This window comes from Burkholderia pseudomultivorans, assembly GCF_902499075.1.
GTDB classification, from domain to species: Bacteria; Pseudomonadota; Gammaproteobacteria; order Burkholderiales; family Burkholderiaceae; genus Burkholderia; species Burkholderia pseudomultivorans.
In genome coordinates, this window is the sequence record NZ_CABVPP010000010.1 from 57,305 (window position 1) to 111,419 (window position 54,115).

Annotated in this window: 58 protein-coding genes and 2 tRNA genes (2 of these 60 cut by a window edge); 35 read left to right on the forward strand and 25 right to left on the reverse strand. The window is 67.6% G+C overall.

Features of this window, described 5'->3' with window-relative positions; translation table 11 throughout:
- The 9 genes from rpsA to cysM all read left to right on the forward strand — a co-directional run.
- Positions 1-413, forward strand: partial view of a 30S ribosomal protein S1 gene (gene rpsA, locus BST28156_RS09860; RefSeq protein WP_009694035.1) — the 3' portion only. 1,300 nt of this gene lie to the left of the window's left edge; 413 of the gene's 1,713 nt are visible here — the last part of the coding sequence; its start codon lies off the left edge, out of view; it ends in the stop codon at positions 411-413.
- A gap of 22 nt (positions 414-435) precedes the next feature.
- Complete coding sequence (locus BST28156_RS09865; RefSeq protein WP_006486894.1) at positions 436-759, forward strand: integration host factor subunit beta; 324 nt, start codon at positions 436-438, stop codon at positions 757-759.
- Between the two features lie 219 nt (positions 760-978).
- Positions 979-1,272 (forward strand): lipopolysaccharide assembly protein LapA domain-containing protein, encoded by a 294-nt coding sequence (locus BST28156_RS09870; protein ID WP_009694034.1) that lies wholly within the window; start codon positions 979-981, stop codon positions 1,270-1,272.
- 53 nt (positions 1,273-1,325) lie between these two features.
- Positions 1,326-2,498, forward strand: coding sequence for a lipopolysaccharide assembly protein LapB (lapB, locus tag BST28156_RS09875; RefSeq protein WP_060242651.1), 1,173 nt, complete (start codon positions 1,326-1,328; stop codon positions 2,496-2,498).
- A gap of 90 nt (positions 2,499-2,588) precedes the next feature.
- Positions 2,589-3,977: a UDP-glucose dehydrogenase family protein gene (locus BST28156_RS09880; RefSeq protein WP_174902098.1), complete on the forward strand. Its 1,389-nt coding sequence runs from the start codon at positions 2,589-2,591 to the stop codon at positions 3,975-3,977.
- Between the two features lie 7 nt (positions 3,978-3,984).
- Entirely contained in the window at positions 3,985-4,935 is a 951-nt protein-coding gene (rfaE1, locus tag BST28156_RS09885; RefSeq protein WP_155640656.1) for a D-glycero-beta-D-manno-heptose-7-phosphate kinase, read from the forward strand.
- Positions 4,936-4,998: 63 nt separating this feature from the next.
- Entirely contained in the window at positions 4,999-5,991 is a 993-nt protein-coding gene (gene rfaD, locus BST28156_RS09890; protein WP_009688959.1) for an ADP-glyceromanno-heptose 6-epimerase, read from the forward strand.
- 74 nt (positions 5,992-6,065) lie between these two features.
- Positions 6,066-6,410: a ComEA family DNA-binding protein gene (locus tag BST28156_RS09895; RefSeq protein WP_174902099.1), complete on the forward strand. Its 345-nt coding sequence runs from the start codon at positions 6,066-6,068 to the stop codon at positions 6,408-6,410.
- Positions 6,411-6,613: 203 nt separating this feature from the next.
- Positions 6,614-7,516 carry a cysteine synthase CysM gene (cysM, locus tag BST28156_RS09900; RefSeq protein ID WP_040126902.1) on the forward strand — a complete coding sequence of 301 codons (903 nt, stop codon included), beginning with the start codon at positions 6,614-6,616 and terminating at the stop codon, positions 7,514-7,516.
- Positions 7,517-7,603: 87 nt separating this feature from the next.
- Here the strand turns inward: cysM and mltB are convergent, their stop codons facing one another.
- A complete protein-coding gene (mltB, locus tag BST28156_RS09905; protein ID WP_174902100.1) occupies positions 7,604-8,953 on the reverse strand; it encodes a lytic murein transglycosylase B in 1,350 nt (449 codons plus the stop codon).
- A 45-nt stretch (positions 8,954-8,998) separates the two neighbouring features.
- On the opposite strand from mltB, the gene BST28156_RS09910 reads away from it, so the two are divergent.
- Complete coding sequence (locus tag BST28156_RS09910) at positions 8,999-9,922, forward strand: histone deacetylase family protein (RefSeq protein WP_174902101.1); 924 nt, start codon at positions 8,999-9,001, stop codon at positions 9,920-9,922.
- Between the two features lie 37 nt (positions 9,923-9,959).
- On the opposite strand, the gene BST28156_RS09915 is transcribed toward BST28156_RS09910, so the two are convergent.
- Positions 9,960-10,868, reverse strand: a complete 909-nt coding sequence (locus BST28156_RS09915; protein WP_174902102.1) for an alpha/beta hydrolase — start codon at positions 10,866-10,868, stop codon at positions 9,960-9,962.
- A 214-nt stretch (positions 10,869-11,082) separates the two neighbouring features.
- Between BST28156_RS09915 and BST28156_RS09920 the strand changes: the two genes are divergently transcribed.
- From BST28156_RS09920 to BST28156_RS09940, 5 genes are all read left to right on the forward strand, one after another.
- On the forward strand, positions 11,083-12,117 hold the full coding sequence (locus tag BST28156_RS09920; RefSeq protein WP_040126905.1) for a methionine ABC transporter ATP-binding protein: 1,035 nt from the start codon (positions 11,083-11,085) through the stop codon (positions 12,115-12,117).
- Positions 12,107-12,760: a methionine ABC transporter permease gene (locus tag BST28156_RS09925; RefSeq protein WP_006414357.1), complete on the forward strand. Its 654-nt coding sequence runs from the start codon at positions 12,107-12,109 to the stop codon at positions 12,758-12,760. The genes BST28156_RS09920 and BST28156_RS09925 overlap by 11 nt, the downstream gene beginning before the upstream one ends.
- A 27-nt stretch (positions 12,761-12,787) precedes the next feature.
- Positions 12,788-13,585 (forward strand): MetQ/NlpA family ABC transporter substrate-binding protein, encoded by a 798-nt coding sequence (locus BST28156_RS09930; RefSeq protein WP_174902103.1) that lies wholly within the window; start codon positions 12,788-12,790, stop codon positions 13,583-13,585.
- Positions 13,586-13,814: 229 nt separating this feature from the next.
- Positions 13,815-14,564 (forward strand): electron transfer flavoprotein subunit beta/FixA family protein, encoded by a 750-nt coding sequence (locus tag BST28156_RS09935; RefSeq protein ID WP_105795691.1) that lies wholly within the window; start codon positions 13,815-13,817, stop codon positions 14,562-14,564.
- A 16-nt stretch (positions 14,565-14,580) separates the two neighbouring features.
- Positions 14,581-15,516: an electron transfer flavoprotein subunit alpha/FixB family protein gene (locus BST28156_RS09940; protein ID WP_174902104.1), complete on the forward strand. Its 936-nt coding sequence runs from the start codon at positions 14,581-14,583 to the stop codon at positions 15,514-15,516.
- Between the two features lie 250 nt (positions 15,517-15,766).
- On the opposite strand, the gene BST28156_RS09945 is transcribed toward BST28156_RS09940, so the two are convergent.
- A complete protein-coding gene (locus BST28156_RS09945; protein ID WP_174902105.1) occupies positions 15,767-17,053 on the reverse strand; it encodes a D-amino acid dehydrogenase in 1,287 nt (428 codons plus the stop codon).
- A 145-nt stretch (positions 17,054-17,198) separates the two neighbouring features.
- Here BST28156_RS09945 and BST28156_RS09950 point away from each other — a divergent pair, with 145 nt between their 5' ends.
- Complete coding sequence (locus tag BST28156_RS09950; RefSeq protein WP_009691452.1) at positions 17,199-17,687, forward strand: Lrp/AsnC ligand binding domain-containing protein; 489 nt, start codon at positions 17,199-17,201, stop codon at positions 17,685-17,687.
- A 114-nt stretch (positions 17,688-17,801) separates the two neighbouring features.
- Positions 17,802-18,968 (forward strand): PA0069 family radical SAM protein, encoded by a 1,167-nt coding sequence (locus tag BST28156_RS09955; RefSeq protein ID WP_174902106.1) that lies wholly within the window; start codon positions 17,802-17,804, stop codon positions 18,966-18,968.
- 31 nt (positions 18,969-18,999) lie between these two features.
- Here the strand turns inward: BST28156_RS09955 and BST28156_RS09960 are convergent, their stop codons facing one another.
- Both BST28156_RS09960 and BST28156_RS09965 read right to left on the reverse strand, forming a co-directional pair.
- Positions 19,000-19,467, reverse strand: a complete 468-nt coding sequence (locus BST28156_RS09960) for an NINE protein (RefSeq protein WP_009691455.1) — start codon at positions 19,465-19,467, stop codon at positions 19,000-19,002.
- A 109-nt stretch (positions 19,468-19,576) separates the two neighbouring features.
- Positions 19,577-20,716, reverse strand: a complete 1,140-nt coding sequence (locus tag BST28156_RS09965; protein WP_174902107.1) for a PQQ-dependent sugar dehydrogenase — start codon at positions 20,714-20,716, stop codon at positions 19,577-19,579.
- A gap of 154 nt (positions 20,717-20,870) precedes the next feature.
- On the opposite strand from BST28156_RS09965, the gene rpsP reads away from it, so the two are divergent.
- The 6 genes from rpsP to BST28156_RS09995 all read left to right on the forward strand — a co-directional run bounded on the left by rpsP (position 20,871) and on the right by BST28156_RS09995 (position 24,999).
- The gene (gene rpsP / locus BST28156_RS09970; protein ID WP_006400702.1) at positions 20,871-21,125 is read left to right on the forward strand and encodes a 30S ribosomal protein S16; all 255 of its coding nucleotides are present in this window, start codon (positions 20,871-20,873) and stop codon (positions 21,123-21,125) included.
- 42 nt (positions 21,126-21,167) lie between these two features.
- Positions 21,168-21,845 carry a ribosome maturation factor RimM gene (gene rimM / locus BST28156_RS09975; protein WP_060241438.1) on the forward strand — a complete coding sequence of 226 codons (678 nt, stop codon included), beginning with the start codon at positions 21,168-21,170 and terminating at the stop codon, positions 21,843-21,845.
- A 1-nt stretch (position 21,846) separates the two neighbouring features.
- Positions 21,847-22,641 (forward strand): tRNA (guanosine(37)-N1)-methyltransferase TrmD, encoded by a 795-nt coding sequence (trmD, locus tag BST28156_RS09980; RefSeq protein WP_060241439.1) that lies wholly within the window; start codon positions 21,847-21,849, stop codon positions 22,639-22,641.
- Positions 22,642-22,774: 133 nt separating this feature from the next.
- Positions 22,775-23,167 (forward strand): 50S ribosomal protein L19, encoded by a 393-nt coding sequence (gene rplS, locus BST28156_RS09985; protein WP_040126915.1) that lies wholly within the window; start codon positions 22,775-22,777, stop codon positions 23,165-23,167.
- An 86-nt stretch (positions 23,168-23,253) separates the two neighbouring features.
- On the forward strand, positions 23,254-23,940 hold the full coding sequence (locus tag BST28156_RS09990) for a CoA pyrophosphatase (protein WP_174902108.1): 687 nt from the start codon (positions 23,254-23,256) through the stop codon (positions 23,938-23,940).
- Positions 23,941-24,060: 120 nt separating this feature from the next.
- The gene (locus tag BST28156_RS09995) at positions 24,061-24,999 is read left to right on the forward strand and encodes a CobD/CbiB family protein (RefSeq protein WP_174902109.1); all 939 of its coding nucleotides are present in this window, start codon (positions 24,061-24,063) and stop codon (positions 24,997-24,999) included.
- A 66-nt stretch (positions 25,000-25,065) separates the two neighbouring features.
- Here the strand turns inward: BST28156_RS09995 and BST28156_RS10000 are convergent, their stop codons facing one another.
- From BST28156_RS10000 to BST28156_RS10010, 3 genes are all read right to left on the reverse strand, one after another.
- Positions 25,066-25,383 (reverse strand): putative signal transducing protein, encoded by a 318-nt coding sequence (locus tag BST28156_RS10000; protein WP_174902110.1) that lies wholly within the window; start codon positions 25,381-25,383, stop codon positions 25,066-25,068.
- Between the two features lie 65 nt (positions 25,384-25,448).
- A complete protein-coding gene (gene rsgA, locus BST28156_RS10005) occupies positions 25,449-26,393 on the reverse strand; it encodes a ribosome small subunit-dependent GTPase A (protein ID WP_060241441.1) in 945 nt (314 codons plus the stop codon).
- Positions 26,390-27,652: a M48 family metallopeptidase gene (locus tag BST28156_RS10010; protein WP_174902111.1), complete on the reverse strand. Its 1,263-nt coding sequence runs from the start codon at positions 27,650-27,652 to the stop codon at positions 26,390-26,392. The genes rsgA and BST28156_RS10010 overlap by 4 nt, the downstream gene beginning before the upstream one ends.
- A gap of 117 nt (positions 27,653-27,769) precedes the next feature.
- Between BST28156_RS10010 and orn the strand changes: the two genes are divergently transcribed.
- A complete protein-coding gene (orn, locus tag BST28156_RS10015) occupies positions 27,770-28,396 on the forward strand; it encodes an oligoribonuclease (RefSeq protein ID WP_174902112.1) in 627 nt (208 codons plus the stop codon).
- A gap of 16 nt (positions 28,397-28,412) precedes the next feature.
- Here the strand turns inward: orn and mog are convergent, their stop codons facing one another.
- The gene (gene mog, locus BST28156_RS10020) at positions 28,413-29,030 is read right to left on the reverse strand and encodes a molybdopterin adenylyltransferase (protein ID WP_009691468.1); all 618 of its coding nucleotides are present in this window, start codon (positions 29,028-29,030) and stop codon (positions 28,413-28,415) included.
- Positions 29,014-29,616, reverse strand: a complete 603-nt coding sequence (gene yjgA / locus BST28156_RS10025) for a ribosome biogenesis factor YjgA (RefSeq protein WP_009691469.1) — start codon at positions 29,614-29,616, stop codon at positions 29,014-29,016. The genes mog and yjgA overlap by 17 nt, the downstream gene beginning before the upstream one ends.
- A 127-nt stretch (positions 29,617-29,743) precedes the next feature.
- Here yjgA and pmbA point away from each other — a divergent pair, with 127 nt between their 5' ends.
- Complete coding sequence (pmbA, locus tag BST28156_RS10030) at positions 29,744-31,114, forward strand: metalloprotease PmbA (RefSeq protein WP_060241444.1); 1,371 nt, start codon at positions 29,744-29,746, stop codon at positions 31,112-31,114.
- Positions 31,115-31,225: 111 nt separating this feature from the next.
- On the opposite strand, the gene BST28156_RS10035 is transcribed toward pmbA, so the two are convergent.
- Positions 31,226-31,726: a dihydrofolate reductase gene (locus tag BST28156_RS10035; protein WP_040126923.1), complete on the reverse strand. Its 501-nt coding sequence runs from the start codon at positions 31,724-31,726 to the stop codon at positions 31,226-31,228.
- 214 nt (positions 31,727-31,940) lie between these two features.
- Positions 31,941-32,228 (reverse strand): hypothetical protein, encoded by a 288-nt coding sequence (locus BST28156_RS10040; protein WP_174902113.1) that lies wholly within the window; start codon positions 32,226-32,228, stop codon positions 31,941-31,943.
- A gap of 487 nt (positions 32,229-32,715) precedes the next feature.
- On the opposite strand from BST28156_RS10040, the gene BST28156_RS10045 reads away from it, so the two are divergent.
- Both BST28156_RS10045 and BST28156_RS10050 read left to right on the forward strand, forming a co-directional pair.
- Positions 32,716-34,119 carry a sigma-54 dependent transcriptional regulator gene (locus BST28156_RS10045; protein ID WP_174902114.1) on the forward strand — a complete coding sequence of 468 codons (1,404 nt, stop codon included), beginning with the start codon at positions 32,716-32,718 and terminating at the stop codon, positions 34,117-34,119.
- A gap of 41 nt (positions 34,120-34,160) precedes the next feature.
- Entirely contained in the window at positions 34,161-35,132 is a 972-nt protein-coding gene (locus tag BST28156_RS10050) for a thymidylate synthase (RefSeq protein WP_174902115.1), read from the forward strand.
- Between the two features lie 75 nt (positions 35,133-35,207).
- Here the strand turns inward: BST28156_RS10050 and BST28156_RS10055 are convergent, their stop codons facing one another.
- Together BST28156_RS10055 and BST28156_RS10060 are read right to left on the reverse strand one after the other, a co-directional pair.
- Complete coding sequence (locus BST28156_RS10055; RefSeq protein WP_174902116.1) at positions 35,208-37,721, reverse strand: DUF6600 domain-containing protein; 2,514 nt, start codon at positions 37,719-37,721, stop codon at positions 35,208-35,210.
- A gap of 162 nt (positions 37,722-37,883) precedes the next feature.
- Entirely contained in the window at positions 37,884-38,591 is a 708-nt protein-coding gene (locus BST28156_RS10060) for an ArsR/SmtB family transcription factor (RefSeq protein ID WP_060241448.1), read from the reverse strand.
- Positions 38,592-38,803: 212 nt separating this feature from the next.
- On the opposite strand from BST28156_RS10060, the gene BST28156_RS10065 reads away from it, so the two are divergent.
- Both BST28156_RS10065 and BST28156_RS10070 read left to right on the forward strand, forming a co-directional pair.
- On the forward strand, positions 38,804-38,944 hold the full coding sequence (locus BST28156_RS10065; protein ID WP_167361737.1) for a hypothetical protein: 141 nt from the start codon (positions 38,804-38,806) through the stop codon (positions 38,942-38,944).
- A 108-nt stretch (positions 38,945-39,052) separates the two neighbouring features.
- Positions 39,053-39,565, forward strand: coding sequence for an acyl-CoA thioesterase (locus tag BST28156_RS10070; protein WP_060241450.1), 513 nt, complete (start codon positions 39,053-39,055; stop codon positions 39,563-39,565).
- Positions 39,566-39,656: 91 nt separating this feature from the next.
- Here the strand turns inward: BST28156_RS10070 and fumC are convergent, their stop codons facing one another.
- The 3 genes from fumC to BST28156_RS10085 form a co-directional block, all read right to left on the reverse strand.
- Positions 39,657-41,051 (reverse strand): class II fumarate hydratase, encoded by a 1,395-nt coding sequence (gene fumC, locus BST28156_RS10075; RefSeq protein WP_060241451.1) that lies wholly within the window; start codon positions 41,049-41,051, stop codon positions 39,657-39,659.
- A gap of 141 nt (positions 41,052-41,192) precedes the next feature.
- Positions 41,193-42,581 (reverse strand): multidrug efflux MATE transporter NorM, encoded by a 1,389-nt coding sequence (gene norM, locus BST28156_RS10080; RefSeq protein ID WP_060241452.1) that lies wholly within the window; start codon positions 42,579-42,581, stop codon positions 41,193-41,195.
- Between the two features lie 137 nt (positions 42,582-42,718).
- Entirely contained in the window at positions 42,719-42,937 is a 219-nt protein-coding gene (locus tag BST28156_RS10085) for an RNA-binding S4 domain-containing protein (RefSeq protein WP_009694644.1), read from the reverse strand.
- Positions 42,938-43,207: 270 nt separating this feature from the next.
- Between BST28156_RS10085 and BST28156_RS10090 the strand changes: the two genes are divergently transcribed.
- On the forward strand, positions 43,208-43,609 hold the full coding sequence (locus BST28156_RS10090) for a hypothetical protein (protein WP_174902117.1): 402 nt from the start codon (positions 43,208-43,210) through the stop codon (positions 43,607-43,609).
- A gap of 117 nt (positions 43,610-43,726) precedes the next feature.
- On the opposite strand, the gene BST28156_RS10095 is transcribed toward BST28156_RS10090, so the two are convergent.
- The 8 genes from BST28156_RS10095 to fdxA all read right to left on the reverse strand — a co-directional run bounded on the left by BST28156_RS10095 (position 43,727) and on the right by fdxA (position 48,144).
- Positions 43,727-44,500, reverse strand: a complete 774-nt coding sequence (locus BST28156_RS10095; RefSeq protein WP_060241454.1) for a DUF4088 family protein — start codon at positions 44,498-44,500, stop codon at positions 43,727-43,729.
- Positions 44,501-44,660: 160 nt separating this feature from the next.
- A complete protein-coding gene (locus tag BST28156_RS10100) occupies positions 44,661-44,999 on the reverse strand; it encodes an AzlD domain-containing protein (protein WP_060241455.1) in 339 nt (112 codons plus the stop codon).
- A complete protein-coding gene (locus BST28156_RS10105) occupies positions 44,996-45,748 on the reverse strand; it encodes an AzlC family ABC transporter permease (protein WP_060241456.1) in 753 nt (250 codons plus the stop codon). Before BST28156_RS10105 ends, BST28156_RS10100 begins: the two co-directional genes overlap by 4 nt.
- 195 nt (positions 45,749-45,943) lie before the next feature.
- Complete coding sequence (locus BST28156_RS10110) at positions 45,944-46,846, reverse strand: AraC family transcriptional regulator (protein WP_174902118.1); 903 nt, start codon at positions 46,844-46,846, stop codon at positions 45,944-45,946.
- 55 nt (positions 46,847-46,901) lie between these two features.
- Positions 46,902-47,384: a CreA family protein gene (locus BST28156_RS10115; RefSeq protein ID WP_060241458.1), complete on the reverse strand. Its 483-nt coding sequence runs from the start codon at positions 47,382-47,384 to the stop codon at positions 46,902-46,904.
- Between the two features lie 111 nt (positions 47,385-47,495).
- A tRNA-Asn gene (locus tag BST28156_RS10120) sits at positions 47,496-47,571 on the reverse strand.
- A 70-nt stretch (positions 47,572-47,641) separates the two neighbouring features.
- Positions 47,642-47,717: transfer RNA gene (locus tag BST28156_RS10125), tRNA-Asn, on the reverse strand.
- Positions 47,718-47,820: 103 nt separating this feature from the next.
- A complete protein-coding gene (fdxA, locus tag BST28156_RS10130) occupies positions 47,821-48,144 on the reverse strand; it encodes a ferredoxin FdxA (protein WP_009688972.1) in 324 nt (107 codons plus the stop codon).
- Positions 48,145-48,452: 308 nt separating this feature from the next.
- On the opposite strand from fdxA, the gene pncB reads away from it, so the two are divergent.
- From pncB to BST28156_RS10155, 5 genes are all read left to right on the forward strand, one after another.
- Positions 48,453-49,652 carry a nicotinate phosphoribosyltransferase gene (gene pncB / locus BST28156_RS10135; protein WP_009688971.1) on the forward strand — a complete coding sequence of 400 codons (1,200 nt, stop codon included), beginning with the start codon at positions 48,453-48,455 and terminating at the stop codon, positions 49,650-49,652.
- A gap of 88 nt (positions 49,653-49,740) precedes the next feature.
- Positions 49,741-50,403, forward strand: a complete 663-nt coding sequence (locus tag BST28156_RS10140) for a LutC/YkgG family protein (RefSeq protein WP_174902119.1) — start codon at positions 49,741-49,743, stop codon at positions 50,401-50,403.
- 49 nt (positions 50,404-50,452) lie between these two features.
- Positions 50,453-51,883: a sodium:proton antiporter gene (locus BST28156_RS10145; RefSeq protein WP_174902120.1), complete on the forward strand. Its 1,431-nt coding sequence runs from the start codon at positions 50,453-50,455 to the stop codon at positions 51,881-51,883.
- An 80-nt stretch (positions 51,884-51,963) separates the two neighbouring features.
- The gene (locus BST28156_RS10150) at positions 51,964-52,953 is read left to right on the forward strand and encodes a 2-hydroxyacid dehydrogenase (RefSeq protein ID WP_060242171.1); all 990 of its coding nucleotides are present in this window, start codon (positions 51,964-51,966) and stop codon (positions 52,951-52,953) included.
- Positions 52,950-54,115, forward strand: the 5' portion of a protein-coding gene (locus tag BST28156_RS10155; protein WP_174902121.1) for a DNA recombination protein RmuC. It continues 322 nt past the right edge of the window; the window shows 1,166 of its 1,488 coding nt (coding positions 1-1,166); the start codon lies at positions 52,950-52,952; its stop codon lies beyond the right edge, outside the window. Before BST28156_RS10150 ends, BST28156_RS10155 begins: the two co-directional genes overlap by 4 nt.

Below are 54,115 nucleotides of genomic sequence, written 5' to 3' on the forward strand. Positions count from 1 at the left end.
AGAAGGAGCGCATTTCGCTCGGCATCAAGCAGCTCGAAGGCGACCCGTTCAGCAACTACGTTGCAATGAACGACAAGGGCTCGATCGTCGACGGCGTCGTGAAGTCGGTCGATGCGAAGGGCGCGGTCATCACGCTGACGGGCGACATCGAAGGCTACCTGCGTGCGTCGGAAATCTCGCAGGATCGCGTCGAAGATGCACGCAACGTGCTGAAGGAAGGCGACAAGGTCAACGCGATGGTGATCAACATCGATCGCAAGTCGCGTGGCATCAACCTGTCGATCAAGGCGAAGGATTCGGCCGAGCAGCAGGAAGCGATCCGCGGCCTGCAGTCCGACACCAGCGCTGCCGCAACCGGCACGACCAACCTCGGCGCGCTGCTGAAGGCGAAGCTCGACGGCCAGAACCAGTAAGCCTCACGAGGTCTGCTGAAGTATGACCAAATCCGAGTTGGTCGCGCAGCTGGCATCGCGATTTCCGCAACTTGTCCTCAAGGATGCGGATTTCGCGGTGAAAACGATGCTTGACGCGATGTCCGACGCCTTGGCGAAAGGGCATCGCATCGAAATTCGGGGTTTCGGCAGCTTCGGCCTCAACCGTCGTCCGGCGCGCGTCGGACGCAACCCGAAGTCGGGGGAAAAAGTGCAGGTGCCCGAGAAGTTCGTGCCGCACTTCAAGCCCGGCAAGGAGTTGCGTGAACGCGTCGACGGTCGCGCCGGTGAGCCACTGAAGGCTGACGATCCGGACGACGAGCGTTGAGCGTCGTGCGGTCTGCCCGGAACCTGTCCGGCGAAGGCTGAAAAAGAAGCGCCCCTTGCGGGCGCTTTTTTCATTTCCGGCGAGCGCGGTATTGCGCGAGCGCGCATACGCGCGCGCATGATGCGCTGACGTGGAAACGCTTCCTTTACAATACGGGTCGATTCGGCGTGACGAAGGGGAGTCGCGCGCCACGGCAAATCTCAACAAAGAGAGGGCTTCATGAAATTTATCGTCTGGCTGATTCGGGTATTGGTGTTCGTGCTGCTGCTGGTGCTTGCACTGGCCAATACACAAACCGCGACGCTGAATTTCCTTGCCGGCTACACGTGGCAGGCGCCGCTGATCCTGATCGGGCTGGCGTTCTTCGGCGTGGGGCTGCTGGCCGGCCTGCTGTCCGCGCTGCCCGCGATCTTCCGGCTGCGTGTCGAGAATGGGCGCCTGAAGCGCGATCTGCGTGCGGCGCGCGAAACGCCCGTCGTCGTCGACCAACCGCCGATGCCGCCCGTCATTTAATACGGACGCCGCGCGAGTTTCGCGCGGTTTTCGTCTCTGCTTCGATATTTCGCATGGATCTGGATTTCTGGTGGTTGCTCGCGATTCCGGTGGCTTTCGCGCTCGGCTGGGCAGCGTCTCGCTATGACCTGAAGAATCTCCTGTCGGAGAGCGCGAACCTGCCGCGATCGTATTTTCGCGGCCTGAATTTTCTGCTGAACGAACAACCCGACAAGGCGATCGATGCATTCATCGAAGTCGCGAAGCTCGATCCCGAAACGGTCGAGCTGCACTTCGCGCTCGGCAACCTGTTTCGCCGCCGCGGCGAAACCGATCGGGCGATCCGCGTGCACCAGAACCTGTTGAGCCGCACCGATCTGCCCGTCAACGAGCGCGACCACGCGCTGTACGAGCTGGGCCAGGACTTCCTGAAGGCCGGCCTGCTCGATCGCGCGGAGGAAACCTTCCACATGCTCGCCGACGGCGACTACGCGCTCGGCGCGCAGCGGGCGCTGCTGACGATCTACGAGATCGAGAAGGACTGGAACAAGTCGATCGAGACCGCGAAGCGCATCGAATCGATGAGCGACAAGCCGCTCGGCACGGAAATCGCGCAGTTCCATTGCGAACTCGCGCAGGACGCGCTGCAGCGCAAGAATGCGGCGGCTGCCGCCGAACAGCTTCGGCTGGCGCTGGTCGCGAACCCGCAGAACGTGCGCGCGACGATCCTGTCCGGCGACGCCGCCGCGGCGGCGGGCGACCAGGCGGCCGCGATCGATCACTGGAAGCGCGTCGAGGGGCAGAACCCGGCCTATCTGCCGCTGGTCGCCGACAAGCTGATGAAGGCGTACGCGGCGCTCGGCAAGGGCGCCGAAGGCGCCGAGCTGCTGATGGGCTATATCGACCGCTATCCGTCGAACGACCTGCTCGACATCGCCTATCAGCACATCGCCGGCCTGCGTGGCCAGGACGCCGCGCACACGCTCGCGCGCGCGCAGATGGAGAAGTCGCCGAACCTGTCGGGCATGCTGCACCTGCTCGACGCGCAGATCGCGGCGGCCGACGAGCCGCGCCGTAAGGAACTTGAAATGATGCGTGCGCTGATCAAGCAGCGCACCAAAAATCTGCCACGGTATACGTGCCAGAATTGCGGTTTCCGGGCGCGGCTCTTCTACTGGCAGTGCCCCGGATGCAGCGGGTGGGAAACCTATGCGCCGCGCCGCGTCGAACCGGCGATGCCGGGCTGATCCCGGTACGCGGGACGAACGCATCGCGGCAGTCGCCGGGCCCGGCCCGGCGGCCCAGTTAGTCTATTACCGGGAAGCACCGGAACATCTATGAAAATCACCATCATCGGCACCGGCTACGTCGGTCTCGTCACCGGCGCGTGCCTCGCGGAGATCGGCCACGACGTCTTCTGTCTCGACGTCGATCCGCGCAAGATCGAGATCCTGAACAACGGCGGCGTGCCGATCCACGAACCGGGGCTGCTGGAAATCATCGCGCGCAATCGCGCGGCGGGGCGCCTGCGCTTCTCGACCGATATCGAGGCCAGCGTCGCGCACGGCGAGATCCAGTTCATCGCGGTCGGCACGCCGCCCGACGAGGACGGCTCGGCCGACCTGCAATACGTGCTCGAGGCCGCGCGCAACATCGGCCGTCACATGACGGGCTTCAAGGTGATCGTCGACAAGTCGACGGTGCCGGTCGGCACCGCGCAGCGCGTGCGGGCCGTGGTCGACGAGGCGCTGGCCGCGCGCGGCGCCGCGCATCGCTTCTCGGTCGTGTCGAATCCGGAATTCCTGAAGGAAGGCGCGGCGGTCGAGGACTTCATGCGTCCGGACCGCATCATCATCGGCGTCGACGACGACGAGACGGGCACGGTCGCGCGCGAGAAGATGAAGAAGCTGTATGCGCCGTTCAACCGCAACCACGAGCGCACGATCTACATGGATGTGCGTTCGGCGGAATTCGCGAAATATGCGGCGAACGCGATGCTCGCGACGCGCATCTCGTTCATGAACGAGATGTCGAACCTTGCCGACAAGGTCGGCGCCGACATCGAGGCCGTGCGGCGCGGGATCGGCTCGGACCCGCGCATCGGCTATCACTTCCTGTACGCGGGCGTCGGCTACGGCGGCTCGTGCTTCCCGAAGGACGTACAGGCGCTGATCCGCACCGCGGGCGAGAACGGCCAGCCGCTGCGCATCCTGGAAGCGGTCGAAGCGGCCAACCATGCGCAGAAGGACGTGCTGATCGGCAAGATCGAGCAGCGCTTCGGCGCCGACCTCGGCGGCCGCGAATTCGCGGTCTGGGGGCTCGCATTCAAGCCGAACACCGACGACATGCGCGAGGCGCCGAGCCGTCGCCTGATCGCCGCGCTGCTGGCGCGCGGCGCGACCGTGCGTGCATACGATCCGGTTGCGATCGACGAGGCGCGGCGCGTGTTCGCGCTGGATCTCGCCGAAGACGCGGACGCGCTTGCGCGCCTGCGGTTCGTCGACACGCAGGACGCGGCCGTGACGGGCGCGGACGCGCTCGTGATCGTCACCGAATGGAAGGAATTCAGGAGCCCCGATTTCACGCGCCTGAAGGCCGAACTGAAGGCGCCGGTGATTTTCGACGGGCGCAACCTGTACGAGCCGGACGCGATGGCCGAGCTCGGCATCGACTATTACGCGATCGGACGCCCCCATGTCGACCCGCAAGCCAACTTCCGTGGATGAGCGCAACATGACCACGCTCCGCGAAGTCGTTCCCGTGCCGCGCACGCAGATCGCGCAATCGCGCGTGCTCGTCGTCGGCGACGTGATGCTCGACCGCTACTGGTTCGGCAACGTCGACCGCATCTCGCCCGAGGCGCCGGTGCCGGTCGTGCACGTGCAGCGTCATGAAGAGCGGCTCGGCGGCGCGGCCAACGTCGCGCGCAACGCGGTGACGCTCGGCGGCCAGGCAGGATTGCTGTGCGTGGTCGGCTGCGACGAGCCGGGCGAGCGGATCGTCGAGCTGCTCGGCAGCAGCGGCGTGACGCCCCATCTCGAGCGCGACCCGTCGCTGCCGACGACGATCAAGCTGCGCGTGCTCGCGCGCCAGCAGCAACTGCTGCGCGTCGACTTCGAGTCGACGCCGACGCACGAAGTGCTGCTCGCGGGCCTCGCGCGTTTCGACACGCTGCTGCCGCAGCACGACGTCGTGCTGATGTCGGACTACGCGAAGGGCGGCCTCACGCACGTGACGACGATGATCGAGAAGGCGCGCGCGGCCGGCAAGCCGGTGCTCGTCGATCCGAAGGGCGACGACTGGGCGCGTTATCGCGGCGCATCGCTGATCACACCGAATCGCGCCGAGCTGCGCGAGGTCGTCGGCCAGTGGAAATCGGAAGACGACCTGCGCGCGCGCGTCGCGAAACTACGCGCGGAACTCGGCATCGACGCGCTGCTGCTGACGCGTTCGGAAGAAGGGATGACGCTCTTTTCCGCGACTGGCGAACTGCATGCGCCGGCGCTCGCGCGCGAGGTGTTCGACGTGTCGGGCGCGGGCGACACCGTGATCGCGACGGTCGCGACGATGCTCGGCGCGGGTGTGCCGCTGGTCGACGCGGTCGTGCTCGCGAATCGCGCGGCCGGCATCGTGGTCGGCAAGCTCGGCACGGCCACGGTCGATTACGACGAACTGTTTCACTGAGCCATCCGGCGGCGCGACGAGCGCGCCGCGCGAAGGGCTCGCACTTTTCAGGCAAGGACGATCATGACCCTCATCGTCACCGGCGCAGCCGGTTTTATCGGCGCAAACATCGTCAAGGCGCTCAACGAGCGCGGCGAGACGCGCATCATCGCGGTCGACAATCTGACGCGCGCGGACAAGTTCAAGAACCTCGTCGATTGCGAGATCGACGACTATCTCGACAAGACCGAATTCGTCGAGCGCTTCGCGCGCGGCGATTTCGGCAAGGTGCGCGCGGTATTCCACGAAGGCGCCTGTTCGGACACGATGGAAACCGACGGCCGCTACATGATGGACAACAACTTCCGCTACAGCCGCGCGGTACTCGATGCATGCCTCGCGCAGCGCGCGCAGTTCCTGTACGCGTCGTCGGCCGCGATCTACGGCGGCTCGACGCGATTCGTCGAAGAGCGCAGCGTCGAGGCGCCGCTGAACGTGTACGGCTATTCGAAGTTCCTGTTCGACCAGGTGATCCGCCGCGTGCTGCCGAGCGCGCAAAGCCAGATCGCGGGCTTCCGCTATTTCAACGTGTACGGCCCGCGCGAGACCCACAAGGGCCGCATGGCGTCGGTCGCGTTCCACAACTTCAACCAGTTCCGCGCGGAAGGCAAGGTGAAGCTGTTCGGCGAATACAACGGCTATGCGCCGGGCGAGCAGACGCGCGATTTCGTGTCGGTCGAGGACGTCGCGAAGGTGAACCTGTTCTTCTTCGACCATCCGGAGAAGTCGGGCATCTTCAATCTCGGCACGGGCCGCGCGCAGCCGTTCAACGATATCGCGTCGACGGTCGTCAACACGCTGCGCGCACTCGACAATCTGCCGCCGCTGACGCTCGCGCAGCAGGTCGAGCAGGGGCTGATCGAGTACGTGCCGTTCCCCGATGCGCTGCGCGGCAAGTACCAGTGCTTTACGCAGGCCGACCAGACGAAGCTGCGCGCGGCCGGCTACGACGCGCCGTTCCTGACGGTACAGGAAGGCGTCGACCGCTACGTCCGCTGGCTATCCGGCCAGGTTTAATCGGCGGCGCTGCGTCGCTAGACTGGGTCTCACGGTCGGCAGCCGCCGGCCGCTTTCATCGGGAGATCCAGCAGATGATCAGGAAATGGTTTGCAGCAGCGGCCCTGTTCGGCGCGATCGCGTCGGCATGGGCGGCCGTCGACGTCAACACCGCGGGCGAGGATGCGCTCGTCGGCATCAAGGGTATCGGGCCCGCGCGCGCGAAGGCGATCCTCGACGAGCGCGGCGCACGCGGTCCGTTCAAGAACGCGGACGATCTCGCCGCGCGCGTGAAGGGAATGGGCGGCCAGACGGTCGAGCGCCTGCAGAAGGAGGGGCTGACGATAGGCGCGGCCGGCTTAGGCGCGGCTGGCTCAGGCGCGGCTGCGCCCGCTGCGGCGAAGTCCACTGCGGCGTCCACCCGCACCGCGCAGAAATAACGTACGCGAAACGACAGGTTCCTTCAGCCGCCGTCCCTGCGACGGTTTCCCGCGGCATGCCGCGGGCTTTTTGCGTGGGCGGGTCGACATTGCGCTTCATGCCGCAGCGCTATTCCATCGCCGCAAAGGGGATTGCCGGCGGGTACTGCGGTGCTGGTTTACAATCGTTCGATTGATCGGCCTCGTACTCACACGGTATCTCCATGGCTTACAAAACTATCGAAGACACGATCGGCAATACGCCGCTCGTCCAACTGGTCCGCCTGCCGGACGACGAGATTCGCGCGCGCAACAACGTGATTCTCGCGAAGCTGGAGGGCAACAATCCGGCCGGATCCGTGAAGGATCGGCCGGCGCTGTCGATGATCAGCAAGGCCGAAGCGCGCGGGCGTATCAAGCCGGGCGATACGCTGATCGAGGCGACCAGCGGCAACACGGGCATCGCGCTCGCGATGGCCGCCGCGATCCGCGGCTACAAGATGGTGCTGATCATGCCGGAGGACCTGTCGGTCGAGCGCCGGCAGAGCATGGCCGCGTATGGCGCGGAGATCATCCTGACGCCGGTGAAGGGTGGCATGGAACTGGCGCGCGATCTCGCGGAGCAGATGCAACGCGAAGGCAAGGGCGTGATCCTCGATCAGTTCGGGAATCCCGACAATCCGATCGCGCACTACGAAGGGACCGGCCCGGAAATCTGGCGCGACACCGACGGGCGCGTCACGCATTTCGTGTCGGCGATGGGCACGACCGGCACGATCATGGGCACGTCGCGGTATCTGAAGGAACAGAATCCGGCGATCGAGATCATCGGCGCGCAGCCGGAAGACGGCTCGCGCATCCCGGGCATCCGCAAGTGGCCGGAAGCGTATATGCCGACGATCTTCGATCGCAGCCGCGTCGATCGCGTCGAGAACGTGAGCCAGGCCGCTTCCGAAACGATGGCGCGCCGGCTGGCGGCCGTCGAAGGCATTTTCGCGGGCATTTCGTCGGGCGGTGCGTGCGAAGTCGCGATGCGCGTCGCACGCCAGGTCGAGAACGCGACGATCGTGTTCATCGTCTGCGATCGCGGCGACCGCTATCTGTCGACCGGCGTATTCCCGGCCTGAGCGGGGCCGGCCTGCTGGCATCGGCCGGCGTCCGGCGATAACGCCGCATTTGCGGCGTTTTTTGCTGGCGCCCGACACGCGCGCGGCTTACTGCGGCGCGGTCTGCGTGGTTGCATCGGCGGCCGGCGCGGGTAGCGCGCCGCTCGCTTCCATTTGTGCCTTCACGGCTTCGCCGAGCTGGTACACGGCGAGCGCATAGAAGAAGCTGCGGTTGTAGCGCGTCAGCACGTAGAAATTCTTGAGGCCGAGCATGTATTCGGTCGCGCGTCCCGGCGAGGGCAGGTCGACCACGGTGACGGGCGTGCCGGCTTCGGTCGTGATATTGACCGTCGGCTCGTTCAGCGTCATGCCGGCGCGCAGCAGTTGCGACAGCGCCCAGTGCGGTTCGGGCTGACCGTCGGCGGCGGCCTGCGCGATACCGAGGCTGCCCGTGTCGGGCGTGATCTGCCAGACCACCGGGCGGTCGGTTTCCCAGCCGTGCTGCTTCAGGTAGTTCGCGACGCTGCCGATCGCATCGGCAGGACTGCTGCGCAGATCGACGTGGCCCGTGCCGTCATAGTCGACCGCGTATTCGCGGATGCTGCTCGGCAAGAACTGCGGGATGCCGATCGCGCCCGTGTACGAGCCGAGCACGCTGCCTGGGTCGAGCTGGTTGTCGCGCGTCCACACGAGGAAGTCCTCGAGGTTCTTGCGGAACGTCGCCTGGCGGCTGTCGCGGTTCGGCGTGTCCGGATAGTCGAACGTGAGCGTCGTCAGCGCGTCGAGCACGCGGAAGTTGCCCATGTAGCGGCCGTAGATCGTCTCGACGCCGATGATCCCGACGATCACCTCGGGCGGCACGCCGAATTCCTCGGACGCGCGCTGCAGGGTCGCCTGGTTCGCCTTCCAGAATTTCACGCCGGCGTTGATGCGGATCGGTTCGATGAAGCGCGAGCGATAGACGCGCCAGTTCTTGACCGACGGCGTCGGTGCGGGCCGCACCAGCTTGACGGCCGTCGCCGAATAGCTGACGCGCGCGAACAGCGCGTGCAGGCTGGCGGAATCGAAGCCGTTGCGGCTCATCATTTCATCGATGAACGCGTCGACCTGCGGATTGCTCGCGTAACGCTGCGGGACGATTTCCTCTTCGAAGGTCTGGCCTTGCTGCACTGGCTGCTGCGGCTGCGATTGTGCGACAAGCGTGCCGGCGGGTTTCGTCTGCGCAATCGCCGGCGCGGCGGCCAGCGTGGCGACGGCGGCGGCAACGGCGGCAGGCGGAACGCGAACGCGGCACAGCGCGGAGAAAAGGGCGGCAGGCTTGCTGAAATTCATGTCGAAGCGCTCTGGCAGGGCGATTGGGTTCGGCGCAGTATACCCGACGCATCCGGCCCTTCGGGGCGAAGCGGGCGTCCGATGTGGTAAGTTAGCGGCGAATTCGCGGCAGACGATGGACATCATTGATGGAGACCTGCGGCGCATCGTGCGTCGCGGATGACACAGCTTATGGCAACCGCCTTCTATACGCACCCCGACTGCATGCTGCACGAGATGGGGGAATGGCATCCGGAATGTCCGGCCCGGCTGTCGGCGATCCAGGACCAGCTGATCGCGAGCCGCATCGACGACCTGATCGTGCACGAGACCGCGCCGTTCGCGAGCGAGGTCGCGCTCGGCCGCGTGCATACGCAGGCGCACATCGACTATCTGCGCGGCATGACGCCCGTCGACGGCTACGTCGAGATCGATCCCGACACGCTGATGAACCGCGACACGTGGCGCGCGGCGCTGCGCGCGGCCGGCGCGGCCGTTGCGGCGACCGATGCGGTGATCGAGGGTCGCTACGCGAATGCGTTCTGCAGCGTGCGGCCGCCCGGCCATCATGCGGAACCTGCGCGCGCGATGGGTTTCTGCTTCTTCAACAACGTCGCGGTCGCCGCGCGGCATGCGCTCGACGTGCACGGCCTCGAGCGCGTCGCGATCGTCGATTTCGACGTGCATCACGGCAACGGCACCGAGGCCGCGTTCGCGAACGACGAGCGCGTGCTGATGTGCAGCTTCTTCCAGCATCCGCTGTATCCGTTCTCGGGCGCCGATCACCAGGCGCCGAACATGGTCAACCTGCCGATGCCTGCGCGCAGCAACGGCATGGCGATTCGCGAAGCGGTCGACATGTTCTGGCTGCCGCGCCTCGACGCTTTCAGGCCGCAGATGCTGTTCGTGTCGGCCGGCTTCGACGCGCATCGCGAGGACGATATCGGCAACCTCGGTCTCGTCGAGGCCGATTTCGAGTGGCTGACCGCGCAGATCGTCGACGTCGCGCGCCGTCATGCGCAGGGGCGCATCGTGAGTTGCCTCGAAGGCGGCTACAACCTGTCGGCGCTCGGGCGCAGCGTCGTCGCGCACCTGCGCGTGCTGGCCGGCATCTGACCGGGCCGCGACCGCCGCGCCGCTCAGCGTCCCGAGCTCAGCGGGCCGGTGCGTGCGCGTGAAGCCATGCGATCAGCGCATCGATCACACGGTCGCGCTCGAGATCGTTCATCGTTTCGTGGAAACCGCCTTCGTATAGCGTCAGCGTGCGGTCGGGCGAACCGACGCCCGCGCCGAACGCGCGGCTGCCGTCGGGCTCGGTCAGCTTGTCCTCGGTGCCGTGATAGACGAGCACCGGCACGCGCAGCGTGTCGCGGCCGCGCTCGATGCGCGCCATCGCGTCGAGAATTTCCGCGCCGGTGCGCGCGGGCACCGCGCCGTGATGCACGAGCGGATCGGCGCGATTGGCCGCGACGACGGCCGGATCGCGCGACAGCAGCGCCGCGTCGATCCTGATCGCGGGGAAGGTCGGCCACACGCGGCTGATGAAGCGGCTCAGCGCAAGCATCCAGCGCGGCACGTCGCGCCCCGGCGCGAGCGCGGGGCTCGACAGCACGAGGCCCGCGAACGCGCGGCCGCGGGCCGGCGCGCGTTCGATCGCGTACAGCGCCGCAATCGCACCGCCCATGCTGTGACCCATCAGGAACAGCGGCGTATTGTCGCGTGCCGCTTCGGCGACGAGCGCATCGGCGTCGTCGAGATAGCCGTCGAAGCGCTCGACCCACGCCCGCTTGCCGGGCGACTGGCCGTGCCCGCGCAGGTCGACGGCGAGCACGGCGATGCCGGCCGCGTTCAGCCGGGCCGCCAGCGCCGCATAGCGCCCCGCATGCTCGGCGAGGCCGTGCACCAGCGCGACCGTCGCGCGCGGCGTGCTCGCGTCGTCGCCGGCCGGCCAGCGGTACGACGCCAGTTCCAGCCCGTCCGCGGTGCGCAGCCGGCCCATGTGCGGCGCCCGCATCGTCGGTGCATGGGCGGGCGTGGCGGCCGGTGTAGTCGTGGCGGTCATCCTGGCGTGTCCCCTGTTGGTGTGCGTGTGTTCCGGATCATAGTCGGTGGGCCCGGGCGGCGCGCCCGCGGCGCTCCTCTAATATCGTCCGGTTATGAAAAGATCGAAATCGATTATTAAGGGGAATGAGGCGTTTGCGGTAAAATCGGCGGCTATTCCAGATGCATCGGTGGCCGACTGGCGGGCCTCGCCAGCCGGCCGCCGTTTTGTTTACATGATCGAATTACGCAATCTGTCGCAGCGCTTCCCCGGCCCGAACGGCTGGGTCGACGCGTTGCACAACGTCAACCTGACGATCCCGCAGGGCGAGGTGTTCGGCATCATCGGCCGAAGCGGCGCCGGCAAGAGCACGCTCGTGCGCACCATCAACCTGCTCACGCGGCCGAGCGAAGGCAATGTCGTGGTCGGCGGCCGCGACCTCACGCTGCTGCCGGCCGGTGCGCTGCGCGAAGCGCGCCGCGAGATCGGCATGATCTTCCAGCACTTCAACCTGCTGTCGTCGCGCACCGTGTTCGACAACGTCGCGCTGCCGCTCGAACTGGCCGGCGCGAGCCGCGCGGACATCGAGGCCGCGGTGCTGCCGCTGCTCGACCTCGTCGGCCTGTCCGCGCAGAAAGACCGCTATCCGGCGCAGATCAGCGGCGGGCAGAAGCAGCGCGTCGGCATTGCGCGCGCGCTCGCGAGCCAGCCGAAGGTGCTGCTGTCGGACGAAGCCACGTCCGCGCTCGACCCGGAGACGACGCGTTCGATCCTCGACCTGCTGAAGCGCATCAATCGCGAGCTGGGCCTGACCATCGTGCTGATCACGCACCAGATGGAAGTGATCAAGCAGGTCTGCGATCGCGTCGCGGTGCTCGATGCGGGCCGCGTGGTCGAAGAGGGCCGCGTGATCGACGTGTTCCTGCAGCCGCATCACGAAGTGACGCGCGCGCTGATCGGCGACGTGATCGCGCAGGAACTGCCGCCCGCGCTGAAGGCGCGCGTCGCCGAGCGGCTGAAGACGGGCAGCGGCCACCTGCTGCGGCTCGCGTTTACGGGCTCGGGCGTCGACCAGCCGATCCTGTCGGAGACGATTCGACGCTACGAACTCGATTTCAATATCCTGCACGGCCAGATCGACGAGATCCAGGGGCAGGCGTTCGGCTCGCTCGCGGTGCTCGCGGGCGGCGAGCCGGGCAAGGTCGGACAGGCGCTCGCATTCCTGCGCGAGCAAGGTGTGGTGGTCGAGGAGCTTTCGTATGTTGAGTGAGATGTTCGATATGTTCGTGCAGTCGTTCTGGGAGACGCTGATCATGGTCGGCATCTCCGGGGCGGTCGGCGCGCTCGTCGGGCTGCCGCTCGGTGTGCTGCTCTATCTGACCGACCGGCAGGGCGTGCTGCAGAACCTCGCCGTCAATCGCGTGCTCGGCGGTATCGTGAACGCGGTGCGCTCGACGCCGTTCATCATCCTGCTGGTCGCGGTGATTCCGTTTACGCGGCTCGTCACGGGCTCGTCGATCGGCACCGCCGCCGCGGTCGTGCCGTTGACGCTCGCGGCCGCGCCGTTCATCGCGCGGCTCGTCGAGACGGCGCTGCGCGAAGTGGATCGCGGGCTGATCGAAGCCGCGCAGTCGATGGGCGCGACGACCTCGCAGATCGTGTTCAAGGTGCTGCTGCCCGAATCGCTGCCGGGCATCGTCGCGGGGCTGACGATCACGTTCGTGTCGCTGGTCGGCTATTCGGCGATGGCGGGCGCGATCGGCGGCGGCGGCCTCGGCGATCTCGGGATCCGCTACGGCTACCAGCGCTATCTGCCGGAAGTGATGTGGACGGTGGTCGCGATCCTGATCGTGTTCGTGCAGATCGTGCAGTCGTTCGGCGACTGGCTGGTTCGCCGGCTGAGCCACAAGTAAAAAGACCTTCATTCGTCGGGGGAGACGATGCAACGACGCTTCATGCTGAAATTCGCGGCGGCGCTTGGCGCGGCCGCGCTGTTCGCGGGTGCGCACGCCGCGCAGGCCGAAACCATCAAGGTGGGCGTGACGGGCGGCCCGCACGCGCAGATCATGGAAGCGGTGAAGAAGGTCGCCGCGAAGAGCGGGCTCGACATCCGCATCGTCGAATTCTCCGACTACGTGCAGCCGAACGCCGCGCTCGCGTCCGGCGATCTCGACGCGAACAGCTACCAGCACGATCCGTATCTGCAGGCGCAGGTAAAGGATCGCGGCTACAAGCTGATCAAGGTCGCGGAGACCGTGACGTTCCCGATGGGCATTTATTCGAAGCGCGTGAAATCGCTGGCCGAACTGAAGCCCGGCGCGCGCGTCGCGATTCCGAACGATCCGACCAACGGCGGCCGCGCGCTGCTGTTGCTGCAGAAACAGGGCGTGCTGAAGCTGCGTGCGGATGCCGGGCTGAAGGCGACGCCGCTCGATATCGTCGACAATCCGCGCAAGCTGAAGATCGTCGAACTCGATGCGGCGCAGATCCCGCGCTCGCTCGGCGACGTCGACGCGGCCGCGATCAACACGAACTACGCGATGGAAGCGGGGTTGAAACCGAAGCAGGACGCGATCGCGATCGAGGGTCCGAACGGGCCGTACGCCAACATCATCGCGATCCGGGAAGCCGACCGCGCCAAGCCGTGGGTCGCGAAGCTCGTGGCGGCCTATCATTCCCCGGAAGTGAAGCAGTTCATCGACGGGAAATTCGGCGGCGCAGTCATCGCTGCCTGGTAACCCGCAATCTCCGGTACGCCCGATGGTGATTAGAGTCGATGATCGAAAACCCGGGCTTTGCGTCCGGGTTTTTTCTCTTTTAAAATAGAACGACCGTTCGCTATTGCTGACGCGCTGCAAAAAGGCGCTATCCTCGATAGCCACGAAGGATTGGTCCGCTTGGCCGCGCAGTCACGAGGCCTCGCTATAGAATGGCCTCTGGTCGTATTCGTAACTTTGGAGCGTGTGCATGAAAATCCTGGTGCCAGTGAAAAGAGTGGTCGATTACAACGTGAAGGTCCGCGTGAAGTCGGACAACACGGGCGTCGATATCGCGAACGTGAAGATGTCGATGAACCCGTTCGACGAGATCGCCGTTGAGGAAGCCGTGCGCCTGAAGGAAGCCGGTGTCGCGACCGAAGTGGTGGCGGTGTCGGTGGGCGTCGCGCAGGCGCAGGAAACGCTGCGCACGGCGCTGGCGATCGGCGCGGATCGCGCGATCCTCGTCGAGTCGAACGACGGCGTCGAGCCGCTGGCCGTCGCGAAGATCCTGAAGGCGCTGGTCGACAAGGAACAGCCGCAGCTCGTGATCCTCGGCAAGCAGGCAATCGACGACGATTCGAACCAGACCGGCCAGATGCTGGCTGCGCTGGCAGGCCTGCCGCAGGCGACGTTCGCATCGAAGGTGACGATCGCCGACGGCAAGGCGACCGTGGCACGCGAAGTCGACGGCGGCGCGGAAACGCTGTCGCTGACGCTGCCGGCGGTGGTCACCACCGACCTGCGCCTGAACGAGCCGCGCTACGTGACGCTGCCGAACATCATGAAGGCGAAGAAGAAGCCGCTGGAAACGGTGAAGCCCGAAGACCTGGGTGTGGACGTCGCGCCGCGTCTGAAGACGCTGAAGGTAGCGGAGCCGCCGAAGCGCGCGGCCGGCGTGAAGGTGCCGGACGTGAAGACGCTGGTCGAGAAGCTGAAGACCGAAGCCAAGGTGCTGTAAGAGGGAGCGGATAGAAATGACGATTCTGGTTATTGCGGAACACGACAACGCGTCGATCAAGGCCGCGACGCTGAACACGGTGGCGGCGGCGCAGAAGATCGGCGGCGACATCCACGTGCTGGTCGCGGGTCACAATGCGCAAGCGGCTGCGGACGCAGCAGCGAAGATCGCCGGCGTGTCGAAGGTGCTGCTGGCCGACGCGCCGCAGCTCGAAGCGGGCCTCGCGGAAAACGTCGAAGCAACGGCGCTGAACATTGCGAAGGACTACTCGCACATCCTCGCGCCGGCAACCGCGTACGGCAAGAACATCGCACCGCGTATCGCCGCGAAGCTCGACGTCGCGCAGATCTCGGACATCACGGCGGTCGACAGTGCCGACACGTTCGAGCGCCCGATCTACGCGGGCAACGCGATCGCGACGGTGCAGTCGAGCGACCCGATCAAGGTGATCACGGTGCGTGCGACGGGTTTCGATCCGGTTGCAGCCGAAGGCGGCAGCGCATCGGTCGAGAAGATCGAAGCGGCGGCCGATGCAGGCAAGTCGCAGTTCGTCAGCCGTGAAGTGACGAAGCTGGACCGTCCGGAACTGACGTCGGCGAGCATCATCGTGTCGGGCGGTCGTGGCCTGGGCAGCGGCGAGAACTACACGAAGGTGCTGGAGCCGCTGGCGGACAAGCTGTCGGCCGCACTCGGCGCCTCGCGCGCAGCAGTGGACGCGGGCTATGTGCCGAACGACTACCAGGTCGGCCAGACCGGCAAGATCGTCGCGCCGCAGTTGTATATCGCGGTGGGTATCTCGGGTGCAATCCAGCATCTGGCCGGCATGAAGGATTCGAAAGTGATCGTCGCGATCAACAAGGATCCCGAAGCACCGATCTTCAGCGTGGCCGACTACGGTCTCGTCGGCGATCTGTTCGCGCTCGTGCCGGAACTCGTGAGCGAGCTCGGCTGAGTGGCGTGACGCTGCAGCGATAAGCACACGAAGCAAGGGGCGCGACGAGCGCCCCCTTTTTTTGCGCCAGCGCCATCGTCGTCGGCAGAAGACGAAAGAACGCGACGTGCCACGCGCGATGTCGCCTCCGGCGCGCGTCGACGACAGCCCCGTCCTGCCGCCGATCGGCAGCATGCCGCAAAAAAGAAAAAGCGCCCGCGGGGGCGCCTGGTTTGTCGCACCGACCGGCCCGCATGCGGGCCGTCGCCGCTTATGCGTAGGCCGGGCGCGTCTGGCCCGCGACGTCCTTCAGGTAGCGGTGCACCGACAGGTCGTCGGCCTGGATCGCCGGCTTCTTGCCCGAGATCAGATCTGCGAGCAGCTGGCCGGAGCCGCACGACATCGTCCAGCCGAGCGTGCCGTGGCCGGTGTTCAGGAACAGGTTCGACACCGGCGTGCGGCCGACGATCGGCGTGCCGTCCGGCGTCATCGGGCGCAGGCCGGTCCAGAACGTCGCCTTCGACGTGTCGCCGCCGCCCGGGAACAGGTCGTTCACGCACATTTCGAGCGTCTCCCGGCGTGCCGCGCGCAGGTTCTTGTCGAAGCCGACGATCTCCGCCATGCCGCCGACGCGGATCCGTTGGTCGAAGCGCGTGATCGCGATCTTGTAGGTCTCGTCGAGCACGGTCGACACCGGCGCGGCCGCCGCATCGACGATCGGCGCGGTGATCGAATAGCCCTTCAGCGGGTAGACGGGGATCTTCATCAGGTTCGCGACGAAGTTCGTCGAGTACGAGCCGAGCGCGACGACGTACGCGTCCGCGCGCACCGTCTCGCTGCCGCACTGCACGCCGGCGATCCTGCCGCCCGCGATCGCGAGTGCGTCGATCGGCGTGTTGTAGCGGAACTTGACGCCCAGCGATTCGGCGAGCGCCGCGAGGCGCGTCGTGAACAGCTGGCAGTCGCCCGTTTCGTCGCCCGGCAGGCGCAGGCCGCCCGTCAGCTTGTGCGACACGGCGGCGAGCGCCGGTTCGGCATTCTTCAGCTCGGCCGGCGACAGCAGTTCGAACGGCACGTTCGCTTCCCGCAGCACGGCGATGTCCTTCGCCGCGCCGTCGAGCTGCTGCTGCGTGCGGAACAGCTGCAGCGTGCCGCCCGTGCGGCCTTCGTACTGGATGCCGGTATCGGCGCGCAGCGCCTGCAGGCAGTCGCGGCTGTATTCGGCGAGTCGGACCATGCGGCCCTTGTTGACGGCATAGCGCTCGGCCGTGCAGTTGCGCAGCATCTGCCACATCCACTGAAGCTGGAAGCGCGTGCCGTCAAGGCGGATCGCGAGCGGCGCATGCTTTTCGAACATCCACTTGACAGCCTTCAGCGGCACACCGGGCGCGGCCCACGGCGCCGCATAGCCGGGCGAAATCTGACCGGCGTTCGCGAAGCTCGTCTCGAGTGCCGGGCCGGCTTCCCGGTCGATCACCGTGACTTCATGACCGGCGCGTGCGAGGTAATACGCGCTCGCCACGCCCACCACACCGCTGCCCAGAATGACGACTCGCATAGCTGCTCCAGATGGAAGGAATTAGGTCGAGGCCGGGCGCACCTGCGTCTCCGTGTAACCTCTATCTGATCTAGTTTTTTGCGCTATGGTATTGTCGAATGTGCAGGTTTTGTTATCGTATTTTTCAGGTTTTCAGCAGAAACAAATGAGAACGCAACGTCAGCCAGTACGCACGCTCGACAAGCTCGACCGGCGCATCCTCAAGCTGCTCCAGAACGACGGCCGGATGGCGATGAAGGACCTCGCGGAACAGGTCGGACTGACCGTCACGCCGTGCATCGAGCGCGTGCGGCGGATGGAGCGCGACGGCGTGATCACCGGCTATCACGCGCGCGTCGATCCGGCCCAGCTCGGCGCGGCGCTGCTCGTGTTCGTCGAGATCACGCTCGGCCACAAGGGCGGCAACATGTTCGAGCAGTTCCGCCGCGAAGTGATGAAGATCGACGAGGTGCTCGAATGCCATCTCGTGTCGGGCGATTTCGACTATCTGATCAAGGCGCGCATCGGCGAGATGGCCGACTACCGGAAGCTGCTCGGCGACATCCTGCTGCAGCTGCCCGGTGCCGTGCAGTCGAAGAGCTATGTGGTGATGGAGGAAATCAAGGAGACGCTGACGATCTCGGTCGGCGAATGAGCGCCTGACGGCGCACGGTTGGCCGCGTCGTCGGACCCCTTATCCCCCGCTTGGCATGCTGCGCCCAATACTGTATAAATATCCAGTATTGGGCGCAGGCGAACGGGTGGGCATATGGACGAGCGGTCCGACAACGAATTTCCGATAGCGCCGCCGGCACCCCGCAAGGGGCGCGGTGCGGTCGACAATCTGCAGGGGCGGTACGAGACGGCATTGCGCGAAACCGTCGACGACGGCTGGACGCACGAGTCGGACGATGCCGACCTGCCCGCGCCGCTGCGCACGCAGGTGTTCGAGGAGCGTGCGAAGAGCATCCTCACGCACAACCGGTCGCCGGACATTCCGTTCAGCGTGTCGCTCAATCCGTATCGCGGCTGCGAGCACGGCTGCATCTACTGTTTCGCGCGGCCGACGCACAGCTATCTCGGCCTGTCGCCGGGGCTCGATTTCGAAAGCCGGATCTATGCGAAGGTCAACGCGGCCGAACTGCTCGAGCGCGAGATTTCACGCAAGCGCTACGTGCCGGAGCCGATCGCGCTGGGCGTCAATACCGACGCGTACCAGCCGGTCGAGCGCGACCTGCGCATCACGCGCAGCGTGATCCAGGTGATGCACGATCGCGGGCTGCCGTTTGCGGCGATCACGAAATCGTCGCTGATCGAGCGCGATCTCGACCTGCTCGCGCCGATGGCCGAGCGCGGGCAGGTGATGGCCGCCGTCACGATCACGACGCTCGACGCGGATCTCGCGCGCACGCTGGAGCCGCGCGCGGCGACGCCGGCGCGGCGGCTGCGCACGATCCGCGCGCTGCGCGACGCGGGCGTGCCGGTCGGCGTAAGCATCGCGCCGATGATTCCGTTCGTCACCGAGCCCGATATGGAGCGTGTGCTCGAGGCGTGTGCGGAAGCCGGCGCGACGCATGCGAGCTACATCATCCTGCGGCTGCCGTGGGAGGTCGCGCCGTTGTTCAAGCACTGGCTGGCCGCGCATTTCCCCGATCGCGCGGAGCGCGTGATGAATCGCGTGCGCGACATGCGCGGCGGCAAGGACTACGACTCGGATTTCTCGAAGCGGATGAAGGGCGAGGGGATCTGGGCCGACCTGCTGAGGCAGCGCTTCCGTCAGGCGGTCAAGCGGCTCGGGTTGAACGAGCGCAACAACGGCATCCTCGACCTGTCGCAGTTTCGCGGCACATCGGCGAGTGTCGCGGCAGCGACGCGTGCCACGGTCAGGACGGCCGCCGCGAAGTCGCGCGACGACACGCAGTTGAGCCTGTTCTGAACGGCGCTGCGTGCGCCGCTGCACGCAGCGCTTATTGCGAAAGCTGCTTCGCCGCTTCGACCTGTGACTCGAAATATGTCTGGAACGACAGCGCGAGCGCGGTCATCAGCAGGAATGCGCCGATCAGCAGCGAGAAGATGACGATGAAGATCACCGTCCAGCCGGAGCGGCTGTGCTTGCCGGTGTCGGCATTGAACTGCGCATCCCATTTCTCGTCCGGGCGCAGCCCGTAGACGAGCGCGGCCAGGAATGCGGCGAGCAGCGAGATCGCGCCGGGCACTGCGAGCCACCAGCCGAGGCCGGCGCTGCGCTGGGTCGCCGCGAGCAGCAGGAAGCCGGGGATGCCGACCAGCGTCGCGAGCAGGTGCGCCCAGCCGTATACGTCCCGAAAGCCGTACAGATAGAAGCGGTGCGCGCCGAGCGAGCCGAGCAGGAACGCGAGGGCGGCGGTGAGCGTCTTGGAGCGGAAACGGCGGGAAGGGGCGGTGCTGCTGGACATGGATGGCGGCGTATTGTCGTTGGCATGGGCAGCCGGCGGGCCGGCGCGGGCGTGCGGCCCGGCACGCATTCTACGATGCCCGGTCGGGCCCGGTCACCCCTGGCCTGCGTCAAGGTGACGCATAGGTGACGCGGTAGATCGCGCCGGCGTAATCGTCGCTGATGAGCAGCGAGCCGTCCGGCAGCGGCAGCACGTCGGCGGGGCGCCCCCACACGGTGCCGTCGGCGCGCAGCCAGCCGGTGACGAACGGTGTCTGCCGGGCCTGGCTGCCGTCCGCGGACACCACCGCGCGCATCACGCGATAGCCGACCTTCGTGCTGCGGTTCCACGAGCCGTGCTCGGCGATGAACACGTTGTTGCGGTACGACGCGGGGAACATCGGCCCCGTATAGAAGCGCATCCCGAGCGCCGCGACGTGCGCGCCAAGCTTCAGCACGGGCGGCGCATAACGGCGGCACGCGTCGGCGCTGCCGAATTCGGGGTCGGGCGTGTCGCCGCCGTGACAATACGGAAAGCCGAAATCGAGGCCCGCGCGCGGCGCGCGATTCAGCTTGTCGTCGGGCACGTCGTCGCCCATCATGTCTCGGCCGTTATCGGTAAACCACAGCTCGCGCGAATCGGGATGCCATGCGAAGCCGACCGTATTGCGCACGCCGCGTGCGAAGACTTCGCGTCCGCTGCCGTCGGCGTTCATGCGGGCGATGATCGCGTAGCGGCTGCGATCGGCGAGGCAGACGTTGCACGGCGCGCCGGTCGGCACGTACAGCTTGCCGTCCGGACCGAACGCGATGAACTTCCAGCCGTGGTGGTGCTCGGTCGGCAGCGCGTCGGTCACGACCGCCGGCGCGGGCGGGTTGGCGAGACGGTCGTCGACATGGTCGATGCGCAGGATGCGCGATACCGCGGATATATAGAGCGCGCCGTCGCGGTACGCGACACCGACCGGCATGTCGAGCCCGGACGCGATCACGTGGCGGGCAGTGATCCGGCCCTCGTGCATCACGAGTGCGTGCACGCGGCCCTCGCGGGTGCCGACATACAGGATGCCGCGCGGCGACCAGGCCATTTCGCGCGCGCTAGGCACCGCATCGGTCAGCACGTCCACGTGAAAGCCGGGCGGTACGACGAGTTCGCCGACCGGCAGCGCCGCGGCGGCGCACGTCGCGGACGCGAGACAGGCAAGGCCGGCAAGCAGCCCCGCGAGGCGGTGCTGCGCGCGGCGCGGGAGGGCGGCGCGAAGAAGCGGCATGGCGGCGGGAAACGGTCGCGGACACGACGATTGTATGCCCGGCCGGCAGACCGCCCGCGGATTTTTTGCGCGTAAGTGTTTGTTGTACCTCCAGTTTCCAGCTATAATCGCGTGTTTCAGTAGTTTCGAACCCGGTTTTCCCGAAGGATTTCATATGGTTATCATCCGTCTGGCTCGCGGCGGCTCGAAGAAGCGCCCGTTCTACAACATCGTCGCTACCGATTCGCGCAACCGTCGTGACGGCCGCTTCATCGAGCGCGTCGGCTTCTACAACCCGGTCGCGACGAAGGGCGAAGCCCTGCGTATCGCCCAAGATCGCCTGACGTACTGGCAAGGTGTTGGCGCGCAACTGTCGCCGACCGTCCAGCGTCTCGTGAAGGAAGCGCAAAAGGCGCAGCCGGCTGCCTAACATGGCGCGGTGTGCCGGTCGTGCCGGCTGTGAGGTGTATTGATGTCGGATCACGATTCCGGTAACGCAAGGCGCGGGCGAGCGTCGTTCGGCGCATTCGTCCGCAAGCCGGTCGAGCGCGGCGATGCCGCGAGTGCCGGTGCGGCTGCCCGACAGGACAGTCTCGAAGCGGTGCAAACCCTCCCCGACGATGCCGTCGAGGTGGGGGCGGTGGTCGACGCCTACGGCCTGAAAGGCTGGCTCAAGGTGGCGGCTCACGCCGATGCCGGTCGCGGTGGCGACGCGCTGCTCAAGGCGCGCCGCTGGTGGCTGGAAAAGGGTGCGCAGCGGTTTTCCGCTCGCATCATGCAGTCGAAGACGCACGGCGACACGGTCGTCGCGCAACCCGCGGGCGTCAGCGACCGCGATGCCGCGCTGGCTTTGCGCGGCTTTCGCGTGTTCGTGCGCCGGGAAGATTTTCCGGCACTGGCCGCGGACGAATTCTACTGGGTCGACCTGATCGGTCTCGAGGTCGTCAACGAGCAATCGGTGGCGCTCGGCAAGGTGGCCGGGATGATCGACAACAGCGCGCATTCGATCATGCGCGTCGAGTATCCGTCGGTCGGCAAGGATGGGCGGCCCGTCACGGCCGAGCGGCTGATTCCGTTCGTCGGCGTATACGTGAAGACGGTGGACCAGGCGGCGCGACGCATTGTCGTCGACTGGGAAGCCGATTACTGAAATGAACCAGGCTACGGAGCGCGCGGTGCAGTTCGATGTCGTCTCGCTCTTTCCCGAAATGTTTCGTGCGCTGACCGACTGGGGTATCACCAGCCGGGCCGTCAAGCAGGAACGCTTCGGGCTGCGTACCTGGAATCCGCGTGATTTCACGACGGACAACTACCGCACGGTCGACGATCGTCCGTACGGCGGCGGTCCGGGCATGGTGATGCTGGCCAGGCCGCTCGAGGCCGCGATCGACGCCGCGAAAGCGGCGCAGGCGGAGCAGGGCATCGCGAGCACGCGCGTCGTGATGATGTCGCCGCAGGGCGCGCCGTTCACGCACGAACGTGCGGTGCGGATGGCGCAGGAACCCGGCGTCGTCGTGCTGTGCGGCCGCTACGAAGCGATCGACCAGCGCCTGCTCGATCGCTGCGTCGACGAGGAGATCAGTCTCGGCGATTTCGTGCTGTCGGGTGGCGAGTTGCCGGCGATGGCGATGATGGATGCCGTCGTGCGCCTGTTGCCCGGCGTGCTGAACGATGCGCAGTCGGCCGTTCAGGACAGCTTCGTCGACGGCCTGCTCGATTGTCCGCACTACACGCGTCCCGAGGAATACGAGGGCGTGCGCGTGCCGGACGTGCTGCTCGGCGGGCATCATGCCGAGATCGAGAAGTGGCGGCGCCAGGAAGCATTGAGGAATACGTGGCGGAAGCGGCCGGACCTGATCGTCCGGGCGCGCCGCGACAAGTTGCTGAGCCGTGCCGACGAGGCATGGCTTGCGAACCTCGCACGCGAAGCGAAGAACGCCTCCTGAGGCGGTGTCGCGGGCGGGAAATGGCGGTGCCGTGCATGCGTGTGCGGCGCCTGATGTGAACCCATCCTCTATCGGGGCCATGCCTGGAATCGGGCGGGCGCAAACGCCGACAAGATGGTTTTAGGAGTCAGTGATGAATCTGATTGCAAAGCTTGAGCAGGAAGAAATCGAGCGCGCGCTCGCAGGCAAGTCGATCCCCGAATTCGCCCCGGGCGACACGGTGATCGTGAACGTGAACGTGGTTGAAGGTAACCGCAAGCGCGTTCAGGCTTACGAAGGCGTCGTGATCGCGAAGCGCAACCGTGGTCTGAACTCGTCGTTCATCGTCCGCAAGATCTCGTCGGGCGAAGGCGTCGAGCGTACGTTCCAGACGTACTCGCCGCTGCTGGCGAGCATCGTCGTGAAGCGCCGCGGCGACGTGCGTCGCGCGAAGCTGTACTACCTGCGCGAGCGTTCGGGCAAGTCGGCTCGAATCAAGGAAAAGCTGGTGTCGAAGGATCGCACCGCAGCAGCTTCCCAAGAGTAAGAGCTGTAAGGAAAAAGCACCCACCCGGGTGCTTTTTTCATTCTGGCGCGACAATATCTCGATACGACACAAATCAGAGAGCTCCATTGACTCGCCGCCCCATCATCGATCCCGAAGTGCTGCCGGTCGAAGGCACCGGCGCCGGCCTGCCGGCCATCGCCCCCCATCTGATGACGCCGCCGGGCATGCGCGAGCGATTCGCGCGCACGCTCGAATGGAGCGTCGAGCCCGGCGAGGCCGCACTGCAGGCCGGCGTCGACCCGCGCAGCGCCGCCGTGCTCGTGCCGCTCGTCATGCGCGACACGGGGCTGACCGTGCTGCTGACCCAGCGCGCCGACCATCTGAACGACCACGCCGGGCAGATCAGCTTTCCCGGCGGCCGTCGCGAGCCGTTCGACCGCGATTCGACCGCAACCGCATTGCGCGAGGCGAAGGAGGAGATCGGGCTCGCCCACGAGCGCGTCGAGATCCTCGGCGCGCTGCCCGACTACCTGACAGGCACCGGCTTCTGCGTGACGCCGGTGGTCGGTCTCGTGCATCCGCCATTCACGGTGCAGGCCGATACGTTCGAAGTCGCCGAGATTTTCGAGGTGCCGCTCGCGTTCCTGATGAATCCCGCGAACCATCAGGTGCGCGTGTTTCGCTGGGAGGGCGGCGAGCGTCGTTTTTTTGCGATGCCTTATCCGAACGGCGAAGCGGGCGGCCATTACTTCATCTGGGGCGCAACTGCGGGCATGTTGCGCAATCTGTATCGCTTCTTGGCCGCCGGATGACGCGCCGCGGCAGTCCGCGCGTGCGGCCGGGCGCGCGGCGACCGCGTCGGCAGCCATACCGGGCTTACGCTGTGCTATCGTTATGCAAAAAATGACATAACTCCGAAGACGGCGCCACGCATGACTTTCTTTTCGGTTCTCCTCGCCCTCATCATTGAACAGGTCCGCGCGCTGTCGCCGAACAATCCGGTGTTCGCGCTGTTCCAGTTTCACGCGGAAACCGTCGCGCATGGCCTCGACGCCGGCAAGCAGAAGCACGGCATCCTCGCGTGGCTCGCGGTCGTGCTGCCGTGGGTGCTGGTCGTCGCGCTGATCTACTTCCTGCTGTACAAGGTGAGCTTCGTGCTCGCGTTCCTGTGGAACGTCGTCGTCGTGTACTTCACGCTCGGCTTCCGCCAGTTCAGCCACTACTTCACCGATATCCATCTCGCGCTCAACAACGACGACGTGCCGCGCGCGCGCGAAATCCTGCACGAATGGACGGGCATGGACACCGTCGACATGCCGGTCGGCGAGATCGTCCGCCACACGCTGATTCATGCGGTGGTCGCGTCGCACCGCCACGTGTTCGGCGTGTTCTTCTGGTACGTGCTGCCGATCGGCCCGGCCGGCGCCGTGCTGTACCGAATCTCCGAATATCTCGCGCGCAGCTGGTCGGTGCCGGGCGAAGACCGCACCGCCGCGTTTTCCACGTTCGCGCAGCGCGCGTTCTTCGTGATCGACTGGATTCCGTCGCGCCTGACCGCGCTCGGCTTCGCGATCGTCGGCAACTTCGAGGATGCGATCTATGCGTGGCGCAACCATACGCGCCAGTGGCCCGACCCGAACGACGGCGTGCTGCTCGCCGCCGGCAGCGGCGCGCTCGGTGCGCGTCTCGCGGGGCCGCTCGCGGAGCCGTCGAGCCTCGATGCGCTGGCGGTCGGCGACAGCGGCCCGCTGACGGTCGGCGACGATTGCACGCCGCGCACGCTGCAGTCGGCGGTCGGCCTCGTGTGGCGTGCGGTGATTCTGTGGATGATCCTGCTGCTGATGCTGACGCTCGCCGTGTGGGTGTCCTGACGCGAGTACGCCGACGTGCGACGCAAAAATGGCCGGCTCGATGCCGGCCATTTTGTTTTTTGCGGATCAGTCGTCGCGCGGATCGCGGATCGTGCCGCAATGCCAGCACGCGGTGAACTGCGCTTCCAGGACCTCGCCGCACTGCCGGCAGCGCCACGGCGCGGCGCCGGCCACCGGGCCGTGCGACGCGGCGTCGAGCAGGCGGCGGGCGAGCGCATCGTCGCGTTCGTCGTCGAGCCAGACCTCGGGTGCGCACGCATCGACCGGAATGCCGCCGAGCGCGCCCGTCGCATAGCGGTTGTGCAGCTCGCAGCCGATCCCGGCCGCCTCGAGCACGTTGGCCCAGTGCTGCGCGGTCGCAAGATCGGGTGCCTTGAAGCGCATCGCGGCTCCTGTCGGTAACGCTAATGGCCGGCGAGAACGGCCCGGCCCGCCGGTTCAACCCGCCGTCAACGCACGATCTGGCTGGCCTCGTGCACCAGCTGCGCATACAGCGCATGCCGCGACGGCGCGATGCGGCCGTCGGCGACCGCTTCGAGGATCGCGCAGCCCGGTTCGTGCAGATGATGGCAATTATAGAAACGGCAGTGCGCGAGCAGCGGCCGGAATTCCGGAAACGCACGCTCGAGCCGGCCTTCGGTCAGATGGTAGAGGCCGAACTCCTGGAAACCCGGCGAGTCGATCAGCGCGCCGTCGCTGTCGGGCAGCGGGTAGAGGCGCGTGAAGGTCGTCGTGTGCCGGCCGCTGTTCAGCGCGGCCGAGATTTCGCGCGTCGCGGCCTCGGCGTCCGGCACGAGCAGGTTCACCAGTGTCGACTTGCCCATCCCCGACTGGCCGAGCAGGATCGTCGAATGCCCGGCGAGGTGCGGCATCAGCTGCGCGCGTGCGTCGTCGGGCGCACCCTTCACCGACAGCTCGAGCACGTCGTAGCCGAGCGCGCGGTACGGTGCGAGACGCTCGCGCGCGACCGGCAGCGCGGCCTCGACGTCGATCTTGTTCAGCACGACGAGCGGCTTCAGCGCGTTCGCCTCGGCGGCGATCAGCGCGCGGCCGAGCAGGTCCTCGCTGAAATAGGGCTCGGTCGCGAGCACGATCAGCAGCTGGTCGAGGTTGGCCGCAAACAGCTTCGACTTGAACTGGTCGGAGCGATACAGCAGGTTGCGCCGCTCGCCGATCTCGACGATCACGCCCTGGTCGGCCGACGTGCGTTCGTAGACGACGCGGTCGCCGACCGCGATGTCGCTTTTCTTGCCGCGCGGAAAACACTGCAGCATCGGGCCGCCGTCGTCGGGGGCGACGATGTAGTGGCGGCCGTGCGCGGCGATCACGCGGCCTTCGACGCGTTCCGCGCCCGATGCGCGCGGGGCCGGCTTGCGGGAGGTCGGCCGGCTCATGCAGCGTGCTGCAGCAGGCGGTCGATCCGCTGCGACGCAGGCGGATGCGAGTAGTAGAAGGCCGTGTAGACGGGGTCGGGCGTCAGCGTCGACGCGTTGTCCTCGTACAGCTTCACGAGTGCGCTGACGAGATCCTGCGCGTCGGTCTGGCTGGCCGCAAACGCGTCGGCCTCGAACTCGTGCTTGCGCGAGGTCAGGCTGCCGACCGGCGTCGCGAAGAACAGGAACACCGGGATCGCGAGGAAGAACAGCACCAGCGCGGCGCCGGCGTTGCTCGTGTCGAGCGACGGTGCGACGCCGAGCCCCGTGTAGAACCACGTGCGCTGCGCGAGCCAGCCGAGCAGCGCGAGCAGCGCGAGGCTCAGCACGAACGACACGAGCATCCGCTTCATCACGTGGCGGCGCTTGAAATGGCCGAGTTCGTGCGCGAGCACGGCCTCGATTTCCTGGCCGGACAGGCGGGCGAGCAGCGTGTCGAAGAACACGATCCGCTTCGACGCGCCGAAGCCGGTGAAATACGCGTTGCCGTGCGCGGAGCGGCGGCTGCCGTCCATCACGAACAGTCCCTTCGCCGCGAAGCCGCAGCGCTTCATCAGCGATTCGATGCGCGCGCGCAGCGTGTCGTCCTTCAGCGGCTCGAACTTGTTGAAGAGCGGCGCGATGAAGGTCGGGTAGATCAGCAGCACGAGCATCTGGAACGCGACCCAGACGATCCAGGTCCACAGCCACCACAGGCTGCCGGCTTGGTTCATCAGCCACAGCACGACGAACAGCAGCGGCAGGCCGAGCGCGGCGCCGAGCAGCGTGTTCTTCAGCATGTCGGTGAAGAACAGCCGCTTCGACATCCGGTTGAAGCCGAAGCGCTGCTCGATCCCGAACTGGCGGTAGTACTCGAACGGCACGTCGATCGCGCTCATGATCACGAGCACGGCGGCGACCAGCGCGACCTGCTGCCCGTAGCCGCGGCCGAGCCAGCCGGTCAGCAGCCCGTCGAGCGCGCCGACGCCGCCGAGCAGCGTCAGGCCGACCAGCACGGCTGCGCTGACGACGATCTCGAGCATCGCCAGCCGCGTGCGCTCGACCGTATAGTCGGCTGCGCGCTGGTGTGCGGTAAGGGGGATGGTCGCGCTGAACTGTGCGGGCACGCTGTTGCGGTGCGCGGCGACGAAGCGGATCTGCCGGGAGGCCAGCCACAGCTTGGTGACGACCATCGCGAGCACGGCGAGCGCGAACAGCAGGGTGAACGAAAAGGGTGACATCGAGGGCGCCAAAGGGTTCTATGCGAGAATTATATGTTCTTGCGGACCGGGCTCGCTGATGCGATGCCGGCCGCCGGGGCGGCGCCGCGCGCCGTCCGCCATTTTCCAGGATGACTCATGACCGATACCGCCGCTTCCACCAGCCAGTCCGCGCTCGTGCGCAACGAGCTGAACCTCGTCTGGCTCGACATGGAGATGACGGGCCTCGACCCGGATAACGACCGCATCATCGAGATCGCGGTCGTCGTGACCAATTCGACGCTCGACATCGCCGTCGAAGGTCCGGTGTTCGCGATCCACCAGAGCGACGCGACGCTCGCGAAGATGGACGACTGGAACAAGTCGACGCACGGCCGCTCGGGCCTGATCGACCGCGTGCGCGCGTCGACCGTGACCGAGGCGGAAGCCGCCGCGCAGCTCCAGGCGTTCCTCATGCAGTACGTGTCGCCCGGCAAGTCGCCGATGTGCGGCAACTCGATCTGCCAGGACCGTCGCTTCATGGCGCGCTGGATGCCCGAGTTCGAGCGTTTCTTCCACTACCGCAACCTCGACGTCAGCACGCTCAAGGAGCTGTGCCGGCGCTGGCAGCCGGCGATCTACAAGGGCTTCCAGAAGCGCGCGATGCATACCGCGCTCGCGGACATCCACGAGTCGATCGACGAGCTGAAGTACTACCGCGAGCATTTCCTGATTCCGGCCGCTTCGACGCCCGCGTCGGCGGGCGAATCCGCGCCGGCCGCCTGAGCGGGCCGGCACGCGCTCAGCGCGGCGCGCGCTGCGCGCTTTTCGGCCGGAACGCCGCGACCACCGCGGCGTTCGTCTCGATATAGGGGCCGCCGATCAGGTCGATGCAGTAGGGCACCGCGGCGAAGATGCCGGGCACGGTCGACTTGCCGTCGGCATCGCGCAGCCCTTCGAGCGTTTCCCGGATCGACTTCGGCTGGCCCGGCAGGTTGATGATCAGCGCCGCGTGGTCGGCCGTCTCGCGGATCACCGCGACCTGCCGCGACAGGATCGCGGTCGGCACGAAATTCAGGCTGATCTGCCGCATCTGCTCGCCGAATCCCGGCATTTCCTTCGTCGCGACCGCGAGCGTCGCCTCGGGCGTCACGTCGCGGCGCGCGGGGCCGGTGCCGCCCGTCGTCAGCACGAGGTCGCAACCGGCGACGTCGACCAGCTCGGCGAGCGTGGCCGAGATCGTCGGCGCATCGTCCTGGATCAGCCGCGTCTCGGCGCGCCACGGCGAGGTGAGCGCGCCCGCCAGCCATTCCTGCAGCGCCGGGATGCCCTTGTCCTCGTAGACGCCGGTGCTCGCGCGGTCGCTGATCGACACGAGACCGACGACGAGCTCGTCCGGGTGGTTACGCTTCGTCGTCATCGTCGTCTCCGGCATCGTCGGATGCTTCGTCTTCCGTATCGGGTGCGCCGCTCGCGGTCTTGATCCACTGGAACAGCTCGCGGAAATAGCGCGGCGGCCGGCCTTGCTGCGCTTCCTTGCGCGCGTTGCGAATCAGCGTGCGGCCTTCCTGCACGTCGGCGTCCGGGTGCTGGCGGATGAATTCGGTCAGCGCGTCGTCATTTGCGAGCAGTTGCTCGCGCGTGCGCTCGATCCAGTGCAGACGGGCCGTCGCGGCCTTGTTCACGCCGCGCTGCGCGTCGAGCGCCGTGCGCAGCGCGGCCGTCTCGTCGTCGCTCAGCGAGCGCATCACGCGGCCGACATACTGGAGCTGGCGTCGCTTGCCTTCGTGATCGGTGATGCGGCGCGCCTCGCGAACGGCGTCCGCGAGATCTTCGGGCATCGGCATGCGCTTGAGCGCGTCTTTCGGCAGGTCGACGAGCGCCTGACCAAGTTCCTGCAGCGCGTGCATCTCGCGCTTGAGCTGGGATTTGCTGGGGCGATCGTAGCCGTTGTCGACGTCGTCGTCGGCATGCTCGATCGGCTGGATTCGGGTTTTGCGGTTCATGGGCGGCATTGTATCGCGGCCGGGACCCCCCAGCTTGTCTGTACGCGGCCCCGGACCTTGCTATGATCGCGGGATACGCAACATTTTGAACACGCGGGCAGCACGCCCGCCACCGGATATCACGACGATGGCAGCCAATCTCGACGTACAAGCGCGCTATTTCCCGCACACGCAGGACCAGCTCAAGGAAATCGCCTCGGACATCCTTCGCCATGCGAAGGCCCTCGGCGCGACGGACGCCGCGACCGAAATCTCCGAGGGCGACGGCCTGTCGGTGTCGGTGCGCCGCGGCGAGGTCGAGACGATCGAGCACAACCGCGACAAGATGGTCGGCGTGACCGTGTTCATCGGCAAGAAGCGCGGCAACGCGAGCACGTCGGACTTCTCGCCGGCCGCGATCAAGGACACCGTCGCCGCCGCCTACAACATCGCGCGCTTCACGGCCGAGGACGACGCGGCCGGCCTCGCCGAGGCCGAGCTGCTCGAAACCGATCCGCGCGACCTCGATCTCTATCATCCGTGGGCGCTGACGGCCGACGAGGCCGTCGAGATCGCGCGCCGCGCGGAAGACGCGGCATTCGCGGTCAGCCCGCAGATCCGCAACTCGGAAGGCGCAAGCGTGTCGGCGCAGCACTCGCAGTTCGTGCTCGCGACCTCGCGCGGCTTCCTGGCCGGCTATCCGTATTCGCGCCACTATGTCGCGTGCGCGCCGATCGCGGGCAGCGGCCGCCACATGCAGCGCGACGACTGGTATTCGTCGAAGCGCAACGCGCTCGATCTCGCGGCGCCCGAAGCGGTCGGCCGTTACGCAGCCGAACGTGCGCTCGCGCGGATGGGCGCGCGCCGCCTCGATACGCGCAAGGTGCCGGTGCTGTTCGAGGCGCCGCTCGCGGCCGGCCTGCTCGGCGCGTTCGTGCAGGCGGTCAGCGGCGGCGCGCTGTACCGCAAGACGTCGTTCCTCGTCGACAGCCTCGGCAAGCCGGTGTTCGCACCGCACGTCCAGATCGTCGAGGATCCGCACGTGCCGCGCGCGATGGGCAGCGCGCCGTTCGACGAGGAGGGCGTGCGCACGCGTGCGCGCAGCGTCGTCAAGGACGGCGTGGTCGAAGGCTACTTCCTGTCGACCTATTCCGCGCGCAAGCTCGGCACGCAGACGACCGGCAACGCCGGCGGCTCGCACAACCTCGCGCTGCGCAGCGCGAACACGCAGCCGGGCGACGATTTCGACGCGATGCTGAAGAAGCTCGGCACGGGCCTGCTGCTGACCGAACTGATGGGACAGGGCGTGAACTACGTAACGGGCGACTATTCGCGCGGCGCGGCCGGCTTCTGGGTCGAGAACGGCGTGATCCAATATCCGGTCGAGGAGATCACCGTGGCCAGCACGCTGCAGGAGATGTTCCGGCACATCGTCGCGATCGGCGCGGATTCGATCGTGCGCGGCACGAAGGAAACGGGCTCGGTGCTGATCGAGCAGATGACGATCGCCGGGCAGTAAGCGGCGCGCGATGTCCGCCCGCGCGACAGCGGGCGCGGCATCGGTTCCGGAAAAAAGAAGCCCGACCGGCGCGCATGAGCCGGTCGGGCTTTTCGTTGCGCGTCGAGTGCGTCAGCCGTGCTTGCGCGTATAGACGACGAACGCATAGCCGAACGTGTTCGGCGCGGCGGCCTGGTGCGCGTCGCGCGACACTTCCTGCCAGTGCGCGGGATCGGGCGCAGGGAACGATGCATCGCCGTCGAAGTCCGCGTCGATCTCGGTGACGATCAGCTTGTCCGCGAGCGCGAGGCCTTCCGTATAGAGCTGCGCGCCGCCGATCAGGAAGGCCTCGGCGACGCCGTCGCGCGCCGCGAGCGCCAGCGCATCGGCCAGCGACGTGACGGTGTCGCAGCCGTCGAAGCGGCGCGATGCATCGCGCGTGACCACGATGTTGCGGCGGCCCGGCAGCGGCCGCCCGATCGATTCGTGGGTCTTGCGGCCCATCACGATCGGTGCGCCCATCGTCGTGCGTTTGAAGAACGCGAGATCTTCGGGAAGTTTCCAGGGCAACTGGTTGTCGCGGCCGATGATGCCGTTGCGGGCACGCGCGACGATCAGGGTCAACGTCGTCATGAAGGTCGGGAAAGAGGAGAGCCGGAATGGCGCCGATTCTACCGGAACGGCGACGCGTGCCGGGCATTGCCGCCGGTCGTCGCGACGACGACCGGCCGAAGAAAAAAAGTGCCCGCCGGGGGACGGGGCACCAAACCGTTTCGGATGACAGAGCGATCGATGGGTCCCGTGCGGGCCACATCGATTCAGTCTGTAATCCTGATCGAATGGGGGTTCATTGACGCGTGCCGTTCTCCGCGTTTCCCTGCATCGCGTGCTGCACGTCGGACGGTTGCGGGATCGGTACGGGGGCCGGCAGCGGCATCGGCGGCGTGATTTCGTCCCACAGCGTCACCGAGGTCTTGCCGGGCGGCAGCGCGCGCGGCGCCGACACGGTCACGATGCCGAATCCGTCGCGTTGCTCGATGCCCGACATGTCGTCTGCGCGCGCCGATGCAGGCGAACCGGCCGCCGCGAGCGCAATCGCGATCGACACGAAAGAAAGTAGAGAATGTTTTCGCATGGTCGCCTCTCCGATGCTTCCGTTATCAGCGAAATGCATGCCATCGGGGCGCGAGCGTTGTCGCGGCTGCGATTCGCGCAAGCGCGTTGTGAATCGCGCTGGAAAACGCCGGAAAATGTTTCAGGCATGAAACGACAGGGCTCGGGAATACTGCTGATTCAACGGCCACGCTTCAAGGATGAAAATCGTCGCGTGTGTCGAGGCAGGGCAGCGACGCTGCGCGCGTGCTATGTGCAGACGATTGACATGCATCGACCTCCTGAGCGATCACTCGCCGCACGCGCTGAAACGGGTTTGTCTTGTTCGGCGTTTATAACTGAAGCTGCCTTCACCAGAAGAACAACTGGACGCGAGATAAGCGCCACCATGCGAGGCTTGTCATTGCCGAGCACCACCGGGACGAACCGGGCTGACCCGATCCGATCCTTTTCGCACGCGATCTTGCGTGCGCGGCAATCGTTAGACGGTTGATGAACGGGGTGAGCATATGGGAGCCGATCAGCGGCATGTGATCTATTACTCGCGCGAACCGAACGACGCGTTGCGCGGCCATTTCGACGATTGCGGCTGGAGCGTCGATCTCGCAGAGACGGTGCGCGATGTGCGGCGGGCTGTGCAGCAGGGCGTTGCGACCGCCGGACTTCTCGATTTTTCACCGGGCTTCAGGCCTTCCGATCTGCGCGAACTGGAAGCCTGTCTGAGCATCCAGCATATCGGCTGGATCGCCGCGACGCAGCGCGGCCAGTTGCAGGATGCAACGCTGCGCCACCTGATTCGCGACTACTGCTTCGATTACGTGACGATGCCGTACGAGACTTCGCGCATCGTCGAGACCGTCGGCCATGCGCACGGGATGGTCGCGCTGACCGAGCAGGTCGCGCCGCCGGCGGGCACCGCTGCCGGGCGCGGCGAAGGCGAGATGGTCGGCACCTGCGAGGCGATGCTCGCGCTGTTCAGAACGATCCGCCGTGTTGCGACGACCGATGCGCCGGTCTTCATTTCCGGCGAGTCGGGCACGGGCAAGGAGCTGACGGCCGTCGCGATTCACGAGCGTTCGTCGCGCGCGCAGGCGCCGTTCGTCGCGATCAACTGCGGTGCGATTCCGCCGACGCTGCTGCAGGCCGAACTGTTCGGCTACGAGCGCGGCGCATTCACCGGCGCGAACCAGCGCAAGGTCGGGCGCGTCGAGGCTGCCAACGGCGGCACGCTGTTTCTCGACGAAATCGGCGACCTGCCGCTCGAGAGCCAGGCGAGCCTGTTGCGTTTCCTGCGGGAAGGCAAGATCGAGCGGCTCGGCGCGCATGTGTCGGTGCCGGTCGACGTGCGTGTGATCTGCGCGACGCACGTGGACATGGAAAGCGCGCTGCGCGAAGGGCGCTTCCGCGAGGACCTGTTTCACCGGCTGTGCGTGCTGAAGATCGAGGAGCCGCCGCTGCGCGCGCGCGGCAAGGACATCGAGGTGCTCGCGCGCCACATGCTCGAGCGCTTCAAGGGCGATGCGCATCGCCGGCTGCGCGGCTTTTCGCCGGATGCGGTCGCGGCACTGTACGGCTACTCGTGGCCGGGCAACGTGCGCGAGCTGATCAATCGCGTGCGGCGCGCGATCGTGATGTCGGAGGGCCGGATGATCACCGCGGCGGATCTCGAACTGAACGACTACGCGACGCTCGCGCCCGTGTCGCTCGTCGAGGCGCGCGAGGCGGCCGAGCGACAGGCGATCGAGCAGGCATTGCTGCGTCATCGCGGCCGCTTTGCCGACGCGGCGCGCGAACTCGGCGTGTCGCGCGTCACGCTGTACCGGCTGATGTGCACGCACGGCATGCGCGATCGCGGCGACACGCTCGCAGGGTTTTCGCCGCCGTTGCCGGAGCATCCTCGCCACGCTTGCTAAAATTGGCGGGTACGGCCGCCCTCGCGGCCGAAGGAACCCGCATGAAACAGTACCTCGATCTCGTTCGCACCATCCTCGACACCGGCACCTGGCAGGAGAACCGCACCGGGATCCGCACCATCAGCATGCCGGGCGCGATGCTGCGCTTCGACCTGCAGCAAGGCTTTCCGGCCGTGACGACGAAGAAGCTCGCGTTCAAGTCCGCGATCGGCGAACTGGTCGGTTTCCTGCGCGCGTCGCGCAGCGCCGCCGATTTCCGCGCGCTCGGCTGCAAGGTGTGGGACGCGAACGCGAACGAGAACGCGCAGTGGCTCGCGAATCCGTATCGGCAGGGCGTCGACGATCTCGGCGACGTGTACGGCGTGCAATGGCGCCAGTGGCCGGGCTACAAGGTGCTCGACGCGGGCGCGGACGCGCAGATCGCCGATGCGACGCGTCGCGGCTTTCGCATCGTCACGCGCTTCGACGAGGACGGCGCGCCGAAGGTGCTGCTGTACAAGGCGATCGACCAGCTTCGCCAGTGCCTCGACACGATCATCGAGAATCCGTCCGACCGGCGCATCCTGTTTCATGCGTGGAATCCGGCCGTGCTCGACCAGATCGCGCTGCCGGCCTGCCATCTGCTGTATCAATTCCTGCCGAACGCCGCGAAACGCGAGATCTCGCTGTGCCTGTACATCCGTAGCAACGACGTCGGGCTCGGCACGCCGTTCAACCTGACCGAAGGCGCCGCGCTGCTGTCGCTCGTCGGTCGGCTGACGGGCTATACGCCGCGCTGGTTCACGTATTTCATCGGCGACGCGCATATCTACGAGAACCAGCTCGACATGCTGCAGCAGCAGCTCACGCGCGAGCCGTACGAAAGCCCGCGGCTCGAGATCGCCGAGCGCGTGCCCGATTATGCGAAGACGGGCGTCTATGCGCCCGAATGGCTCGAGCTGATCGAGCCGTCGGATTTCTCGCTGGTCGGCTACCGGCACCATGAGCCGCTGACCGCGCCGATGGCGGTCTGAGCGGCGCGCGGGCCGCGTCCCGAAGCACGAAGGCCCGACCGGTGCAAGCCGGTCGGGCCTTGTTGTTTCCGCCGCTTATTGGCGATGCCGTTCGTCGCCGTGCGGCGGCGGGTTGTTCGGATGCGGTGCCGGTTGCGGCCGAGGTTCCATGCGAGGTGCGGGCATCGCGGGCCGTGCTTCCAGGTGCGGTGCCGGCATCGCCGGTCGCGGCTCCATGCGCGGCGCCGGCTGCGGTCGCGGCATGTCGCGCGCCGGGGACGGCGCGCGCAACTCGTTTCCGCGCGGCGGTGCAACGTCGCGATGCGGCGCGGGCTGCGCGAATTCGGGGCGCGGTCGCGCGGCCGGGGCGGACCGCTCGGGCCGCGGCTGGGTCGGCGTCTGGAAATCGGGGCGCGGTCGCGGCTGCGGGATCTGCGCGGTATGGTCGATCGGCGGCTGCGGCAGCGCGCGCGGCGCTTGCTGCCGGACGCCGGGCTCGGCGCCCGGTCCCGCCGGCATGCCGTCCGGATGCGCTGCCGGCGCCGCGCCGCGCACCGGCGGCAGTGCGTTCTGGCCGGCGCTGTGGAGCGCGGTCGGCGGCGTCGGGCGCTGGCGTTCCATCGGCGTATGAGGTTGCATCCACGCGGGCGACGGCGCTTGCGCGGCGTGCGCGCTGCCGATGCCGGACGGGCCGTTGGATGCGATCGGCGGGTGCGGGACGCTGTTGCCGGGCGCGAACGCCGCATGCGGCGTCGGGTTGCCCGGTGCCTGCGGTGCGCCGCCGTTCGCGAAGCGCGGCGCGTTCGGGCTTGCGCCGTTCATCGGTCGTGCACCGTTCGGCATGACCGGCGCGCGTGCGTCCTGCATCGGCGCGCCCGGGCGCCCGGCCTGCGCCGGTTGCCCTTCGCGTGGCGCATGCGCGGGCTGCACGACCGGGCCGTGCGGATTCACGAGCTGCACGTTGCGCATCGCCCACGCGCCGCCCTGCGGGTTGCCCGGCACGCGCACCGGACGCGCGGCGTAGTCGGCCGGCACGCTCGTCTTCACGACGGGCACGCCGGCGCCCGGCACGCGCCCGCCTTGCCGGACGAGATGCGCAGCGGCCTGGTCGCGGTAGGCGGCCGGCACGGCCGGATTGCGCGTCGCGATGAACGGGTGCTGCGCGATCGCCGCAGGCGGCCGGTAGCTCGCCGTGCGCAGCCCGCCGGTAAAGCTCTGGCGCACCGGCGCAATGCCGGGCGTGCCCGGCATCACGTGCGCGTTGCGCCATTGCCGCGGATCGACGTGCTGCGAGAAGTGCGCGACGGGCTGGCCATGCACGAACGCGGTGGCCGGCACGGCCGTGATCGCATGCGGCGCACGGAAGTTCACGTAGGTATTGTGGATATTGGTGATGTTGGTCACGTTCACGGTCTTGTTCACCGTCACGTTGTTCACCACGATGTTCCGGTTCACGCGATCGTAGTAATGCGGGCTCCAGCCGCCCCAGCCCGGATGCCACGGTTCGCCGGGACCGAGCGCGAACCACGCGCAGCCGGCCGCGGCCACGCCGCCGACGGTCAGCGCGACGCTCCAGTCGGGACCGCCGCCACCGCCGACGAACGCGACGAGCGCCGGCGCGTAGACCGGCGGCTCGCTGACGGCCATCGGGCCCGGCACCCACGCCCAGCTATCGTCCACGTACGCCCAGCGACCGTAGTGATACGGCGCGAAGCCCCACGGCGCATCGTCGACCCAGGTCCAGCCCCACGGCGCCTGCCAGATCCAGTGACCGTCGTGATAGGGCGCCCAGTCGGCCGGCGTGTCGTTCGGCACCCAGACCTCGCCGTAGTTCGGTGTTTCGCGCCACGTGCCGTTCGCGTCGAGGTCCTGGTAGCCGGGAATGTCGCGCGACACGTAGCGGGCCGATACCGAGCGGTCCTCGGCCGCGTCGCGGCTCCCGGCCCATCGGTCGAGCGCGTCGGGGGCAGGGGCGGGCGCCTGCTGCGCGACCTGCAGGTCGGTGCCGGTGAACACGACCTGCTGGCCCGGCGACAGCGGGTACTGTCCGTTGTTGCCGTAGACGGTCGCGCTGCCGCTGCGCACGGTGACGGTCGTGCTCGCGCCGTTCGGCGCGACGTCGACGCGATAGTCGCCGGGCCCGGCGATGCCGAGCGCGAGATTCGGCGTGTCGATTTCGTACGAGCTGCCCGACGGCAGCGCGCGCACATGGGTCGATACGGTGCCGAGCCCGACCTTCAGCTGCGTGGTCGAGTCGTCGAGATTCAACACCGACAGGCTCGTCGATTCGCCGAGCCGCACCGCGGTTGAGCCGATGTGCAGTTCCGAGCGCGCGCCGGCATCGTTCCACAGCTGATCGCCGGTCGTCAGCGGCCGGTTGACGGCCGCATACGACCACATGTCGGTGCCGGCCGGCTCGGTCGTCACCGCGCCCGACAGGTAGTTCAGGCGCGCGACGCGGCCGGGCGGGTCGCCGCCGGGCTGCTGCGCGGCCGCTGCGTAGGGCGCGGCATTCGTCGATTGGGCAAAGGCGGGCGGGAGGGCGGCGAGGGCCGCGACAGCGAGCAACGTGACGCGGGTGATGCGCTTCAGCGCGAACAAGGTGGCCATGGTGAACGTCTTCGTCGTGATCGCGGCGCGTCGATTCGTGCCGTTGAATTCACAATATCCGCTCGGCCTGTTTCAGTGCGCGGTGTTTTGTAAGTCGAATGGCACGCGATGTAACAAAACCTGTCCGGCGCGCGCCGTTGTCGTATTGGCGCAATGCCGGCGTCAAGCGGCCGTAAGCCACGCGTCGAAAGCCTGCTGTCCGGGCACCGTCACGCGCAGCACGCGCGGCCGAGCGGTGCGCTCGATCCAGCCGTGTTCGCAGAAGCTGTCGAGCAGCGCTGCGCCGAGTGCGCCGCCGAGATGCGCGCGGCGTTCGCTCCAGTCGAGGCAGCCGCACGCGAAGCGGCGCCGGCGCGTACGCTGCTGCGCGACGTCGATGCCCCAGCGCGCGAGCGCCTGCGTGCCGAGCTCGGTGGTCTCGATCGCGTCGCCGTCGGCCTGCAGCCAGCCGCGCGCGGTAAGCCCGTCGAAGATGCGTACCGCCAGTTCGCCGGCCATGTGGTCGTAGCAGGTGCGCGCGTAGCGCAGCTCGGCCGGCACCGTGCGCGACGGCGGCGGCACCGGGCGGTGCGGCGCGGCCGCGCGCGCGACGTTCGCAAGCGCTTCGAGCGACGCCGCGATGTCGGCCGACGCGATCCGATAATAGCGGTGCCGGCCGCGCACTTCGAGCGCGAGCAGGCCGCCTTCGGTCAGGCGCGCGAGATGCGCGCTCGCCGCGGACGGCGACAGCCCGGCAATCATCGTCAGCTCGCCGGCCGGCCGTGCGCTGCCGTCCATCAGCGCCCATAGCATCGCGGCGCGCCCCGGGTCGGCGATCAGCGCACCGATGCGGCTCAGGCCGGGAAAGTGGTGGTCGTCTTGGTCGGTCATCGTCGTGCCTCGTCGGATCGGCGGCCGCGCAACGCGCAGCGGATGATCAGCAGTGTAGGCGCTGTCCGCATTCGATGTTTCGGGTTCGGCTGAAATGTCGGATGCAGGCGTCGGCGCGAGCCGCGCATGCGGCGCGCGGGGCGCATTGCACGGCGCGCGTAGAATGGGCGGACGCGGCGGCAAGGGGCCGCCGCACGCGACACGATGCAATCATGAAGACGCTTTTCTGCCTGTTGGCGGCCGCGCTCGTTTGCGCGGCCTGTGCGCAGGGCGGCACGGGTGCCGCCGGCGAGCGGGGCGGCAGCCTCGAGATGTACGGCACGATCGACCAGGGCATCACGGTGCGGCGCTGATCCCTGCGTGACGGGCCGGGCCGCCGCGCGGGGCCGGCCGCGACGCGTTGCCGCAGTGCAACGTATAATGCGCCGATTACAGCGCCCATGCCGCCTGGAGCCAACAAGATGTCCCAACCGTCCCCCGTGCCGGCCGCCCTCGACCGCACCGAAACCGTATTCCGCTTCCTTGCCGAGCCGTCTTCCGTGAACTTCGGCGGCAAGGTGCATGGCGGCGCGCTGATGAAATGGATCGACGAGGTCGCATACGCGTGCGCGGCGGTCTGGTCGAGCCGCTATTGCGTGACGGTGAGCGTCGGCAACATCCGTTTCCAGCGGCCGATCCTGGTCGGCAACCTGGTCGAGCTGAAGGCGCGCGTCGTCGCGACCGGGCGCACCAGCATGCACATCCACGTGTCGGTGCACGCCGGCGATCCGAAGGGCGGCGTGTTGCGCCAGACGACCGACTGCCTCGTCGTGTTCGTCGCGGTCGACGAGAACGGCAACCCGCTGCCGGTCCCGACGTTCGTGCCCGAGACCGACGAGGAGAAGCGTCTGGCGAAGTATGCGATGGACGTGCGCGCGGCGCTCGACAAGATCGTCGAGATGAAGCCGGAAGAGGTCGCGAAGGGCGAGATCTGACGGTTCGGGGGCGGCGTCGCCCCCGTTTGCCGTGCATGGATCGCGCGCCGGACGTCGCCGCCGACGCGCGCAACGGGTAAGGGCGCCCGGCTCAGCGCGTGCCGATCATCTGCTCGGGACGCACCCACGCATCGAATTCCGCTTCGGTCAGATAGCCGAGCGCGAGCGCGGCCGCCTTCAGCGTCGTGCCTTCCTTGTGCGCCTTCTTCGCGATCTGCGCGGCCTTGTCGTAGCCGATATGCGGGTTGAGCGCCGTCACCAGCATCAGCGATTCGTTCAGCAGCAGGTCGATACGTGCGCGGTTCGGCTCGATGCCCACCGCGCAATGATCGTTGAAGCTCTGCGCGCCGTCGGCGAGCAGCCGCACCGACTGCAGCACGTTGTGCACGATCATCGGCCGGAACACGTTCAGCTCGAAATTGCCGCTCGCGCCGCCGACGTTCACCGCGACGTCGTTGCCGAACACCTGGCAGCACAGCATCGTCACGGCTTCCGACTGCGTCGGATTCACCTTGCCCGGCATGATCGAGCTGCCCGGCTCGTTCTCCGGAATCGACAGCTCGCCGAGCCCGCAGCGCGGCCCGCTCGCGAGCCAGCGCACGTCGTTCGCGATCTTCATCAGGCTTGCCGCGACGGTCTTCAGCGCGCCATGCGCAAACACCAGCGCGTCGGCGGCCGCCATCACCTCGAACTTGTTCGGCGCGGTCGCGAACGGCAGCTTCGTCAGCCGGCCGATCTCGTCGGCGACGCGCACCGCGAATTCCGGATGCGCGTTCAGGCCGGTGCCGACCGCGGTGCCGCCGAGCGCGAGCTGGTACAGGTGCGGCAGCGCCGATTCGACGTGCCGGATGCCCTGGTCGAGCTGCGCGACGTAGCCGGAGAATTCCTGGCCGAGCGTGAGCGGCGTCGCGTCCTGCAGGTGCGTGCGGCCGATCTTCACGATATCGGCGAAGGCCTTCGATTTCGCGTCGAGCGTCGCGCGCAGCGTGTGCAGCGCGGGCAGCAGATGGTTGACGATCGCGTACGCGGCCGCGACGTGCATCGCAGTCGGGAACACGTCGTTCGACGACTGGCCGCGGTTCACGTCGTCGTTCGGATGGACCTTGCGCGCCTCGCCGCGCTCGCCGCCCATCAGTTCGCTCGCGCGGTTTGCGATCACCTCGTTGAGGTTCATGTTGGTCTGCGTGCCGGAGCCCGTCTGCCAGACGGCGAGCGGGAATTCGCGCGGATGCTTGCCGGCGATGATTTCGTCGGCCGCGGCGATGATCGCCTGCGCCTTGTCGTCGGCCAGCACGCCGAGCGACTGGTTCACGGCGGCCGCCGCGCGCTTGACGATCGCGAGCGCGTGGATCAGCTCGGGCGACTGCTTCTCGGTCGAGATCCGGAAATTCTGCAGCGAGCGCTCGGTCTGCGCGCCCCAGAGCCGGTCGGCCGGCACGGCGATCTCGCCGAACGTGTCGCGTTCCATCCGAACTGCTTCGTTCATGATGCACTCCTCCTGGAAAGGGGAAAGGCCGCGCGGTGCGCGGCGTCGGGCGTATCGTGGGGCGGTCGCGCCGCACGCGCGGCGTCTTCGGGCTTCAACCGACAAGCATAGCGCCGGTCGCGATTTCGCGTCGTGTCGGGCTCAGCGCGCTGCTGCGGCGAGCGACGCGCTCTTCAGATGAAAGCGCCACGCGAGCAGCACGGCGACGCTCGCGAGGCCGGCCGCGAGCCCCCACCACAGGCCGCGCGCGCCAAGGCCCGCGTGGAACGCAAGCCAGTAGCCGGTCGGAAAGCCGATGCCCCAGTAGCCGAAGGTCGCGGCGAGCATCGGGATGCGCGTGTCTTTCAGCCCGCGCAGCGCGCCGGACGCGACGGTCTGCATTCCGTCGACGATCTGGAACACCGCGGCGATGCCGAGCAGCGACGCGGCGAGCGACACCGTGGCCGCGTTGGCCGGATCGTCGAGATGCAGGTACAGGCCGACGATCGCATGCGGCGCGACGATCAGCACGAGGCCCGACAGCGACATGAACGCGACGCCGAGCCCGAGCGCGACGAAGCCCGCGTGGCGCGCGGCGACCGGCGCGCCCGCGCCGACCCAGTAGCCGACCCGCACATTGGCGGCCTGGCCGATCGCGAGCGGCACCATGAACGCGACCGACGCGACGTTCAGCGCGATCTGGTGCGCAGCGAGCGAGGTCGCGCCGAGCACGCCGATGGTCAGGCCGGTGGCGAGAAACAGCGTCGATTCGACCCCGTACGTGATCGCGACCGGCCAGCCGATGCCGATCAGCTCGCTCATCACGGGCAGCTTCGGGCGCGCGGCGGTCACGAAGTGACGGAAGCGCTGCCGGCCGTGCAGCAGCCAGATCAACGCGAGCGCGGTGAGCCAGATGGTGATCGTCGTCGCGACCGCCGAACCGAGGAAGCCGAGGCGCGGCAGCCCGAACGCGCCGTGGATCAGCCCGTAGTTCAGCACGCCGTTGACGCCGACGCCGCCGATCGACACCCACAGCAGCCGGCGCGCCGCGCCGATCGCGGGCAGGAACGCCCGCATCAGGCCGACGCCGATCAGGCTGCCGAGCGCGGCGAAGCGCAGCACGCCCGTGTACTCGCCGACATGGCGGGCGAGCGTCGGCGGCTCGTGGAACATCAGCAGGATCGGTTCGGACAGCGACAGCGCGACGATCGCCGGAATCGCGAGCAGCACCGACAGCACGAAGCCGGTCCAGTAGATGTGCGGCACGCGATGGTCGGCCTGCGCGCCGCGCGCGTGCGCGACGCTGACGCTCACCGACGACAGCACGCCCTGCAGCACCGTCACGATGACGAAGAAGAAGTTCGCGCCGAGCCCGCCCGCCGCGAGCGAATCGGGGCCGAGCGAGCCGAGCAGCACCGTGTCAGTGACGCTCATCGCCATCTGCGAGAGCTGCGCGATCGCGAGCGGCGCGGCGAGGCGAGCGGTATCGGCGGCGTGACTGGACAGGGACGGCGGCGCGGCGGCCGTCCGCGTGAGACCGGAATGCGACATGGCGTGGACGCGCGGGTGCGGGCCCGCGCTTGTGGTTCTATTTTGTGAGAAAGCAAGCTTACGGCTTTATTGACCCCCTGTCGAACCTGCGTCGATGGCCACGTCGCGCGCAGGGGGATGCGCGGCGGCGGGCGCTGCTACGCGTCGTGCACCGCGATGCGCGTGTCGCCGAGCAGCACGACCTGGCCCGCGCGGATCTTGCAGGTCTTGCGCAGCTCGACCGCACCGTCGACTTTCACCGCGCCGGACGCGACGATCATTTTCGCGGTGCCGCCGCTGTCCGCGAGGCCGGTGATCTTGAGAAGGCTGTGCAGCTCGACGTAGTCGCCGGTCAGCGTGAAATCCAGGTTGGGCATGACGAAGAACGCGCGCGGCGCGCGCAAGGAAGCGGAAGCAATCGCCCGCATCATACGGCACCGCGGGCCGTCGCGCGAGCGCGGCCGGGCAGTTGTTAGCGACTGTGAGCGATTCGTCAGCAAATGAAACGGTGGGTAACAGTCTGAGAAATCCGAGAACCGGCCGTGCGAGCCGCGGGTCTGTTGGCGTACCTGCTGCGTGTTGCGGCGGGGGACGCGACGGAGCGCATCGACGCGCTTCGCGCCCACAACTTCTTGAGGAGGATTGTCATGTCCAAGATTCGTACGATGCTGATCGGTGCCGCGCTGACGGCGTTCGCCACTTCGGCCGCATTCGCACAGACGGGCGCGGCGGCGCAGGGTTCGGCCGGTGCCGGCATGCAGGCGCAGACGCCTGCTGCGGGCGTCGGTGCGGGCGCTCAGGGCAGTGCCGGCGCGAACGCGTCGGGCAATGCCGCCGGCACGGCGACGGACGCGGTCGGCACCGCGGCGGACGGCGCGAAGGATACGGCCGCGTCGGCCGTTCATTCGACCAAGAAGCACGCGAAGCACGCTGCGAAGTCGGCCAAGCATCACGCCGGTTCGGCGAAGACCAAGGCCGGCGAAGCGGCGGACGGCGATGCGTCGGCCGGCGTGCAGGGCGGCGCATCGGCCTCGGGCGCCACGCAGTAAGCGGTGCCTGAACGCCGCACGACGCCCGCCCCGGACGGCGCGTCGTGACGGCGTTTGCCGAACGGCCCGGTTCGCCTGTGCGCGAACCGGGCCGTTTTCACGTGCGCGGGCGCGCGGTCACGGCCGGCGCGGCCCCGGTCCCTGGCCCTGCGGCGCCCGCGCGGCCGGCGTGAACACGCTGCGCAGCCACGCGGCGAGCCGCGCGAACACGTCGTACGGCTCCTCGACGAAGATCTCGGGTTTCAGCAGCCGCAGGTATTCCATGATCTGCTGCGCTTCCTGTTTCTGGAACGAGCCGTGCGAGAGCCCGAGCCGCAGCAGGCCGCGCAGTTCGCCGAGCTTGTCGCGCGCGGCGCTGCCCACGCTCATCTCGCACGCGAGCTTCGCTTCGTAGATCCGCTGCCGCAGCGATTCCGCAAGGCGCCACGCGGGCGTCTGCATCATTTCCTCGAGCGCCTGGATGTCATGCACCGCGCTCTTGATCTGCGCGGCGAGCGGGTCGACCAGCGATGCGTCCCCCTGCGCTTCGGCGACGATTGCCTTCGCCCAGTCGCGGCACGCCTTCGCGAGTTCGTCGGGCGTCCACTCGGCGCGCGACGCGAAGCCGAAGCCGAACTCGCCGGCCTGGCGCATCAGGATCGCGACGACGTCCGGGAATTCCTTGTCGAGCGTGCGCTTCGCCCACGCGTACTGGCCGCCTTCGAGCATTCGCTGCACCGCGTGCTCGGTCAGCGGCACCATGTTGTCGAGCAGCTTGGCGCGCAGGAAATCCTCGAACGACGGCGTCGCGAAATGCGGGTCGAGTTTCAGCGATACGCGCACGAACGCGTCGTAGTCCTTGCGCAGGGACGCGACGGTGTCGTCCTTCAGGGATAGGGTGATCTGGCCCATGAATCATCTCGATGGCGGCCTGCGCGTGCGGCGGACGACGCGGCGCGCCGGGGCCGGGCGCCGCGTCGACGAGCCGGTTCGCGCCGAGGCCGATGGCGGGTCTTCCCTCCCTATATCGGCGCGCGGGCCGCAAACTTGAGCGCGCGCCGGCGCGCCGCGCTCAGGCCGCCGGCCAGTGCGGCAGCACGAGGCCCTGCCACAGGAAGAACACCGCGAGCCCGACCGCGATCGTCACGAGCGGGCGGCGTGTCGTCGCCGACACGAGCACCGCGGCGAGCCCGCCGACCAGCTGCGGATTGCGCCAGCTCAGCTCGGCCGCGCCGCCGTGCGGCGACACGACCATCGGCACGATGATCGCGGTCAGCACCGTGACGGGCACGAAGCCGAGCGCGGTCCGCACGAGCGGCGGGAACGCCAGCCGTTCGCCGAACAGGAACAGCGTCGTGCGGATCGCGTAGGTGATGACGGCCATGCCGAGGATCAGCAGCGCGTAGCTCACGATGCAGCCTCCGTGCGGGAACCGGCGCGCGTGCGGGCGTGCAGCAGCGTGAGCGCGACGCCGACCGCGACGCCGGCCGCGACCGCGCCGAGCAGCCCGAGCTTGTACGGCCAGCCCTGCCAGAAGTACGCGAGCGTGCCGGCCGTCGCGGCGGCCGCGAAATAGCGCAGCGTGCCGAGCTGCGGGACGACGATCGCGATGAAGGTCGCCGCCATCGCGAAGTCGAGGCCGAGCGACTGCAGGCCCGGGAACGCCGCGCCGAAGCCGATGCCCGCGAGCGTCCAGACCTGCCAGTTCAGGTACATCGCGAGCCCCGAGCCGAAGAAGTAGTGGGGGCCGATCGTGCCGGGCGGGAAGTGCCGGTAGTGCGCGTAGGCGACCGCGAACACCTCGTCGGTCATCAGCGCGCCGAGCGTCGCGCGCCAGCGTAGCGGCAGGTGCGCGACATACGGCGCGAGCGTGGCGCTGTACAGCAGATGGCGCAGGTTCACGATCAGCGTGGTCGCGAGCACGACGATGAAGCTCGCGCTGCCGGCGATCAGGCCGAGCGCGATGAACTGCGCGGAGCCCGCGAACACGGCGAGCGACATCAGCGCGCCGTGCCACGCGGCGAGCGGGCCGCCGCCGACGAGCGTGCCGAAGATCACGCCGAACGGGGCGGCGCCGACCATCATCGGAATCGTGTCGCGCGCGCCGTCGAGCCATTCGTCGAGCGGGCGGCGGGCGGGTGATCGCGGTATCGAATTCAAGATGCCTCCTCCATGTGCGGAAGGATAGCGGGCGGGTGCGCGGCCGGCTTGTACGTTCTTGCGGCGGGCGACGGTGTTGCGAGAGGAGTGCGCCGGCGGTGTCGGGCGCGTTGGGCGCGGCGCGTTCGGGCGGCGAAACGGGCAGCAAAACGGCCTGCGAAGCGGCCGCCCGGTCGCGACGGCAACGTTACCGCGTCAACGCGCCTGCCAGCGTCCGGGCGGCACGCCGAACATGCGCTTGAAGTGTCGCGTGAAATGGCTCTGGTCGACGAAGCCGCTGGCCGCTGCGACCTCGGCGACCGGCGCGCCCGCGCGCAGCGGCGCAAGCGCGCGCTGCAGCCGCAGCTGGTTGCGCCACGCGTGCGGCGGCATGCCGGTCGCACGCGTGAACAGCCGCGCCGCGTGGAACGGCGACAATCTGGCCGCCTGCGCGACGTCGGCGAGCGTCACCGCGCCGGCGAGATCGGCGGCGAGTCGCTCGCGCATCGCTGCGACGCGCGGCTCGTCGGCCGCGAGCGGTGCCGGTCGCGGCCGCACGTCCGCATGGCGCACGATCAGCGTCGACAGCGCGTCGAGCATCGCGGTTTCGGCGGCGAGCGGATCGTAGATGCGCAGCGCGCCGGACGGCGGCCCGGTGCCGGTCGACTCCATAGGCGCGTGTGACGTCCGCACCGGTTCGCTGCCGGCCTCCATCATCCGGTGCGCGAGCGCGAGCCGGGCCGCGAGATCGGCGTCGCGGATCACGCCGGGCGCGAACCACGGCGCATCCTGCGGGCGGCCGGCGATCGCGTCCGTGAGCGCGCGGATGAACTCGACCGGCACATAGCTGACGCGATAGCACCAGCCTTCGTCGACCGCGCGCGAACCCGTATGCACTTCGCCGGGGTTGATCACGGGCACGCTGCCCGTTTCCGCGACGTAGCCGTTGCCGCGATAAGTGTAGCGCTCTGCGCCTTCGAGGATCACGGGGATCGTGTATGCGTCGTGCCAGTGCGGCGCGAACGCATGGTCGCGATAGGTGGCCGTGAGCAGATCCGCGTCGGGCAGCAGCGGCGTGCGCCAGTAGCGGGCGGCGTCTCGAAGGCGGGAGGCGGACATGGTCGGGCGCGGGAGCGGTCGAACCGACAGTGTATCGCTCGCGCGCCGGCCCGGCTTACTTGACCGGAATCGTCGTGCCGGCCGGCATCGGCACCGCGGTGACCGAGTTTTTCGGGCTGCCGCTGACGATGCGGTCGCTGTAGGTCAGGTAGACGAGCGTGTTGCGCTTCTTGTCGACCACGCGCACGACATGCAGCGTCTTGAAGATGAACGACATGCGCTCGCTGAACACATCGGTTTGCTGCCTGAGCGGTTCCTTGAAGCCGATCGGGCCGACCTGCCGGCACGCGATCGATGCTTCGCTCGGATCCTCGGCGACGCCGAGCGTGCCCTTGATGCCGCCTGTGCGGGCGCGCGACACGTAGCAGGTCACGCCGCTCACGAGCGGGTCGTCGTACGCTTCGACGACCACGCGGTCGGAGCCCGTCACGCGGAAATGGGTGTTGACGCTGCCGACTTCCTCCGCGTGCGCGAGCGGCGCGGCGGCGAAGGCGGTGACGAGGAGGGCGGACGCGGCGGAAAGGAGGCGATGCTTCATCGACGGAACCGGAGGCGAATGCGGGACGGCAACTCTAGCATGCGCGACACCGGACGGCGGAGCGGCACCGGAAAAACAAAAGGCCCGTCGAATGACGGGCCTTTCGCTGTCTGGCTCCCCGACCTGGGCTCGAACCAGGGACCTACGGATTAACAGTCCGGCGCTCTACCGACTGAGCTATCGGGGAATAAATCGGTATATCTGCAGTTGCGTCGTCACTAAAAAACCCGTCTGCCTGCAACGGGTCTCGGTGTTTTTGGCTCCCCGACCTGGGCTCGAACCAGGGACCTACGGATTAACAGTCCGGCGCTCTACCGACTGAGCTATCGGGGAACAAACATCAACAGCAGAGAAACGAGATTTTATGGAGCGTTGGCTAACCTGTCAATACTTTTGAGCGCGGATGCTCAAAATTTTTTGCAGGCCCGCCGTTCGATCAGCGTTCGAGCAGGTGCAGCTTGTCCTGCACGTCCTTCCACTCGTCCGCGTCGGCCGGCGCCGGCTTCGTCTTCGTGATCGACGGCCAGTTCTTCGCCAGTTCGGCATTCAGCGCGGTGAACTGTTGCTGGTCGCCCGGAACGTCTTCTTCGGCATAGATCGCATTGGTCGGGCACTCGGCCACGCACACGGCGCAGTCGATGCACTCGTCCGGATCGATGGCGAGAAAGTTGGGACCTTCACGGAAGCAATCCACCGGGCACACATCCACGCAATCCGTGTATTTGCACTTGATGCAGCCTTCGGTCACAACGTGAGTCATTAAAACGCTCCTGCTTGGCGGTGTCGGTATATATGGGGTGGCGTTTGCGCCAAAAGCGGCATTGTAACTGAAGCGCAAAACCCGCATGAGCTGGTCGGCTTTCCCGCTTATACCGTTTCGTGATTAGTTTATGGGACATCGCCCGGGAAGCGCGTCCGGAACCGCCGGCGCCGCGCGCGGCACGCGCTCGCGACGCAACGGGGGCAGGCGGTTTCGCGATGGTCGGGCACGCATTCGGGTAACATGACCGACAGGCCGGGCGGCGCGCGGTGCGCCGACCCTGTCACGCTACTGGCGGTGCCGTCATCATGATCATCACTTCGCTGCTCGACACGGATCTCTACAAATTCACGATGATGCAGGTCGTCCTGCATCACTTCCCGGCCGCAAGCGTCGAATACCGTTTCAAGTGCCGCACGCCCGGCGTCGATCTCGTGCCGTACATCGACGAGATCCGCGACGAGGTGCGCGGGCTGTGCGCGCTGCGGTTCTCCGACGTCGAACTCGACTACCTGCGGCGGATGCGCTTCATCAAGAGCGACTTCATCGATTTCCTCGCGCTGTTCCACCTGAACGAGAAGTACATCTCGATCACGCCTTCGCCGAAAGGCAACGGCGAGATCGACATCGAGATCAAGGGCCCGTGGCTGCACACGATCCTGTTCGAGATTCCGGTGCTCGCGATCGTCAACGAAGTCTATTTCCGCAACACGCAGAGCACGCCCGACTATCGGGAAGGCCGCGAACGGATGCGCGAGAAGATCAAGCTGCTCGGCGCGAAACCCGAATTCGCCGACTGCAAGATCGCCGACTACGGCACGCGCCGGCGCTTCTCGAAGGTCTGGCACGAGGAGGTCGCGCTGACGCTGCGCGACGGGCTCGGTCCGCAGTTCGCGGGCACGAGCAACGTGTTCTATGCGATGAAGCACGGGCTCACGCCGCTCGGCACGATGGCGCACGAATACCTGCAGGCCTGCCAGGCGCTCGGCCCGCGGCTGCGCGATTCGCAGACCTACGGCTTCGAGATGTGGGCGAAGGAATACCGCGGCGATCTCGGGATCGCGCTGTCGGACGTCTACGGGATGGACGCGTTCCTGAACGACTTCGACATGTATTTCTGCAAGCTGTTCGACGGCGCGCGCCACGACTCGGGCGACCCGTTCGAGTGGGGCGAGCGGATGATCCGCCATTACGAGGCGAACCGCTGCGACCCGCGCACCAAGGTGCTGGTGTTCTCGGACGCGCTCGACATCCCGAAGGTCCTGCAGTTGTACGAACGGTTCCGCGGCCGCTGCAAGCTCGCGTTCGGCGTCGGCACGAACCTGACCAACGACCTCGGCTACGTGCCGCTGCAGATCGTGATCAAGATGGTTCGCTGCAACGGCCAGCCGGTCGCGAAGCTGTCTGATTCGCCGGGCAAGAGCATGTGCGACGACAAGGCGTATCTCGCGTACCTGCGCCAGGTGTTCGGCATCGCGCAGCCGGTGGACGACGACGCGTCGAAGTAGGCGCCGGCCGTTCGGCCGGAAGTGCGTGACGCAAGGGGCGGCCGGTATAATCCGCGGGTATCGAACGCCAACGTCACGAGGACGCTTCATGGACACTTCCGCTGCCCGTCGCAACATCCTCGCGCGCATCCGTGCGGCGCAGGGCCGCGCGGCCGAGCCGGATGCGGCGGAACGCGACGGCGTCGCCGACTACCTCGCCCGTCATCCGCAAGGGCCGCGTCCGCCCGCGCCGGCCGATCTCGTCGCCGCGTTCGCGCAGGAGGCGGCCCGCATGGCGACCACCGTCGACGAAGTCGCGGCGCTCGCCGACGTGCCGGCCGCCGTCGCCCGCTATCTGGCCGGGCATGGCCTGCCGACGCGCGCCATTGCCTGGCGCACGCTGGCCGAGCTGGACTGGGCGGCCGCGGGGCTGTCGGTCGAATGCCGCAAGCCCGCCGACGGCGATCTCGTCGGCCTGACCGGCTGCTTTTGCGCGACCGCGGAAACCGGCTCGCTCGTGCTGCTGTCCGGTCCGGACACCTATGCGTCCGCGGGGCTGCTGCCGGAAACGCATATCGCGATCGTGCCGGCGTCGCGCATCGTCGCCGGCCACGAGGACGCATTCGCACTGATTCGCGCGGAACGCGGCGAATTGCCGCGTGCGGTCAATTTCGTGTCCGGCCCGTCGCGCACGGGCGACATCGAGCAGACCATCGTGCTGGGCGCGCACGGCCCGTATCGCGTGCATGCGATCGTCGTGCGCGGCGCATGACGCGCGCGTCACCTTCACCGACACTCATCGACAACAAGGAAGACTCTGCATGAAACGACATGCCGCGTGGGCGGGCATGGCGTCGGGGGCCGCGCTTGGCGCGGTTCCCGCGCTCGCATCGGCCGCTACACTCGACGGCGCCACGCTGTCCGCACTCTGGGGCATCCCGTTCGCCGGGATCCTGCTGTCCATCGCGCTGTTCCCGCTCGTCGCGCCGGTGTTCTGGCATCACCATTTCGGCAAGATCGCCGCGGCATGGGCGGTCGCGTTCCTGGTGCCGTTCGCGCTCGCGTTCGGCGCGGGCACCGCGTTCGGGACGCTCGTGCATGCGCTGCTCGAGGAATACATCCCGTTCATCGTGCTGCTGACCGCGCTGTACACGGTCGCGGGCGGCATCTGCGTGAACGGCAACCTGCACGGCACGCCGAAGCTCAATACCGCGATTCTCGCGCTCGGCACGCTGCTCGCGAGCGTGATGGGCACGACCGGCGCCGCGATGCTGCTGATCCGGCCGCTGCTGCGCGCGAACGACAACCGCAAGCACGTCGTGCATGTCGTGATCTTCTTCATCTTCCTCGTCGCGAACGCGGGCGGCTCGCTGTCGCCGCTCGGCGATCCGCCGCTGTTCCTCGGCTTCCTGAACGGCGTGAGCTTCTTCTGGACGACCACTCATCTCGCGCTGCCGATGCTGTTCATCTGCGCGGTGCTGCTGGCGCTGTTCTTCGCGCTCGACACGTATTTCTACCGCAAGGGCGGCGAGGAGCGGCCGGCCGCGCTCGATCCGACGCCGGACGGCGGCGCGCTGTCGATCGACGGCAAGATCAACTTCGTGCTGCTCGCAGCCGTGGTCGGCCTCGTGCTGATGAGCGGGATCTGGAAGCCGGGCATCGCGTTCGACGTGTGGGGCACGCACGTCGCACTGCAGAACCTCGTGCGCGACGTCGCGCTGCTCGGCGTGACGCTCGCATCGCTCGCGCTGACGCCGCGTTCCGCGCGCGAGGGCAACGCGTTCAACTGGGCGCCGATCGAGGAAGTCGCAAAACTGTTCGCGGGGATCTTCGTGACGATCGCGCCGGTGATCGTGATCCTGCGCGCGGGCGCGGACGGCGCGTTCGCGCAGATCGTCCATCTCGTCACCGGGCCGGACGGCCGGCCGATCGACGCGATGTACTTCTGGGCGACGGGCCTGCTGTCGTCGTTCCTCGACAACGCGCCGACCTACCTGGTGTTCTTCAACCTCGCGGGCGGCGACGCGCAGACGCTGATGACGACCGGCGCGACCACGCTCGCGGCGATTTCCGCCGGCGCGGTGTTCATGGGCGCGAACAGCTATATCGGCAATGCGCCGAACTTCATGGTGAAGGCGATCGCGGAGTCGCGCGGCGTGAAGATGCCGAGCTTTTTCGCGTATCTCGGCTGGGCGGTCGTCGTGTTGGTACCGGTGTTCGTGCTGACGTCGTGGATCTTCTTCACGGCGTAGGCTGACAAATTTCAACCCGTGCGGGCGGAGCCGACGGCGCATGGCGCGCCGGGCGCCGTCCGCGGCATGCGGAGATGGCGATGCAGAAGATTCTGGTCGCACGTCCGATTTTTCCGGACGTGATCGAGCGGCTCGAGCAGTATTTCGACGTCGATTGGAACAATGGCGATGCACTCGCGCCCGACGCGCTCGCCGCGCGCCTGGCCGACAAGGACGGCGCGCTGACGGCGGGCGATCCGGTCGGCGCGGCGACGCTCGCGGCGGCGCCGCGGTTGCGCGTCGTGTCGAACATGGCGGTCGGCTACAACAACTTCGACATGGCGGCGTTCAACGCGGCGAACGTGCTCGGCACCAACACGCCCGACGTGCTGAACGAGTCGACGGCCGATTTCGGCTGGGCGCTGATGATGGCGGCCGCGCGCCGGATCGCCGAATCGGAGCACTGGCTGCGCGCCGGGCACTGGCGGAAGTGGGCGTACGACGGTTTTCTCGGCAGCGACATCCACGGCTCGACGCTCGGCGTGATCGGCATGGGCCGCATCGGCCAGGCGCTCGCGCGCCGTGCGCGCGGCTTCGGGATGCAGGTGATCTATCACAACCGCTCGCGCGTGGCGCCGGAGATCGAGGCGGAACTGAACGCCGAATACGTGTCGAAGGACGCGCTGCTGGCGCGTGCCGATCACGTCGTGCTCGTGCTGCCGTATACGAAGGAGAACCATCACACGATCGGCGCGGCCGAACTCGCGAAGATGAAGCCCACCGCGACGCTGACGAACATCGCGCGCGGCGGGATCGTCGACGACGCGGCGCTGGCCGCCGCACTGCGCGACGGCACGATCGCCGCGGCCGGCCTCGACGTGTACGAAGGCGAGCCGAGCGTGCATCCGGCGCTGCTCGAGGTGCCGAACGTCGTGCTGACGCCGCATATCGCGAGCGCGACCGAGAAGACGCGTCGTGCGATGGCGAACCTCGCGGCCGACAACCTGATCGCCGCGCTCGGCGAAGGGCCGCGCGCGGGGCAGCCGCCGAATCCGATCAACCCTGACGTGATCGGGAAGCCGCGCGCATGACGATCACGTTGTTGCTGGCGGCGCTCGTCGTGCTGGCCGTCGCGCTGGCGGTGGCGATCGTCGCGCTCGTGCGCGGCGGCGGCCGCCACGACGACGCGGCCATGCTCGGCGACCAGATCGAGGACGCCGCGCACGCGCAGGCGCGCGCGGTCGAGCGGCTCGAACGCGAACTGCGCGGCGAGATCGTCGAGAACGCGCGCGGCTCGCGCACCGAGCTGGCCGGCAGTTTCGCGCAGCTTCAGCAAACGCTCGCCGCGCAGCTGACGAGCGTCGCGACCGTGCAGAACAATCAGATCGAGGGTTTCGCGCAGCAGCTCGGCAAGCTCGTCGCGGGCAACGCGCAGCAGTTCGACGCGATGCGCGAGAGCGTGCAGCGTCACGCGCAGCAGGCGCGCGAGGAGCAGACGGCCGCGCTGCGGCTGTTCGGCGACACGCTGAACCGGCAGCTCACGCAGCTGACCGAGGCGAACGATCGCCGGATCGGCGAGGTGCGCGCGACGCTTGAACAGCGGCTGAAGGAAATCGAGACGAACAACGCGGCGAAGCTCGAGGAAATGCGCCGCACCGTCGACGAGAAGCTGCACGCGACGCTCGAGCAGCGGCTCGGCGAATCGTTCAAGCTCGTGTCGGACCGGCTCGAACAGGTGCATCGCGGGCTCGGCGAGATGCAGACGCTGGCGGCCGGCGTCGGCGATCTGAAGAAGGTGCTGACCAACGTGAAGACGCGCGGCACCTGGGGCGAAGTGCAGCTCGAGGCGCTGCTCGAACAGATGCTGACGCCCGACCAGTATGCGAAGAACGTCGCAACGGTGCCGAAGAGCAGCGAGCGCGTCGAATTCGCGATCCGGCTGCCGGGCCGCGACGCCGGCGCGCGCGATGCGGCGCCGGTGTGGCTGCCGATCGACGCGAAATTCCCGCGCGAGGATTACGAGCGGCTGATCGATGCGCAGGAGCGCGCGGATGCGGCGGCGGTCGAAGACGCGGCGCGCGCGCTCGAGGCGCGCGTGCGGCTCGAGGCGCGCACCATCGCCGAGAAGTACGTCGCGCCGCCGCACACGACCGATTTCGCGCTGTTGTTCCTGCCGACCGAGGGGCTTTACGCGGAGATCCTGCGTCGTCCGGGGCTGACCGACTTGCTGCAGCGCGACTACCGCGTGACGGT

Excerpts from the sequence above, each read along its gene's own strand:
- BST28156_RS09865 (WP_006486894.1), top strand. The coding sequence starts at position 436 with ATGACCAAATCCGAGTTGGTCGCGCAGCTGGCATCGCGATTTCCGCAA.
- BST28156_RS09870 (WP_009694034.1), top strand. The coding sequence starts at position 979 with ATGAAATTTATCGTCTGGCTGATTCGGGTATTGGTGTTCGTGCTGCTG.
- lapB (WP_060242651.1), top strand. The coding sequence starts at position 1,326 with ATGGATCTGGATTTCTGGTGGTTGCTCGCGATTCCGGTGGCTTTCGCG.
- BST28156_RS09880 (WP_174902098.1), top strand. The coding sequence starts at position 2,589 with ATGAAAATCACCATCATCGGCACCGGCTACGTCGGTCTCGTCACCGGC.
- rfaE1 (WP_155640656.1), top strand. The coding sequence starts at position 3,985 with ATGACCACGCTCCGCGAAGTCGTTCCCGTGCCGCGCACGCAGATCGCG.
- rfaD (WP_009688959.1), top strand. The coding sequence starts at position 4,999 with ATGACCCTCATCGTCACCGGCGCAGCCGGTTTTATCGGCGCAAACATC.
- BST28156_RS09895 (WP_174902099.1), top strand. The coding sequence starts at position 6,066 with ATGATCAGGAAATGGTTTGCAGCAGCGGCCCTGTTCGGCGCGATCGCG.
- cysM (WP_040126902.1), top strand. The coding sequence starts at position 6,614 with ATGGCTTACAAAACTATCGAAGACACGATCGGCAATACGCCGCTCGTC.
- mltB (WP_174902100.1), bottom strand. The coding sequence starts at position 8,953 with ATGATGTCCATCGTCTGCCGCGAATTCGCCGCTAACTTACCACATCGG.
- BST28156_RS09910 (WP_174902101.1), top strand. The coding sequence starts at position 8,999 with ATGGCAACCGCCTTCTATACGCACCCCGACTGCATGCTGCACGAGATG.
- BST28156_RS09915 (WP_174902102.1), bottom strand. The coding sequence starts at position 10,868 with ATGACCGCCACGACTACACCGGCCGCCACGCCCGCCCATGCACCGACG.
- BST28156_RS09920 (WP_040126905.1), top strand. The coding sequence starts at position 11,083 with ATGATCGAATTACGCAATCTGTCGCAGCGCTTCCCCGGCCCGAACGGC.
- BST28156_RS09925 (WP_006414357.1), top strand. The coding sequence starts at position 12,107 with ATGTTGAGTGAGATGTTCGATATGTTCGTGCAGTCGTTCTGGGAGACG.
- BST28156_RS09930 (WP_174902103.1), top strand. The coding sequence starts at position 12,788 with ATGCAACGACGCTTCATGCTGAAATTCGCGGCGGCGCTTGGCGCGGCC.
- BST28156_RS09935 (WP_105795691.1), top strand. The coding sequence starts at position 13,815 with ATGAAAATCCTGGTGCCAGTGAAAAGAGTGGTCGATTACAACGTGAAG.
- BST28156_RS09940 (WP_174902104.1), top strand. The coding sequence starts at position 14,581 with ATGACGATTCTGGTTATTGCGGAACACGACAACGCGTCGATCAAGGCC.
- BST28156_RS09945 (WP_174902105.1), bottom strand. The coding sequence starts at position 17,053 with ATGCGAGTCGTCATTCTGGGCAGCGGTGTGGTGGGCGTGGCGAGCGCG.
- BST28156_RS09950 (WP_009691452.1), top strand. The coding sequence starts at position 17,199 with ATGAGAACGCAACGTCAGCCAGTACGCACGCTCGACAAGCTCGACCGG.
- BST28156_RS09955 (WP_174902106.1), top strand. The coding sequence starts at position 17,802 with ATGGACGAGCGGTCCGACAACGAATTTCCGATAGCGCCGCCGGCACCC.
- BST28156_RS09960 (WP_009691455.1), bottom strand. The coding sequence starts at position 19,467 with ATGTCCAGCAGCACCGCCCCTTCCCGCCGTTTCCGCTCCAAGACGCTC.
- BST28156_RS09965 (WP_174902107.1), bottom strand. The coding sequence starts at position 20,716 with ATGCCGCTTCTTCGCGCCGCCCTCCCGCGCCGCGCGCAGCACCGCCTC.
- rpsP (WP_006400702.1), top strand. The coding sequence starts at position 20,871 with ATGGTTATCATCCGTCTGGCTCGCGGCGGCTCGAAGAAGCGCCCGTTC.
- rimM (WP_060241438.1), top strand. The coding sequence starts at position 21,168 with ATGTCGGATCACGATTCCGGTAACGCAAGGCGCGGGCGAGCGTCGTTC.
- trmD (WP_060241439.1), top strand. The coding sequence starts at position 21,847 with ATGAACCAGGCTACGGAGCGCGCGGTGCAGTTCGATGTCGTCTCGCTC.
- rplS (WP_040126915.1), top strand. The coding sequence starts at position 22,775 with ATGAATCTGATTGCAAAGCTTGAGCAGGAAGAAATCGAGCGCGCGCTC.
- BST28156_RS09995 (WP_174902109.1), top strand. The coding sequence starts at position 24,061 with ATGACTTTCTTTTCGGTTCTCCTCGCCCTCATCATTGAACAGGTCCGC.
- BST28156_RS10000 (WP_174902110.1), bottom strand. The coding sequence starts at position 25,383 with ATGCGCTTCAAGGCACCCGATCTTGCGACCGCGCAGCACTGGGCCAAC.
- rsgA (WP_060241441.1), bottom strand. The coding sequence starts at position 26,393 with ATGAGCCGGCCGACCTCCCGCAAGCCGGCCCCGCGCGCATCGGGCGCG.
- BST28156_RS10010 (WP_174902111.1), bottom strand. The coding sequence starts at position 27,652 with ATGTCACCCTTTTCGTTCACCCTGCTGTTCGCGCTCGCCGTGCTCGCG.
- orn (WP_174902112.1), top strand. The coding sequence starts at position 27,770 with ATGACCGATACCGCCGCTTCCACCAGCCAGTCCGCGCTCGTGCGCAAC.
- mog (WP_009691468.1), bottom strand. The coding sequence starts at position 29,030 with ATGACGACGAAGCGTAACCACCCGGACGAGCTCGTCGTCGGTCTCGTG.
- yjgA (WP_009691469.1), bottom strand. The coding sequence starts at position 29,616 with ATGAACCGCAAAACCCGAATCCAGCCGATCGAGCATGCCGACGACGAC.
- pmbA (WP_060241444.1), top strand. The coding sequence starts at position 29,744 with ATGGCAGCCAATCTCGACGTACAAGCGCGCTATTTCCCGCACACGCAG.
- BST28156_RS10035 (WP_040126923.1), bottom strand. The coding sequence starts at position 31,726 with ATGACGACGTTGACCCTGATCGTCGCGCGTGCCCGCAACGGCATCATC.
- BST28156_RS10040 (WP_174902113.1), bottom strand. The coding sequence starts at position 32,228 with ATGCGAAAACATTCTCTACTTTCTTTCGTGTCGATCGCGATTGCGCTC.
- BST28156_RS10045 (WP_174902114.1), top strand. The coding sequence starts at position 32,716 with ATGGGAGCCGATCAGCGGCATGTGATCTATTACTCGCGCGAACCGAAC.
- BST28156_RS10050 (WP_174902115.1), top strand. The coding sequence starts at position 34,161 with ATGAAACAGTACCTCGATCTCGTTCGCACCATCCTCGACACCGGCACC.
- BST28156_RS10055 (WP_174902116.1), bottom strand. The coding sequence starts at position 37,721 with ATGGCCACCTTGTTCGCGCTGAAGCGCATCACCCGCGTCACGTTGCTC.
- BST28156_RS10060 (WP_060241448.1), bottom strand. The coding sequence starts at position 38,591 with ATGACCGACCAAGACGACCACCACTTTCCCGGCCTGAGCCGCATCGGT.
- BST28156_RS10065 (WP_167361737.1), top strand. The coding sequence starts at position 38,804 with ATGAAGACGCTTTTCTGCCTGTTGGCGGCCGCGCTCGTTTGCGCGGCC.
- BST28156_RS10070 (WP_060241450.1), top strand. The coding sequence starts at position 39,053 with ATGTCCCAACCGTCCCCCGTGCCGGCCGCCCTCGACCGCACCGAAACC.
- fumC (WP_060241451.1), bottom strand. The coding sequence starts at position 41,051 with ATGAACGAAGCAGTTCGGATGGAACGCGACACGTTCGGCGAGATCGCC.
- norM (WP_060241452.1), bottom strand. The coding sequence starts at position 42,581 with ATGTCGCATTCCGGTCTCACGCGGACGGCCGCCGCGCCGCCGTCCCTG.
- BST28156_RS10085 (WP_009694644.1), bottom strand. The coding sequence starts at position 42,937 with ATGCCCAACCTGGATTTCACGCTGACCGGCGACTACGTCGAGCTGCAC.
- BST28156_RS10090 (WP_174902117.1), top strand. The coding sequence starts at position 43,208 with ATGTCCAAGATTCGTACGATGCTGATCGGTGCCGCGCTGACGGCGTTC.
- BST28156_RS10095 (WP_060241454.1), bottom strand. The coding sequence starts at position 44,500 with ATGGGCCAGATCACCCTATCCCTGAAGGACGACACCGTCGCGTCCCTG.
- BST28156_RS10110 (WP_174902118.1), bottom strand. The coding sequence starts at position 46,846 with ATGTCCGCCTCCCGCCTTCGAGACGCCGCCCGCTACTGGCGCACGCCG.
- BST28156_RS10115 (WP_060241458.1), bottom strand. The coding sequence starts at position 47,384 with ATGAAGCATCGCCTCCTTTCCGCCGCGTCCGCCCTCCTCGTCACCGCC.
- fdxA (WP_009688972.1), bottom strand. The coding sequence starts at position 48,144 with ATGACTCACGTTGTGACCGAAGGCTGCATCAAGTGCAAATACACGGAT.
- pncB (WP_009688971.1), top strand. The coding sequence starts at position 48,453 with ATGATCATCACTTCGCTGCTCGACACGGATCTCTACAAATTCACGATG.
- BST28156_RS10140 (WP_174902119.1), top strand. The coding sequence starts at position 49,741 with ATGGACACTTCCGCTGCCCGTCGCAACATCCTCGCGCGCATCCGTGCG.
- BST28156_RS10145 (WP_174902120.1), top strand. The coding sequence starts at position 50,453 with ATGAAACGACATGCCGCGTGGGCGGGCATGGCGTCGGGGGCCGCGCTT.
- BST28156_RS10150 (WP_060242171.1), top strand. The coding sequence starts at position 51,964 with ATGCAGAAGATTCTGGTCGCACGTCCGATTTTTCCGGACGTGATCGAG.